At 40.1% G+C, this 57,671-nt stretch carries 45 protein-coding genes and 1 pseudogene (1 of these 46 cut by a window edge); 23 read left to right on the plus strand and 23 right to left on the minus strand.

The annotated features are described in order from the left end of the window. Window positions 1-673 (plus strand): tetratricopeptide repeat protein (locus RMZ43_RS19620; protein ID WP_428850903.1); only part of this gene is annotated, 673 nt, incomplete at its 5' end. Window positions 674-1,075: 402 nt separating this feature from the next. Here the strand turns inward: RMZ43_RS19620 and RMZ43_RS19625 are convergent. The 8 genes from RMZ43_RS19625 to RMZ43_RS19660 all read right to left on the minus strand — a co-directional run bounded on the left by RMZ43_RS19625 (window position 1,076) and on the right by RMZ43_RS19660 (window position 9,810). Further along, entirely contained in the window at window positions 1,076-1,354 is a 279-nt protein-coding gene (locus tag RMZ43_RS19625; protein ID WP_322652521.1) for a type II toxin-antitoxin system VapC family toxin, read from the minus strand. 131 nt (window positions 1,355-1,485) lie between these two features. Beyond that, the gene (locus RMZ43_RS19630; RefSeq protein ID WP_322652446.1) at window positions 1,486-1,695 is read right to left on the minus strand and encodes a hypothetical protein; all 210 of its coding nucleotides are present in this window, start codon (window positions 1,693-1,695) and stop codon (window positions 1,486-1,488) included. Between the two features lie 88 nt (window positions 1,696-1,783). After that, the gene (locus RMZ43_RS19635; protein ID WP_322652447.1) at window positions 1,784-3,277 is read right to left on the minus strand and encodes a catalase; all 1,494 of its coding nucleotides are present in this window, start codon (window positions 3,275-3,277) and stop codon (window positions 1,784-1,786) included. A gap of 792 nt (window positions 3,278-4,069) precedes the next feature. Then, window positions 4,070-5,443 (minus strand): alkaline phosphatase family protein, encoded by a 1,374-nt coding sequence (locus RMZ43_RS19640; RefSeq protein ID WP_322648379.1) that lies wholly within the window; start codon window positions 5,441-5,443, stop codon window positions 4,070-4,072. Window positions 5,444-5,457: 14 nt separating this feature from the next. Continuing rightward, window positions 5,458-6,678 (minus strand): metabolite traffic protein EboE, encoded by a 1,221-nt coding sequence (gene eboE / locus RMZ43_RS19645; RefSeq protein WP_322655320.1) that lies wholly within the window; start codon window positions 6,676-6,678, stop codon window positions 5,458-5,460. Between the two features lie 142 nt (window positions 6,679-6,820). After that, entirely contained in the window at window positions 6,821-7,753 is a 933-nt protein-coding gene (gene eboC, locus RMZ43_RS19650; protein WP_322648377.1) for a UbiA-like protein EboC, read from the minus strand. 121 nt (window positions 7,754-7,874) lie between these two features. After that, window positions 7,875-8,783 carry a TatD family hydrolase gene (locus RMZ43_RS19655; RefSeq protein WP_100903103.1) on the minus strand — a complete coding sequence of 303 codons (909 nt, stop codon included), beginning with the start codon at window positions 8,781-8,783 and terminating at the stop codon, window positions 7,875-7,877. 145 nt (window positions 8,784-8,928) lie between these two features. Further along, complete coding sequence (locus RMZ43_RS19660; protein WP_322648376.1) at window positions 8,929-9,810, minus strand: EboA family metabolite traffic protein; 882 nt, start codon at window positions 9,808-9,810, stop codon at window positions 8,929-8,931. A gap of 452 nt (window positions 9,811-10,262) precedes the next feature. On the opposite strand from RMZ43_RS19660, the gene RMZ43_RS19665 reads away from it, so the two are divergent. Beyond that, the gene (locus RMZ43_RS19665; protein ID WP_322648459.1) at window positions 10,263-11,468 is read left to right on the plus strand and encodes a 3-dehydroquinate synthase; all 1,206 of its coding nucleotides are present in this window, start codon (window positions 10,263-10,265) and stop codon (window positions 11,466-11,468) included. A gap of 39 nt (window positions 11,469-11,507) precedes the next feature. Here RMZ43_RS19665 and RMZ43_RS19670 read toward each other — a convergent pair whose 3' ends face one another. Next, complete coding sequence (locus RMZ43_RS19670; protein WP_322648375.1) at window positions 11,508-11,813, minus strand: HigA family addiction module antitoxin; 306 nt, start codon at window positions 11,811-11,813, stop codon at window positions 11,508-11,510. A 13-nt stretch (window positions 11,814-11,826) separates the two neighbouring features. Beyond that, window positions 11,827-12,150: a type II toxin-antitoxin system RelE/ParE family toxin gene (locus tag RMZ43_RS19675; RefSeq protein WP_322648374.1), complete on the minus strand. Its 324-nt coding sequence runs from the start codon at window positions 12,148-12,150 to the stop codon at window positions 11,827-11,829. Between the two features lie 88 nt (window positions 12,151-12,238). On the opposite strand from RMZ43_RS19675, the gene RMZ43_RS19680 reads away from it, so the two are divergent. Together RMZ43_RS19680 and RMZ43_RS19685 are read left to right on the plus strand one after the other, a co-directional pair. Beyond that, window positions 12,239-12,484, plus strand: coding sequence for a type II toxin-antitoxin system Phd/YefM family antitoxin (locus RMZ43_RS19680; RefSeq protein ID WP_322648373.1), 246 nt, complete (start codon window positions 12,239-12,241; stop codon window positions 12,482-12,484). Then, on the plus strand, window positions 12,481-12,789 hold the full coding sequence (locus RMZ43_RS19685; protein WP_322648372.1) for a Txe/YoeB family addiction module toxin: 309 nt from the start codon (window positions 12,481-12,483) through the stop codon (window positions 12,787-12,789). The genes RMZ43_RS19680 and RMZ43_RS19685 overlap by 4 nt, the downstream gene beginning before the upstream one ends. 1 nt (window position 12,790) lies before the next feature. Here RMZ43_RS19685 and RMZ43_RS19690 read toward each other — a convergent pair whose 3' ends face one another. Further along, complete coding sequence (locus RMZ43_RS19690; RefSeq protein ID WP_322648371.1) at window positions 12,791-13,489, minus strand: YdcF family protein; 699 nt, start codon at window positions 13,487-13,489, stop codon at window positions 12,791-12,793. Between the two features lie 310 nt (window positions 13,490-13,799). Here RMZ43_RS19690 and ctpB point away from each other — a divergent pair, with 310 nt between their 5' ends. Together ctpB and RMZ43_RS19700 are read left to right on the plus strand one after the other, a co-directional pair. Then, window positions 13,800-15,140 (plus strand): carboxyl-terminal processing protease CtpB, encoded by a 1,341-nt coding sequence (gene ctpB, locus RMZ43_RS19695; protein WP_322648370.1) that lies wholly within the window; start codon window positions 13,800-13,802, stop codon window positions 15,138-15,140. A gap of 137 nt (window positions 15,141-15,277) precedes the next feature. Next, window positions 15,278-16,267, plus strand: coding sequence for a glycosyltransferase (locus RMZ43_RS19700; RefSeq protein ID WP_322655321.1), 990 nt, complete (start codon window positions 15,278-15,280; stop codon window positions 16,265-16,267). A gap of 137 nt (window positions 16,268-16,404) precedes the next feature. On the opposite strand, the gene RMZ43_RS19705 is transcribed toward RMZ43_RS19700, so the two are convergent. The 3 genes from RMZ43_RS19705 to RMZ43_RS19715 all read right to left on the minus strand — a co-directional run bounded on the left by RMZ43_RS19705 (window position 16,405) and on the right by RMZ43_RS19715 (window position 23,458). Further along, on the minus strand, window positions 16,405-19,035 hold the full coding sequence (locus tag RMZ43_RS19705) for an EAL domain-containing protein (protein WP_322655322.1): 2,631 nt from the start codon (window positions 19,033-19,035) through the stop codon (window positions 16,405-16,407). A 526-nt stretch (window positions 19,036-19,561) separates the two neighbouring features. Further along, window positions 19,562-21,355: a ShlB/FhaC/HecB family hemolysin secretion/activation protein gene (locus RMZ43_RS19710; protein WP_322648367.1), complete on the minus strand. Its 1,794-nt coding sequence runs from the start codon at window positions 21,353-21,355 to the stop codon at window positions 19,562-19,564. Window positions 21,356-21,682: 327 nt separating this feature from the next. Then, the gene (locus tag RMZ43_RS19715) at window positions 21,683-23,458 is read right to left on the minus strand and encodes an SWIM zinc finger family protein (protein ID WP_322655323.1); all 1,776 of its coding nucleotides are present in this window, start codon (window positions 23,456-23,458) and stop codon (window positions 21,683-21,685) included. 551 nt (window positions 23,459-24,009) lie between these two features. Between RMZ43_RS19715 and lpdA the strand changes: the two genes are divergently transcribed. From lpdA to RMZ43_RS19735, 4 genes are all read left to right on the plus strand, one after another. Next, window positions 24,010-25,434, plus strand: a complete 1,425-nt coding sequence (lpdA, locus tag RMZ43_RS19720) for a dihydrolipoyl dehydrogenase (protein ID WP_322648364.1) — start codon at window positions 24,010-24,012, stop codon at window positions 25,432-25,434. A gap of 97 nt (window positions 25,435-25,531) precedes the next feature. Then, window positions 25,532-26,422, plus strand: coding sequence for an indole-3-glycerol phosphate synthase TrpC (gene trpC, locus RMZ43_RS19725; protein WP_322655324.1), 891 nt, complete (start codon window positions 25,532-25,534; stop codon window positions 26,420-26,422). A gap of 243 nt (window positions 26,423-26,665) precedes the next feature. Continuing rightward, entirely contained in the window at window positions 26,666-26,917 is a 252-nt protein-coding gene (locus RMZ43_RS19730) for a DUF5340 domain-containing protein (RefSeq protein WP_190914598.1), read from the plus strand. Window positions 26,918-27,517: 600 nt separating this feature from the next. Continuing rightward, window positions 27,518-28,186 (plus strand): carbonic anhydrase, encoded by a 669-nt coding sequence (locus tag RMZ43_RS19735; RefSeq protein WP_322648362.1) that lies wholly within the window; start codon window positions 27,518-27,520, stop codon window positions 28,184-28,186. 179 nt (window positions 28,187-28,365) lie between these two features. On the opposite strand, the gene RMZ43_RS19740 is transcribed toward RMZ43_RS19735, so the two are convergent. Both RMZ43_RS19740 and RMZ43_RS19745 read right to left on the minus strand, forming a co-directional pair. Beyond that, on the minus strand, window positions 28,366-28,524 hold the full coding sequence (locus RMZ43_RS19740; RefSeq protein WP_012410519.1) for a YqaE/Pmp3 family membrane protein: 159 nt from the start codon (window positions 28,522-28,524) through the stop codon (window positions 28,366-28,368). A gap of 141 nt (window positions 28,525-28,665) precedes the next feature. Continuing rightward, window positions 28,666-29,013: a translation initiation factor gene (locus tag RMZ43_RS19745; protein WP_322655325.1), complete on the minus strand. Its 348-nt coding sequence runs from the start codon at window positions 29,011-29,013 to the stop codon at window positions 28,666-28,668. Between the two features lie 232 nt (window positions 29,014-29,245). On the opposite strand from RMZ43_RS19745, the gene trpB reads away from it, so the two are divergent. The 4 genes from trpB (at window position 29,246) to RMZ43_RS19765 (ending at window position 33,788) form a co-directional block, all read left to right on the plus strand. Beyond that, window positions 29,246-30,481, plus strand: a complete 1,236-nt coding sequence (gene trpB / locus RMZ43_RS19750; protein WP_322648360.1) for a tryptophan synthase subunit beta — start codon at window positions 29,246-29,248, stop codon at window positions 30,479-30,481. Window positions 30,482-31,146: 665 nt separating this feature from the next. Then, on the plus strand, window positions 31,147-32,172 hold the full coding sequence (locus RMZ43_RS19755) for a CAP domain-containing protein (RefSeq protein ID WP_322655326.1): 1,026 nt from the start codon (window positions 31,147-31,149) through the stop codon (window positions 32,170-32,172). A gap of 348 nt (window positions 32,173-32,520) precedes the next feature. Further along, window positions 32,521-33,069, plus strand: a complete 549-nt coding sequence (locus tag RMZ43_RS19760) for a CAP domain-containing protein (protein WP_322648358.1) — start codon at window positions 32,521-32,523, stop codon at window positions 33,067-33,069. A gap of 89 nt (window positions 33,070-33,158) precedes the next feature. Beyond that, a complete protein-coding gene (locus tag RMZ43_RS19765; protein WP_322655327.1) occupies window positions 33,159-33,788 on the plus strand; it encodes a ribonuclease H-like domain-containing protein in 630 nt (209 codons plus the stop codon). A gap of 478 nt (window positions 33,789-34,266) precedes the next feature. Here the strand turns inward: RMZ43_RS19765 and RMZ43_RS19770 are convergent. Further along, a pseudogene (locus RMZ43_RS19770) lies at window positions 34,267-34,713 on the minus strand (rhodanese-like domain-containing protein); the annotation flags it as partial. A 763-nt stretch (window positions 34,714-35,476) separates the two neighbouring features. Then, window positions 35,477-35,662, minus strand: coding sequence for a hypothetical protein (locus tag RMZ43_RS19775; RefSeq protein WP_322655328.1), 186 nt, complete (start codon window positions 35,660-35,662; stop codon window positions 35,477-35,479). Window position 35,663: 1 nt separating this feature from the next. Here RMZ43_RS19775 and RMZ43_RS19780 point away from each other — a divergent pair, with 1 nt between their 5' ends. Then, entirely contained in the window at window positions 35,664-36,383 is a 720-nt protein-coding gene (locus tag RMZ43_RS19780; protein ID WP_322655329.1) for a response regulator transcription factor, read from the plus strand. A gap of 429 nt (window positions 36,384-36,812) precedes the next feature. Here the strand turns inward: RMZ43_RS19780 and RMZ43_RS19785 are convergent, their stop codons facing one another. Both RMZ43_RS19785 and RMZ43_RS19790 read right to left on the minus strand, forming a co-directional pair. Continuing rightward, window positions 36,813-37,409, minus strand: a complete 597-nt coding sequence (locus RMZ43_RS19785; protein WP_109009055.1) for a hypothetical protein — start codon at window positions 37,407-37,409, stop codon at window positions 36,813-36,815. 201 nt (window positions 37,410-37,610) lie between these two features. Further along, window positions 37,611-38,960, minus strand: coding sequence for an OB-fold nucleic acid binding domain-containing protein (locus tag RMZ43_RS19790; RefSeq protein WP_322648354.1), 1,350 nt, complete (start codon window positions 38,958-38,960; stop codon window positions 37,611-37,613). 438 nt (window positions 38,961-39,398) lie between these two features. On the opposite strand from RMZ43_RS19790, the gene RMZ43_RS19795 reads away from it, so the two are divergent. Beyond that, a complete protein-coding gene (locus RMZ43_RS19795; RefSeq protein WP_322655330.1) occupies window positions 39,399-40,370 on the plus strand; it encodes an SGNH/GDSL hydrolase family protein in 972 nt (323 codons plus the stop codon). Between the two features lie 161 nt (window positions 40,371-40,531). On the opposite strand, the gene RMZ43_RS19800 is transcribed toward RMZ43_RS19795, so the two are convergent. Together RMZ43_RS19800 and RMZ43_RS19805 are read right to left on the minus strand one after the other, a co-directional pair. Next, entirely contained in the window at window positions 40,532-41,614 is a 1,083-nt protein-coding gene (locus RMZ43_RS19800) for a response regulator (protein ID WP_322648352.1), read from the minus strand. Window positions 41,615-43,037: 1,423 nt separating this feature from the next. Next, on the minus strand, window positions 43,038-43,529 hold the full coding sequence (locus tag RMZ43_RS19805; RefSeq protein WP_322648351.1) for a hypothetical protein: 492 nt from the start codon (window positions 43,527-43,529) through the stop codon (window positions 43,038-43,040). A 1,727-nt stretch (window positions 43,530-45,256) separates the two neighbouring features. Here RMZ43_RS19805 and RMZ43_RS19810 point away from each other — a divergent pair. From RMZ43_RS19810 to RMZ43_RS19830, 5 genes are all read left to right on the plus strand, one after another. Continuing rightward, complete coding sequence (locus RMZ43_RS19810; protein WP_322655331.1) at window positions 45,257-46,486, plus strand: sedoheptulose 7-phosphate cyclase; 1,230 nt, start codon at window positions 45,257-45,259, stop codon at window positions 46,484-46,486. 4 nt (window positions 46,487-46,490) lie between these two features. After that, window positions 46,491-47,324, plus strand: coding sequence for an O-methyltransferase (locus RMZ43_RS19815; protein ID WP_322655332.1), 834 nt, complete (start codon window positions 46,491-46,493; stop codon window positions 47,322-47,324). Between the two features lie 145 nt (window positions 47,325-47,469). Next, on the plus strand, window positions 47,470-48,498 hold the full coding sequence (locus RMZ43_RS19820) for a D-alanine--D-alanine ligase family protein (RefSeq protein ID WP_322655333.1): 1,029 nt from the start codon (window positions 47,470-47,472) through the stop codon (window positions 48,496-48,498). A gap of 131 nt (window positions 48,499-48,629) precedes the next feature. Beyond that, window positions 48,630-50,009 (plus strand): ATP-grasp enzyme, encoded by a 1,380-nt coding sequence (locus RMZ43_RS19825; RefSeq protein WP_322655334.1) that lies wholly within the window; start codon window positions 48,630-48,632, stop codon window positions 50,007-50,009. Between the two features lie 154 nt (window positions 50,010-50,163). Further along, on the plus strand, window positions 50,164-51,492 hold the full coding sequence (locus RMZ43_RS19830; RefSeq protein WP_322655335.1) for an ATP-grasp domain-containing protein: 1,329 nt from the start codon (window positions 50,164-50,166) through the stop codon (window positions 51,490-51,492). A gap of 376 nt (window positions 51,493-51,868) precedes the next feature. On the opposite strand, the gene RMZ43_RS19835 is transcribed toward RMZ43_RS19830, so the two are convergent. Further along, window positions 51,869-54,454 carry a GAF domain-containing protein gene (locus RMZ43_RS19835; protein WP_322655336.1) on the minus strand — a complete coding sequence of 862 codons (2,586 nt, stop codon included), beginning with the start codon at window positions 54,452-54,454 and terminating at the stop codon, window positions 51,869-51,871. Between the two features lie 1,068 nt (window positions 54,455-55,522). Here RMZ43_RS19835 and RMZ43_RS19840 point away from each other — a divergent pair. Together RMZ43_RS19840 and RMZ43_RS19845 are read left to right on the plus strand one after the other, a co-directional pair. After that, window positions 55,523-56,866, plus strand: coding sequence for a calcium-binding protein (locus RMZ43_RS19840; RefSeq protein ID WP_322655337.1), 1,344 nt, complete (start codon window positions 55,523-55,525; stop codon window positions 56,864-56,866). Window positions 56,867-57,160: 294 nt separating this feature from the next. Further along, a protein-coding gene (locus tag RMZ43_RS19845; protein WP_322648343.1) for a PQQ-dependent sugar dehydrogenase crosses the window boundary here: on the plus strand, window positions 57,161-57,671 show its start. The gene runs 929 nt beyond the window's last position; only the first 511 of its 1,440 coding nucleotides appear in the window; the start codon lies at window positions 57,161-57,163; its stop codon lies off the right edge, out of view.

Here is a 57,671-nt window from a genome sequence, read left to right on the forward strand (position 1 = left end):
CGAACCTTTGTATATCCAAGCTTTGTCCATGAGAAAACGCCTGCTGGGGGATGAACATCCCGATGTGGCACAAAGCCTGAACGATTTGGCAGCACTCTACAATTCACAGGGAAGGTACAGCGATGCCGAACCTTTGTATATCCAAGCTTTGTCCGTAATAAAACGCCTGCTGGGGGATGAACACCCCTTTGTGGCAACTAGCCTAAATAATTTGGCAGTACTCTACAATTCACAGGGAAGGTACAGCGATGCCGAACCTTTGTATATCCAAGCTTTGTCCATGAGAAAACGCCTGCTGGGGGATGAACATCCCGATGTGGCACAAAGCCTAAACAATTTGGCAGTACTCTACAATTCACAGGGAAGGTATAGCGATGCCGAACCTTTGTATATCCAAGCTTTGTCCATGAGAAAACGCCTGCTGGGGGATGAACACCCCAATGTGGTACAAAGCCGGAACAATTTGGCAGCACTCTATAATTCACAAGGAAGGTACAGCGATGCCGAACCTTTGTACATCGAAGCTTTGGCGATTGCTGAAAAACAGTTGGGAGCAAATCATCCTGATACAATAACTTACCGTAAAAATCTAGAATACTTGCGGCGGAATCGTCAGCCTTTATTCCGAAGAAAGGTGGCTTTTGTGTACCGTAGATTTCAGTCATTTAGGTAATCTGCACCAGCTGTATTACCCGCCTGGGATTCAAATCTTAGTCTAATAAGTAGGCAACATAATTAATTACACAATACGATCGCAAATACAGTCAAGCAAAATAAAGTGATCGCACAACCTAAAACTACTTCTCATACGATATGCTTTGCGAAGGGCGCGATCGCTATAACTGTAAATATTTTTATTTATCTATTTAATGAGCCTCTGAACCCCATTAAAGAGTCTTTTAGCTCCATTAATGAGCATCGGAACTCCTTTCCATTATTCACCTACAGCAATTTCAGATCATTGATTTCTTTGAAAAATCAGGGATCTAACTACAAGTAGTTTTGACTCTACTTTGTCAGAGATTATTAAATTCAGAATAAAATAGTAAATATATTTTTGTTTTTTATACTTAATTTATGATGGTAAAATTTGAAATCCAGCTTGATAAAAATGATTATCTAATGTTAAAGCTGTAACAATCTCTCGTTGTTGCATAACAATAAATGATAAACAATCAGTGAGAGAATAAGATTTGTCTTTATGCTTTTGAAAATATTCCCATCCCTGATTAAATAGAGTTCGATCAATTTCGATTAATTCTATATCAGGACTTTCCAATAACCGATTACCAACTTCAACTGCTTTATAATGAAGGTCTCGACTATTAAAAAAAGTAACAACTTCATCAAAAATCTATGTTTTTATTATTAAAAAAGGTTTGGATTTTATTAAAGTAGCCCAATTTTGTAATACTTTTTGATGAGCATCTTCATTTTTTATTTCCAGAGCTAAAATATAGCTGGTATCTAAAAAGTAGATACTTCTCATGGGTTATAGAGATAGCGATCATGGTTAATTGCACTATCTGTTACATCACATTCCACAGGATTTGAACCTAAATTCCAAATAGAAGGTATTTGTTTGATGCTAGTAATAATAATTTTCCCATTTTCTTGAATAATCTCAAACTCTTGGTTTTCTCCTAATAGTTTTTTAGGGATTAATAAGCCTTTCTCTGTTGCTGTTAATTTCATATTTAATTACCTCGATTGATTTTGTAAGCTAATTAAATGAATTTGCTTTAGGGCGGGCAAGATGCCCACCCCACAAAATTGGATAAAGCTACCAGTTACCTACAGGTTGAGCTTCATGAGAAAACATTGAGGGATCGATTGAAATGCCCAATCCTTCAGCTACACGACGACCATAAGAAATATCTGCCCGGAAGAAGTGGCAAAGTTGGCGCATTTGGATATCCTGTCTCGCTTGAGAGAGACTGCCGACGATATTATGAGCAAGACGCTCTTGCTGTTCAGGAGTCATTAACCGATACAGATCGCCTGCTTGGGTATAATCGTCGTTTCCTTCACGATGACTGTAACGATCAACTGTGACATTGCCTAAATGACTAGGTGGTTCTGCATAAGCTGGATTTTCTTTAGGCGTACCCTCAGCACTATTCGGTTCATAGTTAGGAATGCTACCGTGGTTGTTCCCCAACGCCATGAAGCCATCTCGCTGATAATGCATCACTGGACATTTGGGCTGGTTGACAGGTAGTTGCTGATAGTTACCACCCAAGCGATACCGTTGAGCATCTGGGTAAGAAAAAATTCGAGCTTGCAGCATTTTATCTGGAGAGAAACTAACGCCAGGAACCACTGCACTAGGGCTGAAAGCGGCTTGCTCTACTTCGGCGAAATAATTCTCAGGGTTACGGTTTAGCTCTAATATCCCGACTTCAATTAAAGGATATTCTGAATGTTTCCAAACTTTGGTCAAGTCAAAAGGATTATCAGGATGTTTTTCCGCTTGCTCTTCAGTCATCACCTGAATACACATCCGCCACTTGGGATAGTCACCTTGAGCGATCGCTTCAAACAAATCGTGAGTCGCATGATCTGGATCTTCGCCCTTAATCTTAGCTGATTCTTCCTCTGTCAAGGTTTGATGCTCTTGCAGATTCTTAAAGTGAAATTTGCACCAGACGCGATCGCCCTTGGCATTAATTAAACTGAAGGTGTGGCTACCAAAACCGTCCATGTGGCGATGGGTTTTCGGAATTCCCCGATCTGAAAACAGGATCGTCACTTGGTGAAGCGATTCTGGGCTGAGTGACCAAAAATCCCACTTTGCATTCTGGTCTTTGCAATTAGTTTGAGGATTGCGCTTTTGGGTATGGATAAAATCAGGAAACTTGAGGGGGTCACGGATGAAGAAAATAGGCGTATTGTTGCCTACAAGATCCCAGTTACCCTCCTCAGTATAAAACTTGATGGCAAAACCTCTAGGGTCACGCTCGGCATCTGCTGAACCTTTTTCTCCTCCGACTGTAGAGAAACGCAAGAGAAGTTCCGTTTTCTTGCCAATTTCAGAAAAAAGTTTGGCTTTACTGTAGCGGGTAATGTCATTGGTAATAGTCAAAGTACCATGAGCAGCCGCACCTTTAGCGTGAACAACTCTTTCAGGAATACGTTCTCTGTTGAAATGAGCTAGCTTTTCTATGAGGTGGAAATCCTGAATTAATACAGGGCCACGCGCTCCAGCTGTAAGTGAGTTCTGGTTATCGCTAACTGGAATACCGTCAGCAGTTGTCAAGTTTTGGGGTTCAGTCATGGTTAAAGAAGCTCTCCATGTAAGTTAGTCAGTAGATTGACGAATGCCTGCTGATAGAACAATTTAATGCATAGTCATTATGAGTTTATATATAAATCATACTCGATATGATTATGAATTAAAAGAAGTTTTTTTGCATTTTGGTAAGATGCAGAGGCGATATATCGCCTCTATACCATCCGTGAGAGGTTAAGATAAAGTGCATTTTGTCAACCAGTTAAAATACTCAAAATAGTCTTATTGAAAATGATAATCGTGTAGGGGAGAGGGGGAAGGAGGCGAGCGACGCTCGCCTCCTTCCCCCTCTATTTGATTATCATTATCCTTAACATCTTTGACAACTTAAATAAGATATCAAAAGGTAATGTAACGAGAGAATAACTTTGTCAAAATTGGGCTTAATTCTTAGGTAAATTCAGTAGATCGAAAAGTTTTCCAGAAGCCTGAAGAGCCGTTCATTTGAGTTTAGGAACATAGTCTGCCGGAATCCTGTTGGAGTCTGCTTTTCAAGGAACGGGCATTGTTGGTGGGTTAAGAGTGCAGTGCAAGCGATCGCGATCGTCAACTCTAAAACGTCGGCTGAAACCCTGATTATTTCGTCAACTTATAAAAGTTTTCGATCTACTGAAAGTTGCTCAACAGTCTTTGTCAGAAAGATTTTTAGTATTCCCTTCGGAATTATTTGAGCGGACGTTTAAAGATTTATTGCCGAAATTGCAAATTAATTGGCAGCAAAGATTCAGGCGGCCATTGCCAGATAGTGTGAAGTTTTCACTGCCTCTATACTGCTTTTCAGGTATTCAAATGCTTGAGAATCAACGAACAAACATCTGTCGCCTGAATGCGATTTTCATTAACTAGGTGAGTTTGATGGGTGATAAATAGAGGCCCTTCATCAACAGAAGTGCTAATGTTACCGTGAGAACCGCGTACTAGAGAAGCATCCAGAGGAATCACATCCATTAAGTAGCGAAAACCGAGTTGTTTCTTAAGTAGTTTGAGAGCAATTTTTCCTTGAGGAAATTTAATTTGCGGATCAAGGAAAAGTTCTACAGGATCGTAACCAGGTTTGCGGTGGATATCTACAGTTCTAGCAAAATCAGGAGCTTTTGCATCATCGAGCCAATAATAATAGGTAAACCAAGCGTCAGATTGAGCGATCGCTACCAACTCACCCGATCTAGGATGATCGAGATGGTAGGCTTGTTTACCCTCTTCATCCAATACCTGCGCTACGCCTTCAGTCGCTTCTAAAAATGATTGCACTTTCGGGATATATGCCGGATCGTTCACATATACATGAGCAATTTGATGATCGGCAACGGCAAAGGCAATGCTAGCACCAAAATCGAGCAGTTCTCGTCCTAATTCTTCCCGCACAGCAATTAAACCATTTTTTCGTAGCACGCGGTTCAAATCCACCGCTTTGGAGACTGGGGTAATGCCATACTCAGAAAGAATAATTACTTGAGTATTACGTGCTTCAAAATATTTAATCAAATCGCCACAAACAGCATCAATTTCTCGCAAATCAGCTTGGATGTGTTTTTTATCATGACCAAATTTTTGCAGACAGTAATCTAAATGTGGTAGATAAACTAGTGATAATGTCGGGCTATAACGTTCCTCAATCCATTTTGCTGAATTGGCAATCCATTGACTAGAACTAATGGTAGTTTTTGGGCCCCAAAAATCGAATAAAGGGAAGTTTCCTAAATCGGATTGAATTTGCGATCGCACATCACTAGGATGGGTATAAATATCAGGTAATTTTCTTCCATCTGCGGGATACATCGGGCGCGGCGTAATGGCATAATCTACTGATGAATACATGTTGTACCACCAAAAAAGATTGGCACAAGTGAAATTTGGATCAATTGATTTAGCTATTTCCCAAACTTTGGGAGCCTGCACTAGTTTATTAGACTGCCGCCAAAACTTCACTTCACATTCATCGCGGAAGTACCAACCATTAGCGACAATTCCATGTTCATCAGGCAATTTTCCTGTTAAATAAGTAGCCTGAACTGAACAAGTTACAGCAGGTAAAACTGTTGCGATCGGGACTACTTGTCCAATCGCCGCCCAAGAAGATAAGAACGGTGTGTTTTCTCCTAGTAAACTGGGTGTTAATCCCACGACATTTAGAACAACAGTTTTCTGCATAAATTAATCTCCTTTTAATTTGCGGTAAATTCTTTTAATACCCACTCATATTCTCGCTGAATAGAAGTCAACAAATCTATCTTCATTTCTGCTGGTAATACATCCCAAGTGTAAGTTTCAATTTCTAAATGTGAGCAAGCATTGTTTGTTTTAAGTAGATGTAAAACAGTCGCAATATCATCTTGGGTAGACTGCAAAATTTGATAATCATGAATAAAAATTGGCACATGAAAGTGAGTACGCCATTCTTGGGCTAGAGATTGTTCTAGATGCGGTAATGCAGTTATTAAATCAGGATAGTGATGGAGTGTACTATCACTGCGACGTTCTATTACTTGGTGAAGATAAGTAGATTCAGCAAAAGGACGTAAGCGTTCAACTATCAAACTACGTTTTTCAATATCAGCAGGAATTTTTACTTTAATTGCAGCGCTGATTTGAATTTTGCCAATCTTAATTCCTGCCGATTGGAAACGCGCAAATACAGATTGCGGTTCCTCATATTCAACTGAAAAATGGCAGGTGTCGTAACATACTCGAATATGTTCTAGCAATTTAGTTTCTGCTAGATTCTGTTCAATATTTAATTTTTCTGATAAGTAACTACCAGCAATTGGCAACAAATAATTTTTATAGAAATCAATTACTTCTGAGGTATTTTCAATTAAACCATCAGGCTCAGGTTCTAAATCAATATGGAGTATCTTTCCTGTTTCTTCGCAGATGCGAATCATTTCTATAACAACTGATGCTATATTTAAACAACTCTTTTTCAGAACTGTCTCGATTGCTTGGTCTTTTTGCCACCAAGGTTTATAAGATAATGGCAGCGTAGAAATTCCGCCATCAAGTTCTTCTGGTAATAGAGTAGCTAAAATTTGTACCAAGTTTAATGTATAATCTACCCGTTCTTGTGTAGACCAATCTGGTGCATAAACTTGGTCTTTTACCACCTGTCGATGGAATCCACCATAAGGAAATCCATTTAAAGTGAAAACGTATAAATCTTCTTGAATAAGCCACGCTTGGAATTGAGCCAAGTTATTATTTTGTAACAGTTCTTTAGCAGCTGCATCTGCTAATCTTAAACCAATACCAAAAGGTGCTGTTGGCGATAAACGTGATTTGAGATTGAGAACATATTTTTCTAAATTGCTAAAAACCTCTAGCCAACTTTCACCAGGGTGAATATTGCTGCAATAAGTTAAGTGATTATTGTTTTTTGTAATTTTCATTTTTTAGCTTTATCCCTTGTATATGTAATTTCTTTGGCTTATACTATTTCACAAAATACTTGCCACATATTCAGTTGTATGGGCGCACATCTATGCGCCCATACAGCCAATTCATGGTATTACTGGGTGTGTACATTCAAATTTAGGTAACAGCAAATACTTTTGCTAACTTCATCGAAAATGGTAGCAAAATTAGAACGAATAAACCGTAATACAAACCAGCAAAACCAGATGCAATAGTTGCATCTAAAACTATTAGAGATAACACGCCTATTTTTACAGCATTTCGGATATTTTCAGCGACTGGTTCCCGCGCAGCTTTGATAAAATTAGGCAAGACTCTGATAGCTAATACAACAGCAAATGGTAGTGCTGCAATCGCTGCATAATCCCCTAATAATCCTAAAGCTAAAACTGCCGTCAAAACTATTGCAATCAGCAGTAATGCGAGTACTCCCGTAATCTTCTTACCTCCGTGAACTTCACCCTGACTAATTGCGGTGATAGCAGCAATGTAAATAACAGGAATCAGCGCTAAATACCAACGTTCTCCTATCATTTCTGGTACAGCACTTACACCTAATAATAAGTTACTGCCACGACACAAACCCATATTTAAAGGGCCAAAAAAAGAATGATGTTTGGCAAGTGAATTATAGAGTAGGCATGAAAGAGTGATAAATATAGCGATCGCACCACTCAACAACGATACTTGAAAAGCAGCCAGAATCCCGATTGCAAACAGTAAACTCCCCAATAAAGTAGCATTTTGACGAGATACGCGACCACTGGGAATTGCTCTATTTGGTCGCTCTTTTGCATCTAATTCAGCATCAAAAACATCATTAAAAACTACACCACCGCCGTATAAACCAGTTGTAGCTAATAATAACCAAGCTAATGGAATTAGTATAGTAAAACTTGCTTCTCCATTGATTAATTGAGCAAAAATAATTCCAGAGCCAGAAGCAGCAAAACCAACAAGAATATCCGCCCAAGCAGTAACAATATTAGCCGGACGCATCAATTCTAGATAACCCCGCCAGCTTTGAAAATTTAAGCTTGCAACATTCACTTATCTGCCTCCGTACCTAATAATTTCTCAAAATAAACCGTATATTACAGATGAATCAAATATTTCTGCAATTCCTCATCCCCATTCCCTAATACAGACGCGATGAATCGCTACCAATTTTTTACTCAATCAATACATAATCTGAAACTGATTTGATTCCTGGCTCTTGTCCCCGTAACACAGAATTGCCATTGAACAACTGACGCTGATCGATAGATTGGGGATTGAGCCAGTCTGATGCTTGCATCTGACCGGTTTGACTGTAAGCAGCTAGGGCGTTTTCATAACAAACTGCTCGTACATGTTCTTCAGGAATACCCCTGTCTAACATTAACTGAGCCGTTTTTGGGACTGCCAAAGGATCGCTAATACCCCAATCAGCACTACTATCTACAATGATGCGATCGCGTCCATACTTACGGACAACTTCAACCATCCTGGCGTTACCCATCTTCGTCTGTGGATAAATTGTAAAAGCTGCCCAAAAACCCCGTCCTAATACTTCCTCAACGGTTTCCTCGTTGTTGTGGTCAATAATTACTTGTGAAGGATCTAAGCCATATTCAATGCAGCGATCCATACTCCGACTAGCACCCGCCTTCTTATTACGATGAGGCGTATGAATTAGCACCAACATATCGAGTTCTTTGGCTAATGCTAACTGTTGACAAAAGTACTTATCTTCTGCTTCTGTCATGTCGTCGTAGCCAATTTCGCCAATAGCAACAACTCCCTCTTTACAAGCATAAAGTGGTAGCAGTTCTATAACTTCTGCTGCTAGTGCCTCATTGTTAGCTTCTTTCGGATTGAGGCCGATTGTGCAGTAATGTTGGATGCCAAATTGACTAGCACGAAACCGTTCCCAGCCCACAAGACTGCTGAAATAGTCTTTAAATGTGCCAGCGTTTGTTCGTGGCTGTCCTAACCAAAAGGCTGGTTCAATAACAGCGACAATGCCATATTCCCGCATTACTAAGTAATCGTAAGTAGTGCGCGAACACATGTGAATGTGAGGATCGATAAACATCATGGTTTTAATGATTGGGCATTGGGAAAAAGGAGGCAGCAGGCAGGAAGCAGGAGGTAGGAAGCAGGAGGTAGGAAGCAGAAGTACTTTAATTTTGAATTGATTTCTCCCTCATCCCCACTCCCTACTCCCCACTCCACACTCCCTTTTATTTGTAAACAAAAAGGCCATCACGGCTAAAACTATTCCAAGTCAGATTACCTTTTTGAATGGATGACTGTAAATCTGGGTAGCGAGAAAGTAATTCTTGTGCTTGGGGTAAAGAAGACTCAGCACAAGCTAATGCTGCTGCTTCTTGCTCGTGTATATCACCATTAGCCAGTACTTTTTCTAAATCTGTGATGATTGCACTATCAGCATACCGTCCTACAGGTCGCCAAAGTTCTGGCGTAACTGAGCGTTTAGCTGCCCAACGTTCATGGGCATAGTCTGCTAACATCCTCGCTAATTCTGGATTGGCACGCCGATCTAGTCCCCAAATTAGATGCAAGGGACTACCGACAAACACAGCCTTTAGCACCATCTGATTCCAAGCAGCATTATCTAAATAATCTGCTGGATAAGGGTTACGTAATGCGATCGCTTGGAATACATTACTCATATTGCTGCGAATTCCCTCAGCAGCGCGATGGCGATGTAACTCTGGATGTGGTAATAGCGGCAAACTTTGATAAAGGACAACTAATTCCCCCATATCGGCAGTGGAGAAGAATTTATCAAGCGATCGCACATAGCCTTCAGCATCATCATGGGGCAAAGCTAGAAGCAAGAGTGTACGACCTGCTTGATCTACACTCCAATGAGCAGGATACCAACCAGGAATCACATCCTGTGCTGCTTCCAAGTCCTGGAATGTTAGCTGCAAATCCTCTTTACCTAGATAACGCGGCACAGCACTAAAAGCCGTAAAAAACACTCTCTCAGCAGCGCCGCTAGCAATTTGTGCTTGCTTCTGTTCCAGCCAAGCAAAAGCTTTCTCTGAAACAGACTTTAACAGCCAGTGATGCAGTAACTCGTTTACTTTACTCATGATGAATTTTAGGAAAAGTTGCCCAATTTTTTTATGGCAACTAAGTATAAAATCTAGCACTAAACTTGATACTTTGTGATTCAAGCAGCTAGATAATATACTACTGAAATTATAACTTCACTGAATCTATAAAAATCTCCTGACTTTCGATAAGATAATGTAAAGATCCCATTTCGATTAGATAAAGAATCAAATTTGGTTACGGAATAAAATTAAAATTTAATGTAATAATGATATCTGTATGCAATCTTAAATATAAAGTTTAGGCATCAATAAATGTGATTTTGATCATTTATAGATTCAAACAATACACTAAAAAATTACGATAAATTTCTTGGTTTAACTTTGATATAAAATAATTTTAAATTTCATTTTTAAAAAAGATTTTTTCAACTTACTATCACTTCAATCGCAGTATTAAATATATTTACAATTACTTAAAAAGTAATAATATTCTAATGGCTATTCAACAAAAAACCGTTCTTAATCTTCAACCAATTAACCAATGTGTTCGCGTGACCTTTAATTATGATGTTCACTTTACTAGAGGTCTATTTCAGGTAGATAATCCTTTGCTTGCACAAGCGATCGCCGCAGATGGGGAAACAACCCCAAAACAAGTTCTAGCAGTGGTAGATGCAGGATTTTTACAGTATCAAGATGGGTTGCTAAAAAAATTATCAGTTTACGCTCAGTATTATCAAAATATACTAAAGCTTGGTGAGCCGATAGTAGTTCCGGGTGGAGAAGCAGTCAAGAACGATGCTAGATTTATAGAGCAAATTCATCAGCAGATAAATGCAGCTGGATTGTGCCGTCACTCCTACATCTTAGCAATTGGGGGTGGAGCCGTCCTAGACATGGCAGGATACGCAGCAACAACAGCTCACCGAGGAATTCGGCTGCTACGAGTACCGACAACAGTATTAGGGCAAAACGATTCGGGTATAGGGGTAAAGAACGGAATTAATGCCTTTGGCAAGAAAAACTTTTTGGGTACATTCATGCCACCTTATGCTGTCTTGAATGACTTTAATTTTCTTACTAGCCTTGACGATCGAGATTGGCGATCGGGTATTGCAGAAGCTGTGAAAGTAGCACTGATTAAAGATGCAGATTTCTTCGATTTCATTATGTTTAATGCCGAGAAATTGGCTAATCGAGATATGGACATAATGGAAAAGCTGATTTATCGATGTTCTCAGTTGCACTTAGAGCATATTGCTGGTAATGGCGACCCCTTTGAAATGGGTTCATCGCGTCCTTTAGATTTTGGACACTGGGCTGCTCATAAACTAGAGCATTTAACTAATTACAGCCTACGTCACGGTGAAGCTGTAGCGATCGGGATTGCTTTAGATACGACCTATTCATATTTAACAGGGCAACTTTTACAATCTGAGTGGCAAAGGGTTCTAAGTACACTCCATAAATTAGGCTTTACTTTGTATGTATCAGCACTAACAGAACAATTAGATCAACTAGACCATCCGCATTGTCTATTTCGAGGGCTTACCGAGTTCCGCGAACACTTAGGAGGAAATTTAACAATTACTCTTCTACAAAAAATTGGTCAAGGGATAGAAGTTCATCAGGTAGATTTGTCTTTATATAGAAATGCTATTTTGACGCTGAAAGATTGGGAACTTTTGCATTAATTTTTCTTTGGATACATCAACCAAATTTCTAGGCGATCGCTACTTCGTGGTTCTGAATTGCAAAATACTTTTTAGTTCCTCTTCTTCTTCCTTGAGAACATGATAAAGTTCCCAATTTTGTTGGAGATTTAACCAAAAGTTTGAACTATTTCCAAAAAATTTTGATAACCTTATTGCCGTACTAGGTGTAATACCTCGCTTTTGATTTACAAGCTCATTTATTCGCTGATAAGGAACGTGAAGTGCATCTGCAAGTTCTCTTTGGGTTATTCCCATTGGGTCTAGAAAATCTTTAAGTAATATTTCACCTGGATGTGATGGGGGCCTATACTTTGGAACTCTCATCTATTGTTATCTCCTAATGGTAATCGACTATTTCAACTCCTGATGCACCCTGGAGTGTCCATATAAAGCAAATTCGATATTGGTCATTAATCCGAACGCTATGCTGACCTTTACGTAGGCGTAGCCCGTCGTAGACATCGCCTTTTAGTACTTCTAACCTGTTGCCTGGTGGAACTTTAATATCATCTAGAGATAACGCTGCATTAAGTTGATCTAATTTTCTACGGGCAACTTCCCAACAGTATATAGGACACTGCTTTCGAGCTTCCTTTGAGTCATTGCCATCAAAAATATCTTCAGTTTCTTTGTCCTTAAATGATACTATCGTAATTAGCATGATGACACGGTTATCATGCTACTAAAAAACGAAGTGATTTTTTGTAGGATGAGTAAACCAAATTAAAATTATCGTGAGCTAAAAAAGTATGATGTCTTCGCTTCCCGTCAAGGACGCTCAAAATAATTTACAAGAGATCATCGACCAAGTTGCAGAGCAGGGTAAACCTGTGATCATTCGAGGCGATCGCGGTAATGCGATTCTGCTTGCGGAAAAAGATTGGTCTGCAATTCAGGAGACTCTTTACTTATTATCTATCCCTGGAATGCGAGAATCCATCAAAGAAGGACTAGCAACCCCGATCCAAGAATGTGATGGAGAGTTGTATTGGTGAGTCAGCCAACGTCTGAGGAGCCACTTCCAAACCCCCAAGGTGCGAGCTGGAGGTTGATTTACACAAAACAAGCGCAAAAAGACGCGAAGAAATTAGCTTTTAGTAACTTAAAGGAAAAGGCCGAGGAATTACTCGCAGTCCTTCAAGACAATCCTTTTCAAAATCCTCCATCTTATGAAAAGCTGGTTGGTGACTTATCAGGTGCTTATTCTCGTAGGATAAATATACAGCATCGGTTGGTATATGAGATCATCGAATCCGAGCAAGTAGTTAAGATAATTCGCATGTCGACACATTACGAGTAAGTTATCTCCCTACCCCAACTTGGTGTTCACAATGAAAACCTCGATTCTTCCAAGCTTGCATATCTACTTCGGTAAGTCTTGTTACATTTGAGCATTGCGGTTGAATAATTTGGCTAAAAATCGCCCAAAATAAGCTGCGTGTTACATCTAATCCAGTTTTGGCCCAAGATTCATTGTTACCAGGAACACCCAACTCCTCAACAATCTCTGTCTCAACCCAAATACCATGAGCGCCCAAGAGAATCTGTGCCATCCATTTGGCTCTGGGTAAATGACTTGGCGAGGTAATCAACATGACTTTATGCACTCCCCAACGTCGCAAAATTGGAATACCATAATAGAAATTTTCAAAGGTAGAATTCGCACAGTTTTCTAACCAAACGTTTTGTAACCCTGCTAATTTCGCCTGAAAAATCAACCATATACAGGGGTCTGGGGAACCATGAGAAATTAAAATTGGGGTTTGCGGGTATTGTTTTGCTTGTTGGGCAACATAGATTTCTCGATGAATACTCCCACCAAGCACAAAAAAGGCATCTACTGGCTGCGAAGAAGCAAAAACTAAGGTTATAGTGGTAAAAATCAGCCAAACGCCTAAAACAAAATACAATCCAATAGTTAGTTTTTGTAACGATTGCCACAGATTAGTAAAAATTTTTTTAATAGAAATTAATGATTTGATGGTAGATTTACGTTTCATGACTTAAGTAAGAAAAGCTGATTTAATGGTTGTCTAACAGTACTGTAATTCAGTGATCAAAGTGCTATCTTATAAAAGTAATGAAAAAGTACAAAAATGACGCTGATTAAAGTGTCACATGTTCAGTATAGCCTTCCGGAGAAGGCTAACAAACTGAGAAATGGTTGTTAAGAATGCAGTATTTTCGGCATCATTCAACGATAAAAATGATGAAGGGAGCAGAGCTTAGTTTGGGGTATAAAAACTTAAAAGTTTCTTGAAAGCCTGATTGCTAAACTTGTCAATAACACAATTATTTCAGCTAATATACATGAACCAATCTGCGAAAAGTTACTCACCGCTCCAAGTAGCCTTGATTGGTGGAGCGATCGCCACTACTGCTACTATGTCTTTATTCGGCACCGCTTGGACTCGTGGTGTCCGGGCTGCTCTAGCCCTACAAGACAGCCCGAAAGTGATAGTTGACCAAGTGTGGCAACTCGTAAACCATGAATATGTTGATGGCAAATTTAATCAACAAGATTGGCAAGCAACCAGACAAAGCCTGTTGAGCAAAGACTATTCTTCTCGAGAAGAAGCTTATGCAGCCATCCGCGAAGCTTTACAAAAGTTGGGAGATCCTTACACTCGATTCATGGACCCCAAACAGTTTGAAGCCCTAACTAGCCAAACATCTGGGGAAGTCTCTGGTATTGGCATTCGCATGGAAGTAAACGAAAAAACTCAGCGCCTGACTGTTGTCGAAGCCATAGAAAATTCTCCGGCGCTGAAAGCTGGGATCAAAGCAGGCGATGAAATTTTAGCAATTGACGGCAAACCCACTCTCAAAATGAAGGTGGATGATGCTTCTAAGCTAATTCGTGGCAAAGCGGGTACTCCCATCAAGCTAAAGCTGGGACGGCCGGGGCAAACTGCCTTTGATGTGAAGCTGACCAGAGCCAGTATTGAAGTGCCAACGGTACGTTATACCCTCAAGCAAGAAGGGAATCGCCGCGTTGGCTATATCCGTTTGCGGGAATTTAGTGCCCACGCCGCAGACCAAATGCAACGAGCCATCCGCGATTTGAACACTAAGAAAGTTGATTCTTATGTTTTGGATTTGCGGGGAAATCCTGGCGGTTTGTTACAGGCGAGTATTGAAATTGCCCGGATGTGGTATGACAACGGCGGCATTGTTAAGACAGTAGACCGTGTGGGCGGTACTGAAGAAACTAAAGCCAATCGTACTGCTTTGACAAATCGTCCTTTGGCGGTCTTAGTGGATGGTAATTCAGCTAGTGCTAGCGAAATCCTCACAGGCGCACTCAAGGATAATAAGCGGGCAGTAGTCGTAGGTGGTCAAACCTTTGGTAAAGCCTTAGTGCAGTCAGTTCATGAACTCGCAGATGGTTCCGGCTTGGCAGTTACAATTGCCCATTACTACACTCCGGCGGGAACGGATATTAACCATAAAGGGATTGCCCCAGATATCAAGCTAGACTTGACAGAGGCACAAGAGCGGCAATTGGCTTCTAATCCAGATTTAATCGGGACTAAGAGCGATCCACAATATGCCCGGGCGATCGCAATTTTATCAAATCGTAACTTTGCCCAACCGCCAGCAAATCAGCCCACTCGACCCATGAGCCGCGCCGATAGCCTAAAATTTTAGGTGAGTGTTTTTAAGTGTTTATATAGTAGTATCCCCAAATCCAGATTTTTGGAGTTATGAAAACTGCTTGATATACCCTTCTAGGATTTTGGATTGGGAATACTAGTTAGTAATCTCATCTCTAAAATCTCAGATTTATGAATCATCAGCCAGTTGATGCAACCACCGCTACCAGTTTTTTACCAATGGTGTCGGTGGTTGTTCCTATTTATAACGGTGAGGCGGATCTACCAGAGTTAATCAATTGTCTGTTGTCTCAAACCTACCCGAAAGACCGGGTAGAGTACTTGTTGGTTGACAATAATAGTAGCGATCGCACTCTCAACATCCTCAAAACATCTGCTGAAAATTGCCCCATCACAATCCGCCCATTGAGCGAAAATCAAATTCAAAGCTCATACTCTGCTCGTAATATTGGGATTCGCGCCGCTACGGGGGAAATTATTGTTTTTACCGATGCAGATTGTCGCCCACAACCGCAATGGTTACATTCATTAATTAAACCTTTTGTCAACAAAGAAGTGGTAATTGTCGCTGGTGAAATTTTGGCACTACCAGGCACAACTCTGTTAGAACAGTACGCAGATCGTCAAGAAACTTTGTCGCAAAAGCATACCCTTAACCATTCCTTTCGTCCCTATGGTCAAACGGCTAATTTAGCGATTCGACGCATTGCCTTAGAAAAAGCGGGTTTATTTCGTCCCTATCTGACCACTGGTGGCGATGCCGATATTTGCTGGCGGATTTTGGGGGAAAACATCGGGCGTTTGGAATTTGCCCCGAATGCGATCGTTCAGCACCGCCACCGCGCCACACTTAAAGAACTGCAAAGTCAATGGCGGCGCTATGGACGCTCAAATCGCTATCTGCATGAACTACACGGTGTAGATTTGATGCGAGATATTACACTCAAAGAATGCTGCTATCGTTTGGCACGTTGGTTAGTCAAGGAAATACCAAGGGATATGAAAAAGGCGTTGGCGCAGCCCGCCGCAGGCATCGCGGGTAAAGCCACCCTTGCAGATTTATTAAATACTCCCATTGGTTTGTTTACTGTTAGGGCGCGTGCTGTTGGGCAACGAGACGCCAAGTTGCCAGAAAATGCCAAGATAATTGAGCGACTCTAACAATAAGCTAACGCGCTTATATATTGCATGCACTATTTTCTGTGTAGACCGTCATTAGTCATTAGTCAAAAGTGTTTATTAAGGACAAAAAACAACCTCATTAGTAAATGTGCAATGTTTATTTGTGTAACAGCTTATTAGGTTGGTTGTTTACTTTCAAGGATTTCTGTTGCTTTCTGGACAGAAAGTGGTCGGTAGAATAAATAGCCTTGTACATCCTCACAATTAATAGATTTCAAGAACTCCAGTTCCTCTTCTTTTTCTACCCCTTCGGCTATCAGCTTCAATCCTAAGCTGTGTCCCAAAGTAACTATCGCCTTGATAATATGAGCTACTTTGACATCCTGCGTTAAATATTGAATAAAAGATTTATCTATTTTCAGATTGTGGAGTGGCAAAAGCTGTAGACGCGAGAGCGAGGAATGACCTGTACCAAAGTCATCAATGGAAAGGCAAACACCCATCTGCTGTAGATTCTTTAACACCGTTTTGGTAAAATCTAAATCCTCAATGGCTGTAGTTTCCATAATTTCTAATTCTAAAAAGCGCGGCTCCAGACCCGTTTCTTCTAAAACTGTAGCTATAGTCTCTACCAATTTGGGTTGACGGAACTGCTTAAGAGAAAGATTAACAGCCATCGTTATAGGTGGCAATCCTGCATCTTGCCAGATTTTATTTTGAATACAGGCTGTCCGTAGCACCCATTCGCCAATGGGGACAATTAATCCACTTTCTTCGACTAGGGGAATGAAAACACTGGGTGCGACCAATCCCATCTCTGGGTGCTGCCAGCGCAATAGAGCCTCCATACCAGTAATTTCTTTTGTAATAATGTTTACGCGAGGCTGATAGTGTAGCGTAAATTCATTACGTTCTAGGGCATAGCGCAAGCTCTTTTCTAAAGTCAGGAGTTCAGGATTTTTAGCACTGAGAGAAACACTATAGAATTGGTAGTTATTCCGCCCTTTGTCCTTGGCGTAGTACAAAGCGGCATCTGCGTGCTGAATTAGGGTTTCGGCGTCAGGACTGTTGCTATCAAGCAACGCAATACCGAGGCTGGCAGTCACATAAAGTTCATGGTCTTGAAGATAGAAAGCATCCTCCAATGCCTGTAATATTCTATACGCCACTAATGTTACCTCTTCAATATCATTGACTCGCGGGAGTAAGATAGTGAACTCATCACCTCCCCAACGGGCTATAGTGTCCCCGCTTCTGAGTGAGCCTTGTAATCTTTGAGCGACGCTTTGTAACAATTGGTCTCCCAGAGTGTGCCCCAAAGTGTCATTAATCACTTTGAAGCGATCCAGGTCGAGGAAGATCACAGCTAAACTATCACCATTGCGAGTGACGTTGGGGAGAGTTTTATTAAGCAGCTCATTGAATAGTAGGCGATTGGGCAACCCTGTCAACATGTCATGTAGGGCTTGATAGCGAATCTTTTCTTCTACTTGCTGACGTTGCCGTGCACCAATGATACTGGCGGCCATCGTCAAAAGGGTAGATTCTTCGTGCTTTGACCAATGGCGCTCAAAGGTGCAGTCTGCCAAGCCAAGATAACCCCACAACTCATTCTCCAAGCAAAGAGGTACCAGGAGAAGGGATTGAATGCCATCTCGAATCAGGAATTCTTGTTCGGCAGCAGGAAATTGTTGGGTTAGTCCACTAATCGACTTGCCGCTAGAGAGAACAGTGTACCAACGAGCTAATCCAGAACCTTGATAAGGCTGATTCTGCCAATATTTGTAAGTAGATTCAATAGAAGGATGTGTCCATTCAAACCCCAAGCTGACTACTATTTCTCCTGTAGCAGGATGGGAATGGTTCTGGAAGAGATAGGCACGATCTGCTTTGGCAGCTTCACCCAATACAGCTAAAGCTAGATCAATACCAGTTTCATAATTCATTTCCCCAAGCAAATAATTGGCAGCTTCTGCGACTGCCTGTAGCAAGCGATCGCGCTGATGTAGTTCGGCTGTCGCTTGTTTTTGCTCTGTAATATCCCTAATAATAAAAGTTCTAATTAAATCACTTTCAGGTAAGTAGAGAACGGATTGTTCAAAAACTTCTGTACCTACTTCCACCTCTCGCACAAAAGAATTTTTTTCTACATTATTTGTACTTAAAAGCCCTGTTAAAATCGGGTGTTTTGTTCCAATTTCCCTAAGTTTGGGAAACTTAAGAGCTGCGGCTGGATTAAGATAAGTAACTCTTCCCTCTAAATCCATCTCAATGATTGGATTGGGGATGAGTTCAGGGAAAGATGCTAGGCGAGCTAGAGCAGACTCACTAGCTAGTTCAAAGCTGGGATCGAGAGCTAAGGTTTGAAAAGGATTGGCAGGACTGCCTTGCTCTGATAAGAAACCAGATAAGTCTTCAACATCAAAAGATTCAGAAAATGCTTGTTCTGAAATATTAGAAATAGCATAATATTTAGCTTGAGCTTGATTACTGCCAAAGGCAATGACATCTCCACTTCTGAGATTATGGGAAGAGCATTTAGTACCATTGACAAATAAGCCATTAGTACTCCCTTTTCCCTTATAGTTACCATCAATAATCTGAAAGCCATATTGATCAGTCTCTGGAACAGTTACTCGCAATAAAATTGCATGTTGCATTGATACTGACCGGGAAGACAAGATAATAGTGTTTGCGGGATGCCGCCCCAGAGAATAAGTAGTCTCTTGCAAGGGGACAGTTCGCCGACCTTGCAGGTCTTGAATGACCAACAGATGGCGTATTTTTTCCCGCTCGTTTCCTAGCATGGTTGTTCCTCAATCTTTCATATTTTTAGGTCTTTAGTCTGAATAATCCTACTCCCACAAGTTCCAATACTGTTAGGTTAAGGTTAACCTTTCTTAAAAAGCAGGGCATTCAGTTTTGCGGTAGAAGCTCTAGCTGTTTTCTCTATTCATACATAATTTATAAATTTTCCCCCTTTGTCCATATCGCTTAAGCTTGTCTTTCTTAGGATACCCAGAATAAAATCAAACGCTGAATAGAACACTTGGTATATTTGCGGATTTTTATTCTGAGTGGTGGGAAAACTCTGAATGAAATAAATAAGCATCTGATTTTTATTTTTTAATCAGTCAAATAGTTCTATTTTACGGAATTAATTTTGCTCTCTAGATTAGAGCAAGGCAGGGATTAAATAAATTGGGGGCATCTCAGTAGGGAAAAATATCTAAGGATTTGAAATCGCACGCCAGTTGCTTTAATAGAGCGGGAACTCCAATTGGCGCAGCCTATGTTAGAGAAGGCAAAGGAAGGAGAATGAACCCCTAAATTTTAAAAAGGATTATAGAATAAACTAAAATATAGTCCGTTTTCTTGTAATGTTCTATCATTCGAGTTAACGGATACTAAAGGAATGCCCCAGTCAAGACGAACGGTGAAGCGATCGCCCTGTGACCAACGCAACCCCAGACCAACAGAAGCTAGAGTATTAGGGCCGGGGTTCGGGTTTGTTGCACCAGAATTATTCCAGCCAACACCAAAATCCGCAAAGGGGACAACCTGTAACGTGCTATTTATCTGGGGTAAGCGCAGAATCGGTACTTGAACTTCCGCAGAAACAAAAGTGGCGTTATCTGTCAGCAGATAATCTTGGCGATAACCCCGAACGCTATCCTGCCCACCTAAGCCAATTTGTTCTATGGGTAAGAGTGTTGTAGATGCAAGTTGCGTATTTAAACGAAGTAAAAGTAAGGTTTGAGGAGCTAAAAGGCGTGCCCACTGCGCTTGCCCTTGCCAAGCAAAAAAACGGCTATCAGGACGATTTTGATTAACTGTGGCATTCAACACATCTAAACCCAAACTGAATTGAGAGCGTAGGGCGATGACTTCGCGGCTGTTACGACTCGTCCATTCTTGGAAAAATCGCAAGGCAGATACCCTGGTGCGTCCCTGTTCATCAGCACCTAAACCGGGGAAAGGTAGTCGTACTACTCTGAAGGGGAAATAAGAGGCTTCAGTTTCCCGTCGGGAGGCTGTTAACCCAAGGGCGAATTCTTGTGTGGGAGTTTGGACTATGGGCTGACGGAATGTCAATTCGTAGTAGCGAGATGCCGATTCGATATTTAAATCTTTGAAAGCAGGTTCAATGACATCACTTGATGTAGTGCCATAGTTGAAGCTAAGTGTCCCGTTGCGGGGATTAAGAGGCAATGTGTAACTACCGTCAAAGGAGTTGCTACCATCAGTATTGGTGTATCCTAAACTCAGACTATCTCCAAATCCGAGTAAGTTGGCTTCATTCAATCGTAATCCACGGCGGAAACTGCCAACACTAGGCGATCGCCCATTATCAAGAATTATTGGGCTACTAAAGGTTTGTGCCTCGCTGATTTTGACCTCTAAAAGACTTGTACCAGTCCGCGATCCTGCGGTAAGTTCAGCAGAAACGTTTTTAATCAAAGGATTAAGTTGCAAAAGTTGCAGTGCCTCTAGTAGACGTTGCCGATTCAGAGGCGCTGATGTAGCTATTGCTAATCGGCTACGGACATAATTCGGATTCAACCGCCGAGTTCCAGTTACCTGGATATCTTCTAATTTGCCTTCGACTACCTGAATTTTTACAACACCAGATTGGATTGTTTGGGGCGGGATATAAGCACCAGAAGTAATATAACCATTTTTAACGTATAAATCAGTAATTTTAGAACGTGCTTGATATACTTCAGTTAGCGAGATCGGTCGTTTAGTAAATTCAGCAGTAGCGAGGGCTAACTCTTCGGGACTGAATACTGTGCTACCAACAACTTCAAAACGTTCAACAACAATAGTTTGAGGAAGGTTGTCAGGGAGTGGATTATCAGGTGTGGGAGTTGGAGTAGAAGGTGGAAATAGTTCTGCTGGCGGGGGGAGTGGCTGTGGTGGTTCAGGTGATGGAACTGGCGAAGGTAACGGTGGTTGAACATCCTGTGGCGGTGGAAGTTGTTGTGGGATAGAATTGCTAGGTGGTAATTGTGTAGTATTAACAGCTTGAGCTTTCACTGGACTAGAAATTATACTGCCAAGTAATAGAAGCATACTCAGTGGTAAGCAGGACACTATAAGATTTTGAGGATATTTATCAATCATCGCACCAGGCTATTTTTTGTTAGAAACTATGGGATTATTCAAAGACTGTTTCAGATGTGAATCTTACTTCATCTCTTGTCACTAAAGTTGATATCTTGGGTAAATTTCAATTTAAAAGCTAAATAAACTACTTATTGCAGACTTAAAAGCATTGATGATGTTCGAGCTGCATAAGCAAGCAGATATATTAGAATTATCTGTTGCTGCGGGAGTACGGCGTAAATCTACGAGTACGGCGTAAATCTACCTACTATTTCAATTAACAAGACTTGAGGCAAAATCCCCTTGTTAAAAGTAGGCAAACTAGCGTTTTGTTATGTTTTAGGGTTACTGCATATCCTTTTGCTGAAACATTCCCATCAATTTACGTTTACGAGCGTGGGTTTGCATCAAGTTTTGACGATAGCTTAACCAGTCAGCTTTATTTCCAGATTCCAAGTAGGCGTTACGTGCCTTTTTCAACCATTCAATTGCGTAATAATAGTATTCGGCTTTACCTGCATCCATAATTTTTTCGGCACGGCGACGAGCATTAGCAATCACCCAACTAGGATTATGAGGGATAGCAGCATCCATGACTCGGTGAATCAAGTCTGAATTATAAGAACTGAGTTCACTAGCGATCGCAATTGCATCATCAATTAGCCCCTCATGCAAGAATATATCCACCTTGGCTGATTCTGTTCCCCCACCATTAACAGTACGAATAATTCTCAGCAGGTCTATTTTGACACTTTCCCAATTTTTCCCGGCCAATTCTGCCATCTTCTGGTAGTCAAAAAAGGAGGGCTTCACTTGAAAAGCCGCCTTAATTGCTAATAAAGCAGCTTCACTATCACCCAACTCAATAGCCAAATCACTTGTCCAAATCCCCAATTCATACTGACACTTACCCGGTAAATTTAATCCACTCTGGGCTATATTTAGTGCTTGCTGTAATGCCCCCTGTCCACTGAGTGTTTTCGCTAGGGCAAAAGCCTCTTCCATTGAGTTCATTTGGGTTTGAGCAGCATCAATTGCTTCTTCTACCCTGCCTAAACGCCCTAGCATTGTCAGATACTGTTGGGTTTGCCCTTCCGCTTCTGCTAAATATAAGTATTCTTGGTAACGTTCCTGACGTTCGAGGATTTTTAGGCGAATTAGTGCCAAATCATCCGCGTAATCTGGCACGTCTTCTTCCCACGCTCCCCTTTCGGTAATATTACCTTGAAGAACTTGCACCAGTGGTGGATAATCCCAACCTTGGCGTAAAGCTTCCATAATCATGCCAAAATCAGCATTCCACTCATCTTGCCAAGCTTCTAAATTTATTTGAATATCAACTTTTTCTTCTGGGGTGAGTTCAGCACTGAGAATTGCTTCACACCAGGCATTATTTAATTCCTCAATAAGTTCATCATTTTCGGCACCGTATTCTGCAACATCATCCCAATTTTCCACACAGGTAGAGGTAATCGCTTCTAAAATAGCGATCGCATTCTCACCCTCTCCCCGTTCGCTAAAATCTACCGCAGTTTGCACCACACTCAGCAATTCTTCACCAATTGGATCTTCTTCGCACCCTTCCTCAAAGTAGCGCACGGTATCCTTGAGAATCTGCCGCACTTGCCGCCTAAAAGGAGCCGGATCAATAGTAATGTAGAGCAAGGGTTTTGTGGTTGTTTGCTTGTCAGTAAGATTCGTCATCCAACTTACATGGCGGTCAATCACTTCAATTAGTGGTGGGTGTTCTGTTACTAACTCTTGCAGCAGCCTTTGAGTTTGGATATAATCTAGGCGATTAAGTAGTTGTTCTAGGGTGGGGCGCTGCTCAATGTTTTCTGGGTTACGCGCACAAACAAGCATCGTCGCTACAATGTGTTTGCACCACCCGTCAAAGTTGTAGGCACAGGTGCAGTTTGCTGAGGTTAACCCACTGCTATCGAAACTCAGGTTGACATGATAAGGTTTGGCTTCATTGCCTACAACATCTGCCTGAAGCAGATCGCCACGTTGGGTAACTGTATTGACAGCACCAGCCTCATAATATGCCTCGCCCCGTTGGAAAGATTTGGCGTTGGCATGACGGCGGATAGTAAATTCACTAATTTGGGGAATAGACATCGAGCGATCGCCTGCGTAAATCTTCTGGATGAATACCTAAATCCAGCTTAGTGTTAGGCTAACGCGCTGTAAAGAAATTCAAAGTTATGGATATAGGGCAAAACAGTGCTGAGTGCTGAGTTAGGAGTATCGATAACGCTTGTAGAGACGTTGCAATGTAATGTCTCTACACACCATAACCGTCTCGGTTTTCCCCCTTGCTCCCAGCAAGAACTGCCCCTTTTCCTCTTGTTGACTTCCCCGAACGCGAACAGCGTCTCCAAGAGTTGGGGCTAACAAAGCTATCCTCAATCCTTTTGTAGTATCAAAAAAATAAGTATATAGATTTGATTATAATTACTGAAAACATCCATATTTTCGTCAGAAGCGAGTGAATCATAATTTGAAGCAACACCCGAACCTGAAATTAGTAAACAGTCAGCAGTGAACAGTTCTGATGGTCTATGGTGAGGGATTTAGAGTCAAGCAATAAAACTGATAACTGTTAAAGGGGTTGCGCTGATTGTCGGTCAAGTTGAGAATAAATAGGCGAAGCACACGGGGAAACTAACGTGAGTCAAGGATTTGATTACGATTTAGTAATTATCGGCGCTGGTGTAGGCGGGCATGGCGCAGCCTTACACGCCGTAAGTTGCGGTCTGAAAACAGCGATTATTGAAGCTGCTGATATGGGAGGAACCTGTGTTAATCGGGGCTGTATTCCTTCTAAGGCGTTGCTGGCAGCATCTGGACGTGTGCGGGAGTTACGTAATGCCCACCACCTGAAGTCATTGGGAATTCAAATTGGTAGCGTGGAATTTGATCGCCAAGCGATCGCTAACCATGCTAATAGTCTCGTCTCGAAAATTCAAGGCGACTTAACCAACAGCCTCAAACGTCTAAAAGTCGATATCATTAACGGTTGGGGAAAAATCGCTGGGGCGCAAAAAGTCTCTATTATCGGAGACGGCGGTGAAAAAACCATCACAGCCAAAGACATCATCCTTTCCCCTGGTTCAATTCCTTTTGTGCCTCCAGGGATTGAAGTAGATGGCAAAACTGTCTTTACCAGCGATCAAGGCGTCAAGTTAGAGTCTCTACCAGACTGGGTGGCAATTATTGGCAGTGGTTACATCGGCTTAGAATTTTCTGATATTTACTCAGCTTTGGGTTGCGAAATCACCTTGATTGAAGCCCTAGATCAGTTAATGCCAGGATTTGACCGAGACATTGCCAAACTTGCCGAACGGATACTGATTACTCCCCGCGATATTGAAACCAAAGTAGGGATATACGCTAAAAAAGTCATCCCTGGTTCACCAGTGGTGATTGAGTTAGCAGATTTCAAAACCAAAGAAGATGTAGATGTCATCGAAGTAGATGCTTGCTTGGTAGCTACAGGACGCATCCCAGCGACCAAAAATCTTGGTTTAGAGTCTGTGGGTGTAGAACTAGATCGGCGGAATTTTATCCCAGTTGACGATCGCATGGCAGTACTATCAGCAGGTGAAGTAGTACCGCATCTGTGGGCAATTGGCGATGCTAATGGGAAGATGATGTTGGCACATGCGGCTTCTGCTCAAGGCATCATCGCCGTAGAAAATATAGTTGGGAGGGAAAGAATAGTAGACTATCGCAGCATCCCGGCGGCGGCGTTTACCCACCCAGAAGTTAGCTATGTAGGCTTAACAGAAACCGCAGCAAAGGAGTTAGGACAAACCGAAGGTTTTGAAATCGCCACAAGTCGGAGTTACTACAAAGGAAATTCCAAAGCGTTGGCAGAAAATGAAGCCGATGGGATTGCCAAGGTGATATATCGCAAAGACACCGGAGAAGTCTTAGGTGTCCACATTTTTGGACTACACGCCTCAGACTTAATTCATGAAGCCTCAGCTGCGATCGCAAACCGTCAATCTGTCCAAAGTCTTGCACATCTAGTTCACGCGCACCCGACACTTTCGGAAGTGCTGGACGAAGCTTATAAACGAGCCATTTAGTCATTTGTTCTCTGTCATTTGTCCTTTGTCAATAAACAAGGACAAATGACCAATGACCAATGACCAATGACAAATGACCACTGACAAATGACAAATTATGCAAATCCGTCGCCGTTCACCTAACCCAGCTATTGATGTATCGATATTGCGTTATCAGGCTGTCGTACCTGATGCTGCGCCAAACAACATCTTGGAGGAAATTGTCTGGCAGAAAGAAATAGAATATGACCAAATGCGGGAAAAAGTTCCTTTGCAAGAATTACGGAAGCAGGTACTGACTGCGCCGCCAACCCGTGATTTTGTTGCCGCCTTGCGTCAAGGTAAGACTAAGCCAGCATTGATTGCCGAAGTTAAAAAAGCTTCACCTAGCAAAGGTATTTTACGAGAAGATTTTGACCCAGTAGCGATCGCCCTGTCTTATAAGCAAGGTGGCGCTAGTTGTCTTTCTGTGTTAACGGATGTCAAGTTCTTTCAAGGCAGTTTTGAAAACTTAGCCAAGGTTCGGGCTGCCGTAGATTTGCCCGTACTGTGCAAAGAGTTTGTCGTTTATGCTTACCAGATATACTTGGCGCGGGTTCAGGGTGCAGATGCTATTTTGTTGATTGCGGCTATTTTAAGCGATCAAGATTTGAAATACTTCCTTAAAATTGCTAACAACCTAAAAATGGCAACTTTGGTTGAAGTCCATAGTTTGGCAGAACTTGACCGTGTATTAGCTTTAGATGGAGTCTCCTTAATAGGAATCAATAATCGTAATTTGGAAGATTTCTCTGTTGACTTGCAAACTACTTGCCAACTTTTGGCTACAAGGGGTAGCCAGTTGCAGGAGAAAAACATCCTTGTTGTCAGCGAGTCAGGACTACACAACCCAGATGATCTGAGTCTGGTACTGACAGCAGGTGCATCGGCTGTACTCATTGGAGAATCTTTGGTAAAACAACCAGATCCCGGCGCTGCGATCGCTCATATATTGCCGAAAAATTTTTGAAATAAACACCTTCCCCACGCTCCTTAGCATAAAGCAACTAACTGCATACAATAGTTGGTCAATTGGGTACACTATACGTGGACACGCAGCACATTGCCATCAAATATCATCATATCTTTGCTAAATCTTCATTGCTAATCAAATCAAAGCCATAAGCAACTAGTTATTTCTTATGTAACAATTTATTGATAAAAGCTAAATGACTAATACAAAATCTCAAATATGAAATCAAAAATTAACTTCATGGAGCAAATTCCTTTACCTTCTCCTATTCACTACGAACTTATACTTCAACTTTTAGAAAGACAAACCATGTTAGCTGTAAATGATAATCCAGATTTACGGCATCAGGTAAATCAACTAATTATTACTTTGCGTAAAGCTGCCGTACAGCAAAAACGCCTAGAAGAAATTTGTGAGTTTTCCTCTATGACTGTTGATCACCGTTGGTCAATCAACCATCATCAGGATAACAAAGTTGTTGCCCCCGATTGAAGCTGATAATTTAATATCTCAACCTCAGATTTGGCATCTTTGTTAAGTTAGCTTACCACCTTCAGAAAGTGTCTCTGTGTATTGAAGGAGCCAGTATTCAAAACTTCCGCCGCACTTGCTTAACTCAAATGCACAGTTTGGGGTATGATTTAAAATGATTCTGTAAGCAGAATCTCTGCTTTGTAAAAATATCTAGAAATACTATAGGAATCTTATTTAATTTTTGAAATTATTTACGTGAGCGGGGAGTATGGAGTAGGGAATAAGGAATAATAAATTAGGCTTTTCGCTCTGTACCGAGCTTTTTCAGAAATCAAACATTAGTCTTATAGATGAGAATTTTAAATAGGTAGTCAGTCTGAACGCTTAGATTATATTTGATAAAAAGATTACTTGACTTTAGCTAATTTTTTAAATTTATACATATTTTTTTCTAATTTTTAAATTGATTGCTTACAATTTATACAATAATTTTATTAATGCTATAGAAAAAATCTCATCTTTATAAAAATTTTAGATGGATAAAAGCTCATATTGATTTATAGAAAACTGTAGATCAGCTAAAATATTTATGAGATTATCTCTCGAATTTGGCGAAAGATGAAATATAACAGTATTGATGAACTCTTCAGAAATAATCAGGCTTGGGTTGCTGAAAAACTAGCAATAGATCCAACTTACTTTCAAGACTTATCTCAGGGACAAACACCACCTTTTCTATACATTGGATGTTCTGATAGTCGTCTGGCATTAACAAGTTTTACTCGTACAGAACCAGGAGAGTTATTTGTACACCGTAATATTGCCAATCAGATTTCTTTGACAGATATAAACTTTTTAGCGGTCTTAGAATACGCAATTTTACATCTTAAAGTAGAACACATTATCGTTTGTGGTCACTACGATTGCGGAGGAATTAAAGCAGCTTTAGAGGGGAGAACTATCGGAATTCTTGATAACTGGGTAAATCCGATTCGGGAACTGTATCTACAGAAACAAGAAGAAATTGATGCCTTGCCAACAAGAGAAGAACGTTTGAATCGTTTGGCAGAAATAAACGTTGTAGCGCAAGTAAAAAATCTTTACCAAACTTCTATCATGCGTCAGGTACTATATGAGCGAAAAGCGCCTATGGTTCATGGCTGGGTGCTAGATATAAGCACTGGGTTAATCAAAGATTTGAACGTCTCAACTGTGCAATGGCAACTGCACATTTGCCCCTTGCTTCTAGAGTTTAGGCTGTATGCTATGTTAAAAAATGAGAGCTAATTCGGTATTAATCGACACACAAAAACCCATATCTTTAGATTCCAAAGCTTTAGCCAAGGTAGTCATCTTGCAGGTAATTTATTTTTCTCGTTTTCATACTCTGCATAAAAATGTATTCATTGAGGCTCTAACTCAACTTATCACTGTATTCAGAGCCTCAAACCTACCCCTACAAAGAATTATTTCTTAGCAATTATCCATACTGCGTGAATAATCCCAGGAATGTAACCAAAAAGTGTCAAAACTATATTAATCCAAAAATCTATACCAAAACCTACTTGCAAAAAAACTCCCAGAGGCGGCACGAAAATGGCACACAAAATCCTAACTAAATCCATTTAAACCTCCTATTCATCTCTCAAAAAACAGCTTGTTGGCAAAGTTATTCACCAATGCTCAAGCATATTTGTACCTTTCAAAGATAACATTTCCTCTCTTAATCTAGGTCACGGTTAAGATGCGGTAAACCGCACTCAAGATTAGCCACCGCTAATTTTAGCTTTGTAACCTAGTTTGCTCAAAATCTCGACAATTTTTTGCTTGTGTTCGCCCTGGATTTCAATTTCGTTGTCTTTAACTGTCCCACCTGTGCCGCATTGGGTTTTCAACTGCTTCACCAAATCAGCCAAGGTTTCTGGTTTGGCTTGAAAACCGCTAATCACCGTAACGGTTTTGCCTTTGCGTCCTTTGCGAGAAGCTTGTACTTTGAGATTTTGTTGTTGTGGAGGGAGTTCTGGAATTGGTCTTTCTGTGGCGGCGGAGTTATCGTTGCCAAATTCACGGTAGACAAAGCTTTTGTCAGAAGATTTGGGATTTGAAGAAGACATAAAATGAATGTTTAAGAAAAATTTCAAAGGTAGTGGAAACTTCTACGCAACCATTCTGCTGGAATATCAATTTCTAGGCTAACATCACAAATCCATTGCGAGAGATTCAAAGTAATTGGGCATGGGGAATTGGGTATCGAGGAAGAATTTAGCTTCCAGTCTTCAGATATAACCTGGATATGCCCCAGACTTTCTATAATAATTAAGTCATTCCCCTCATTGAAAACAGCCTGTGACTACTACTCCCCTATCTCCAAATTCAACTGCTCAGGTTCCAGATACACTAGGTCGCTTTGGACGCTTCGGCGGTAAGTATGTACCTGAAACGCTGATGCCTGCTCTTACTGAACTAGAAACAGCTTATCAGCAATACCGCAATGACCCTGGTTTTCAAGCAGAATTACAGCAGTTGTTACGGGATTACGTAGGACGTGCCACACCATTATATTTCGCTGAACGCCTGACTGCTCATTACGCCCGACCCGATCGCACGGGGCCACAAATTTATTTAAAACGTGAGGATTTAAATCATACTGGCGCTCATAAAATTAACAATGCCCTTGGTCAGGTATTGCTGGCAAAGCGTATGGGTAAGCAACGGATTATTGCCGAAACAGGTGCTGGACAACACGGAGTTGCCACAGCTACAGTTTGCGCTCGTTTTGGGCTGGAATGCATAATTTACATGGGCGTTCATGATATGGAACGTCAAGCTTTAAATGTGTTCAGAATGCGCTTGATGGGAGCAGAAGTGCGTCCGGTGGAAGCGGGAACGGGAACCCTCAAAGATGCCACTTCTGAAGCAATTCGCGATTGGGTGACAAATGTAGAAACAACTCACTATATTCTCGGTTCAGTAGCAGGCCCCCATCCTTACCCGATGATGGTACGTGATTTCCATGCAGTAATCGGCCAAGAAACTCGCGCCCAAGCAATCCAAAAGTGGGGTGTATTGCCTGATATTCTCTTGGCTTGCGTAGGTGGTGGTTCCAATGCTATGGGACTATTTTATGAGTTTATCAATGAGCCTTCTATACGGTTCATTGGGATTGAGGCAGCAGGAGAAGGTGTCAATACTGAAAAACACGCAGCAACCTTGACAAAAGGACGAGTTGGTGTATTGCACGGAGCAATGAGCTATCTTCTGCAAGATGAGGATGGACAAATCATTGAGGCACACTCAATTAGTGCAGGTTTAGATTATCCCGGTGTGGGGCCAGAACATAGCTATTTGAAAGATACTGGTCGCGCTGAATATTACAGCGTAACAGATGCAGAGGCTTTAGAGGCATTCCAACGATTGTCAAAATTGGAAGGAATTATCCCAGCATTAGAAACAGCTCATGCGATCGCCTACCTCGAAACCCTGTGTCCCCAACTAACCGACAGTCCCCGGATTGTAATTAACTGCTCTGGACGTGGTGATAAGGATGTACATACAGTAGCCAAGTTCTTAAATGATGCGTAAGTATACGTAAAATCATTGAGAAAAAGCAATAAATAGGATCAACAATTCCAACACCTTATGCTACCGCAACCAACTCACGACGAGTTGGCAGCCCAAAGTTTTGTGCAAAGTTTGAGAATGCACATTTTTAGGAATAGATCTCCCAATACGCTTAGTTTAGCGCCAAAAACCTTAACTGCGTAGGTTGGGCTGAGGAACGAAACCCACCAGTTTCGGTGGTTTGTTGGGTAACACTAAAGTTCAACCAACCTACGAGCATTCTTAATTAAACCGTATGTATTAATACTTGTAGTATTCATACTTAGCAGTGTTAATACTTGATTATGTAATATGTTGATATTCAATCATAATTCATGATCGTGATATATTTTTAAGTGTTAATATTGAGTAGCATTATAAATATATAACTTTTTTTAACTACTATTAACTAAGTAACAAAATCTTAGTGTATTACAAAATGAAGTTTGAAAATCATACTAATGGTAGAGGAAAATTTCTTTAAAAACAGTAATTTTTTTTCGTAATTTTATGCATTTTAAAGTTTACTGGTAGTTTTTGGACAAAAAACGCCATAAATAGAGGTATATAGACCTATAATCAAGTTGTCAGATTGATACTAGCTTGGTTAAGCTTTCTGGAGCTAGAGTTTCAGTTAGTTTCAATAAATGATTAAAACAACAATCTACAGCGTTGCTTTGGGCACTATTATTCTCAGTAGTGGGGCGATCGCTACTCCTGTAACAAATTCAACTTTTACGCCAACATCTGCAAATGTATCAAATAGCACTTTTATAATTGCAGCGTCTAGCGTTAACACTGCTGCTTTAGAAGAGGCGGTTTTCAAACAAATTAATGACTATAGAGTTTCCCAAGGATTAAAAAAGCTGACTCGTAATTCTGCTATTGATAATCAAGCCAGGATTCACAGTCAAGATATGGCTCAAGGTAAAGTTCCCTTTGGACATACGGGATTTTCAGAACGTGTTAAAGCAGTCGGTATTCCCTACAGTTCAGCTGGTGAAAATGTCGCTTCCAACTATGGATATAGCGATCCTGTGACGACAGCTGTTCAAGGCTGGCTCAAAAGTCCAGGACATCTTGCTAATATCAGAGGTAATTTTGAAAATACTGGGATTGGTGTTGTCGTTAGCAACAATGGTACAAACGAAATCTTCTTCACACAAATTTTCTTTACTCCTAAAACAACTTCTGCAACAACTCCTGTAACAACTCCTGTTACAAATTCAAATTTTACATCGACATCTTTAAACGTATCAAATAATACTGTTAAAGATGCAGGATCTAAGGTTGACATTGCTGCTCTAGAACAGGCGATTTTCAAACAAATTAATGACTACAGAGTTTCCCAAGGATTCAAAAAGCTGACTCGTAATTCTGCCATTGATAATCGAGCCAGAATTCACAGTCAGGATATGGCTCAAGGTAAAGTTCCCTTTGGACATACGGGATTTTCAGAACGTATTAAAGCAGTTGGTATTCCCTACAGTTCAGCTGGTGAAAATGTCGCTTACAACTATGGGTATAATGACCCTGTGACGACAGCTGTTCAAGGCTGGCTTAAAAGTCCAGGGCATCTTGCTAATATTAGAGGTAATTTTGAAAAGACTGGGATTGGTGTTGCTAGCAACAGTAGAGGCGAAATCTACTTCACACAAATCTTCTTTCGCTGATAGATTTGGTAAAATTTAGGTTTTTTCTCAAATTCCCCAGACTTCAGCCTGCTAGCAAAGCTTTTGTTAGATATAGAATAATGTAGTTTCAATGACATTTGTTTATTGAATACTACATTATTTTTTTAGTAATTTATGAAAATCTTAAATTATCAGCAAAAATAACCGTAATTTTACGATGCTGATTTATTCAAGTATTGACAATTCAAAACAATTTTTTGTACTTCCTATACAAGGATGTAGCCAGATTGCCAAAATTCATCAATCCTTAATAGTATCGTGGTATATATCGTCGGAACAATAGGGTAGAGTATAAGTCTTATATCTCTACATATTACGCAATTTTCCATGTTCCGACAAACTGCTTTTGGCATCGCTTTAAGTGCGCTTGTCCTTGCTAGTGGGTTAACGACTGTTCCAATACCAAATAATCCTTCTACGAATACATCCACCCGTAATAAGCTGTTGTCGCTTTTTTCGAGTCAGGTTGCAATATCGACTCCTACTTTTAAAACTACGGAGCTAGAAAAATCCGTTTTTAACGAAATTAATCGGTATCGGGCTTCTAAAGGACTGCCAAAGTTGACCCTAAATGCAAATATCACTCGACAGGCAAGAATTCATAGTCAGAATATGGCTAAAGGTAAAATACCATTTAGCCATCAGGGATTTGAACGGCGAGTTAATGCTATCCCTATTCGCTACAGTAGTGCGGCGGAAAATGTTGCTTTCAATCAGGGATATAGTAACCCTGTGGATGAAGCTGTTACTGGTTGGATAAAGAGTCCCGGACATCTAAAGAACCTTAAAGGAAATTACAACCTGACTGGAATTGGCGTTGCTACTAATAATAAAGGCGAAGTCTATCTTACACAGCTTTTTTTTCGCACTAGATAGATTTAATTTCTGATTGTTTTGCACAATAATAATCTAGTGTCTGACAAAACTTATATTTGCTGGACACTGCTATTCTTTTTGAATAATTCATGACATTACAAGATTTTCAGGTGAGCGATCGCGATCTAGGCGACGCAGCTCTAGTAGAGTATTTAGAATCTACAGCGATCGCAGTTGATACAGAAACGATGGGATTACTGCCACAGCGCGATCGGTTGTGTCTTGTCCAGTTGTGCAACGAATCCGGGAAAGTGACTGCAATCCGCATAGCCAAGGGACAAGCTGATGCGCCAAACTTAAAAAAACTTTTGGAAACGGCGAATGTCGTAAAAGTGTTCCACTTTGCTCGCTTTGACCTTGCCACTTTGCGAGCTAATCTGGGGATTCAGGTTAGACCTGTTTTTTGTACCAAAATTGCTAGTAAATTAGCCCGTACTTACACAAATCGCCACGGACTTAAAGATGTGGTGCAAGAGTTAGAACAAGTAGAACTAGACAAAAGCTCTCAAAGTTCTGATTGGGGTAACGCCGCTAGTTTGTCTGAAGCTCAACTGAGTTATGCTGCCAATGATGTGCGCTACTTACTTAGTGTGCAGCACAAGCTAACAGAAATGCTCAAACGAGAAGAGCGTTGGGAAATTGCTCAAGAATGTTTTGAATTTCTGCCAACAATAGTTTCTTTAGATTTGTTGCAGTTTAAAGATTTGTTTGAACATTGAGCCAACAATAAACCTCTTGCAAAAGTTTTTGCTGTGGACTACAAGCATTACAAGAGGAAATGTTCTATCTTTTTATTTCTGAATTGTGATTTCTCTAACCATGAGAAATCAAGATTAGACCTCTTGTAAAAATTCTTTAACACCCTACCCCTAACCTTTCACCACAAGCAAGGAGGGGATATTTTAATATAAGCCCAAGGTTGAGTGGGGTTTTCATTATTGATTTATGCAAGAGGTCTATTGCTAATTTTCTAAGTTATTTTTTGTCTAAGATCCAATATTGGAATCATTAGTGTTCTTTAGGAGTATCAGATTCACTAATGGCTTCTTTGACGTTACTGGCTCCCTCTTGAATGCCTTCCTTAAGATTACTGGCTCCCTCTTGAATGCCTTCCTTAAGATTACTGGCTCCCTCTTGAATATTATCCTTGAGGTCACTAGCTCCTTTTTTAATGGCTTCTGTCGCGGTAGGGCCTCCCTTTGGCAGATTTTCTTGGTGATTTTTTAGGCGATCTACAACATTGTAGTCATCTGCACCTGGGGGAGTTTTTGATTCAACAATGCCTTCTGTTGGGCCACCGATAGCCTTCCATGCAGCAAGACCACCTTTGAGTTGGGAGACATGCTCAAATCCATTAGAACGCAGTTGTTGAGCGGCTTGGGCAGATTCTTCTTCGCTAGCACCGTAAACGTAAATATCACGGCTTTTATCTAAAGAAGGTACTGCACGCTGTACCAATTCATCTATTGGCATTGGCATCGCTCCCATAATGTGACCTTCGTTGAAGGTGTTGCGATCGCGCACATCCAGTATCGTAAAAGCTGGTTCGCCCCATTCTAGGCGAGACTTCAATGTGTGAACATCAGACTGTGATTCTATTGGTGGCTGTGGGGGAATAATGCCGCCGACTAAATTGTTAACCATAATTATCCCTGACTTGACGATATTGATAGCAATTTAACGGACTAAACATATTGAATTACTCTTTCTATGGGCTGAATTTCCTTAAAATCACTCTTGAGGTAGAGTACCTAATTCAAATATTTTATACCATTTAATGCATTGCAAAATTAGTCATATTATACTATTAAAAATTGTTTTTATATTAATAGGACTTACGCAATAACTATCTGAAACTCTCATTTCTTTGTGTCCTTTGCGCCTTTGCGGTTCGTTTTTCCATTATTTTGCGTAAGTTCTGATTAAATATACTTAATATATTTAATATTATCTTTATGGTATTGGATTATTAAAATAGATTGTGAATAAGATTAAACTATTCAGCTATTAGTATAAGAATTACGTGCATTTTCAATATCTGCGATCGCTAACAATAAAGCTTTATAGCTTTTCCTAATTAAATAAGTTACATCAAAGCAAGCTCCTCGTTTGCTCTTAGGGATATTTTAAAAGTCCTCAAGCCATTCTTCTCTCTGTGTTGCACCAGTTGCTACCCTGCGGGAACGCTAAGAGCGTAGCTTGCTTCCCCGTAGGGGTACAAGTCGGGGAACCGCAAGGGCGCACTGGCTTCTCTGTGCCTCTGCGGTTAAATACAAGACTTTTTAACCGCAGAGGCACAGAGGACATAGGAGTAAAAAGAGATTTTACAAGCCACCTTGAAAGGGCTTTAAGTATTAAAGCTCATAACTATACAACAAAATTCAAAAATTATATAAACTTTATACAATCAATACTGATAAAATTTATTAGCATTACAATGGCTAAAGTTTTGATAAACTTCATGGAAGATTAATTGTAAATAGGTACTACAGTAGCGATCGTACTCAGCAAAGACGCGTGTGAATACACTATTAACAAAAACACGTAAAGCAAAACTGGTGTAACGAATCGCCCAATCTACAATAGGCAGCATTATGGTTATGGTTCCCGCTACTACTCCCAAAATTCTGATCGTCGATGACGACTTTGGTGTGCGAAATCTGGTCTATCGTTTTTTAAGTCGGAAATATCAGATAGAGTCCGCAGCAGATGGTAAGACTGCCTTATCGTTGTTTGAGCAATTCAACCCGGCCTTAGTGATTCTGGATTGGAATTTGCCGGATCTTAATGGTTATAACCTCTGCCAAGAAATGCAGAGCCGTACTAATGTTTTAGTGCTAATACTGACTAGTAGGACTGACGAAGCTGATAAAATTAAAATCTTAAGCGCAGGTGCTGATGATTTTATGACTAAACCATTTAGCCTTGCAGAAGTTGAAGTTAGAGTGGAAGCTCTTTTAAGACGGATACGCTACATCAATCCCTCCCCAACACAACGGATCATTTTTAAGCAGTTAGCAATTAACCCAGAGGGACGGGAGGTAACACTTAACGAGAAACCTCTTGCTTTAACAGCATTGGAATTTAATATTTTACATTTTTTGGCAAGTCATCCTAATCAGGCTTGGAGTCGCCCACAACTTATCCAAAAAATTTGGGGTTGCGACTACGTGGGAGATGGCCGAGTGGTTGATGTACATATTGGTCAGCTTCGCAAGAAGATGGAAGTCGATGCCAGCATACCGGAGTTTATTAAAACTGTGCGGGGCTATGGTTACAAGTTTGAAGTGCCCGACGAAAATACTCATTCCTGAGCTTGCTGATTTAGGCAGTTTTACTGAGATTTAACCGTATAACTTGCACTAATTTAAAACTCGCTCCCAACTGATTTGGAGAAAGACTTTATCTAGTGCTAAAACCAAAAGTGCAACTACCGCCGATTCAAAGTAGATGATTTTGTCTTGTCACCTGATACCAATTCACAATGGGCTAACCCCCCGCTCCGCTAACGCAATTAAAAAACTTAAATACAACAATGCTTTCAAGGTTTACATCTGTACCAAATTTTTCGTGAAATGGTATGAGTAGGTGAAGATTTTCCTTACTTTGAAATTTATAAATCCACCAAAAATTACTAAAGTGAATCTAACGGATTTAATCGATAGCCCACCCAATGTAAGGCAAACCATTGCGCCGTTTCTTCATCAACGATGGGTGTGCAGACAAGCTAATTGGGCCTTAGCTCAACCTTTTAGATTAACTTTACCCTCAAGCTTTGATCCATCTTGATGAGATAAAAATTTTTCACTACTATGATAGCTTCTTCGCCATTTTTCCAGATGCTCTATAGATATTGATTTAGATATGACGTTCACGCCATTTCCTCGCCAAGCAACTTCTGCATCTGTTGTGAAAACCCCGCATTCTAATTGATCTAGCCTTATATTCCAATATTCACTAAAGCGACCTTTCAAAGTAATGACTTGCTCAAATACTTTGTTTCTGTGTTTATTTCTTCTTTTTCTTTCAGTAGCTCCTGTTGCTTCTGTATCAATAAACTTTGTTTCAATTAAAAACAGGCTTCCTTTAAAGGTCTGATAGACAAAATCACACTTTCCTAAATCTGTGTAATCTGAAATTGGAGATTTTTCAAATAACAGTAATTCAGCGCACGAGGGAAATAAGTCTTTAATATTCAGAAATAAATAAGCTTGCAATAGAAGTTCCTTATCATAAGGAAATAAGATAACTCCTTCAAAAAATTTTTTAATGTCCTCCTGAGTTTGGGGTTGAATGATTTTACAGTATGAAACAAATTTATGTAGCTCGTTCACGATCATCAAGTTATAACTCCTTCCCCCGGTCGCAGCCTTAAGGGTCTTAGCATCAAAATATACCATCGCCTCAAGGAATTCATCATCCGCATAAGTAACTAAAAAAACTACTGCAAGCCTGGATGCTTAGGGCAATTTACAGTTGACAGTTTAGTAAAACTATTATTAAGCTGCTTTTTAGTTTTGGTGGACTCTTCGCTTCTGGCTTCAGATACCAGTCAGCGATTTGATATGAGCAGGAAAACTGGCATTTTGCAAAGCTTGAACGGTTATTCTAGAATCTTGTACGCAAAATTGCCAACCTAAGCGAACAAGTTTCCGAGAATTTTCAGTTTGTATAATTCCGATCACTGGCATTTTTGCCTTTTCTTTGTCTACTGCCTGTTCTTGCAGAATTATTTTCAAACGATGTAGTTCATCGATATTACCTGCTTGCTGGGGATTTAATTCCACCATTACCATTTGTACTGTTTCCACTGGCTCTGCATCTTCAAGAATAAATTGAGTTTGCTCGTCACGTCGATCTACTTTTCCCCAAATAATCAATCTAGTATCAACTTGGAGTAAGGAACTAATCCGTTCATAGGTTTTGGGAAAGACTACAGCTTCTGATTGTGTAGTGAGGTCTTCTATTTGCAAAATTGCCATTTGATCGCCTTTTTTAGTAACCACTTTTTTGACGTTATTCAACATGACAACTGCACAAAGTCTTGTTTCTTCTCTTTGCTCTCCTAGTTGCGAAAGGTTAATTGGAGTCAAAAGTGGTGTTATTTGCCGTAAGGATTTCAATGGATGATCTGATACATAAAAGCCTAATAATTCTTTCTCCATTTGCAACTTTTTCTGTGGTGGCAAGTCCATCACAGGTTTCGATTTTGGAGCAGTTTCAAAGGCATTATTTGCTCTATTGGTGGGAGTAGAAGAAAATCCGTCACCTAATAAATCTAAAAGATTTCCTTGACCACTAGCTCTGTCTTTAGCGCGAGATTGTGCCCAATCATACACTAATTCTAAGTCGTTAATTAGCTGTTGACGGTTGGGTTCAATTTTGTCAAAGGCTCCACAGTAAATCAACGATTCCATAGTGCGGCGGTTAACAGCGCGTAAATCCACGCGATCGCAAAAATCAGCCAGGGATTTAAATCCTGTCTCATTTCTTGCTTCCAAAATACAAGCGATCGCACTCTGTCCCACGTTACGCACCGCCGAAAATCCAAACAAAATCTTTCCTGCTGTTGGCGTAAAATCAACACCAGAACGATTAATATCTGGCGGATCTATGGAAATGCCCATATTTGTACAGTTAGTAATATATCTCTGTACCTTATCGGTATCACCACTGTTAGCTGTTAACAGCGCCGCCATATATTCTAATGGGTAATTAGCTTTTAAATATGCTGTTTGATAAGTTACATAACCATAAGCAGTCGAATGGGATTTATTGAAACAATTGGAAGCTATTAACCCATTTTTGATTGCAAAATTATGGTCATGCTCAACTCCTATATCATAGACACTTTGTTTTCCTAAATATTTGCGCGTGATTATTTTAATCATCCTACCCTACCCCCCCCAAAAAAATTTTGCCAAATTGATAAAATGATGACAATTGTAATTTATGTAATACTATAATCAAAAATTATATCACTATAAAACACTGCTATGCTATTACACAAAAATAGCCTAAATATATTAAACTTTTGGCAAACCATTAGATAGACAGTTAACAGCTATACAATTGCTGTTTTAAAGCTTATTAAACCGTTCCAATACATATTAATCCGCTTAATCAGATGCCTGGAGAGTGCTAAAAAGCAGGGGATCTGTTCGCTGGAAAGAAAAGAATTACTGAATAATAACTTTCTTTCTTCAAGTGCTTCCCCTGCTTATCCGAACGCTATTGCTTAGTACATCCCGTTTCTATACCTCTATCCAATGCCCAATGCGTCAGTTACTATCGTTGAAAAGCAACTGAGTATAAGAGGGTGTAAGTAGGTGAAAGTCGCGTTAATTGTATTTTTGGTGGTGGTTGTGGGATTGTTTGTAGTAGTCGAGATCGGACTGCGATCGCTTTTTGGCTTTGGTAATCCTCTGATTTACATTGGCGATGAGCAGATTGGTTATTTATTGGCTCCTAACCAGCGTACCCGTCGTTTTGGTAATCGCATTGAAATTAATGAGTATTCTATGCGGGGTAATCCGCTCAAGAAGACATCTACACCTTCTAGTTTGCGAATTTTATTGTTAGGGGATTCTATTGCTAATGGTGGCTGGTGGACAGATCAGACTAATACAATATCCACGATGATGATGCGTTCTCTGGCATCATCCACTAATAGTAGTTATCAGGAAGTAGAAGTGCTGAATGCTTCAGCTAACTCTTGGGGGCCAAGGAACGAGTTAGCTTATTTGCAGAAGTTTAGCAACTTTAACGCTCAAGCGGTAGTGTTGTTAATTAATACCGATGATCTGTTTGCTACTGCTCCTACATCTTTACCGGTAGGACGCGATCGCAACTATCCCGATAGTAAACCGCCTCTAGCATTGATGGAAGTGTGGCAACGTTATATCGTTAAGCAACAGCCAATTCCTGAAATGGAAGCAGTGCAAAATGAAACAGGCGATCGCGTGGGGATTAATTTGGAGGCGATCGGCAAAATTCAAGCCCTGACTCGCCAAAGTAACAGCCAATTTCTTCTAGCTATGACTCCCTTAGTGCGAGAAATTGGTGAACCAGGCCCCCGCGATTATGAAATTATTGCACGCCAGCGCTTGAACGATTTTGCTAAAGTACAACAAATTAACTATATAGACTTTTTACCGATATTCAATTCAATTACCAACCCGCAAGCTTTGTATCACGACCACATTCACCTCAACTTAGAAGGTAATAAAGTTGTCAGTGAAGCTATGGAGCGATCGCTTTTGGCAATTCTAAGGGAGATACCACTTCCTCAAAGTTACTAAAGTCATTAATGCTATCCAAAAAAAGATTTGTAGTGAGAGATTTATCGCTTCACTTAGACAATATTCTTTAACTAAAATAGTATAGCAATTCAGGTAATACTCAACCTTAAATATCCACAAAATATCTTGAATTTTGTAGAGTTATTTTTTAGACTATAAAATTAAACAATATGTTGAAATATTATTTTTAGTAAATCCCCTTGTGTAAAAGGCTTAGTTAAATAACCTGATGCTCTTACTATCTTAGCTTTAGCTCTATCTAGAAATCCTAATTTTTCTGACACCATAATCACAGGTGTATTTTTAAAATTTGAGTGTTTACGCAGCAAAGAGCAAAGTTCATACCCATCCAAATTAGGCATTGAAATATCCAACAAAATGATATCGGGTTTGGTGTGAACAATCTGCATTAAAGCCTTTAAAGAATCGGTAACTCCCACAACAGAAAATATTTGCTCATCTAAATAACTTTTAATAGTATTCAATATTGTAGGGCTGTCATCAATACAAAAGATTGTGTAGATTTTTTTATCCGCAGGTGGTTTGGTGATTTGCTGATTCCTATGTTCATTGGTATTAATAGAATAGATTGGCGGCTTATAGCCGTTTGTTGTAGACCAGTTTGGTGTCCTTTTGCTTTTAGGTTTTAGCTCATTTATTTTGAACAATTCTGAAGGGTTTGATTGAGAAGTCGGCGATGTCTGACGATAAGCCGCTTCTCTTTGGGGTGTTTGACATCGTTCAACTAGTAAACGGAGATTCAGATGACAAAATTTTGGCATGTCATCCAGAAAGCTTTCAGGAATGAATTCATAACTCCCCTGGTCTAAGTTCAGAAATGACTCCAGAACTTCTAACGCCAATTGCTCTATTAGTATCGCCGCTTGAGAGGGACTGATATATTTCTGATTGACTAACCAACAAATAGCCAAATAATCTGGATTCGGTATTGCCTGATTTTCAATACCAGTTTCAAATATCGCCCGCAACTGTTCGTGAATTTCACGAGGGAGAGTAGAAATTTGTTGACTCAAACGTTGCAAATTTCTGTAGAGTGGCTCAAACATTTTCTCTGAATAGCAGGCATAAATTAGTTTACCCTCGTCTACATATATTGACCAAGAGCCTGATGTGCTAAATACCTGCAAACAACCAGTAACCGACTTACCAGTGATTTTTTTCAACAAAGATAAAGGCTGGAGCTTTTGGAAAAATCTGTATCTACTAATCGGAAGTGTCTTCATTAGGATGGTTTGGGAATAAAATTAAGATTTGTTTGCACGTAAAATTAGTGAATTACCTTTTCAGAATTCACTGCGACTTTGTTGGAAGCACTATCAGATAAATATAGCGGTCACATTTGAGTTAGTACAGAGATTCCACACCCCCCAACTCTTAATTCACCAATCTCTGTTAAGCTATAAAGCACGAGTCACAAATAAACCAATCCATGTTATTGCCCAATGGCAAAATGGCCTGACTGGTTGCCAGGATATAGTATTTCAAAAATTAGATTGGTTTTCTGTATCTTTCGCTAATCTAGCCAATCTAACAGTAACTTAAGTGCAACGCATACACCATTGGCTCTCGCCCATCAGTCACAAAAGCATCATTGGTATCCGTATTTAGCAGCCTAAAATTGTAGATACACTTTAGTTTTCGTGCCAAAGTTGTTTTGCTTCTAATGCTAAATAGAAAACAATCAAAATCTACTGTAATCTAGATGAAAATGGCTTTAAATCAAGGCTTTTGAGCATTAAATCCGCGCTTACGAACTATGTTTTTGCAGTCGTGACGAAAGTCATCAGATACTTTTGCTAGAAGTTTATTCTTGAGTGTAACTTTTTCAAGAAAAAATGTATTATTAGAAACTAAGCATTAAAAAAGTTAAATGTCTTACTTAGGTTTGTGATTGTAGAGCAACCCTTAGTCTTAGGATTGGGTCAGGGCAAACGCATCTAAAGTATAATAATCCTTTAATAGCAAAGGTTTCGGCGTTTTTTAATTTAGCCTATTTTGTCGTCAAGATCCTTATCTAGCAAGGGTTTCATAAATACCGTGCGTTAGCTCTGGGGATTGGGTAAGATTCTCACTTGCACAACAAGAATGGTAAACCTCCTACTAAGGATAAGTTAGCTGGTAATTGCCGCTCTGATGGTGTGTGGTGAGATGCAACGGGCAACCAAATCAGCAGAAGGGAATTTCTTCATAATTACTGGAGACGGTTTCTAATGTTGTGTGGCGCTAAATAGTCACCCTGCACAATTTGAAGTAATAAATTCAAGAACTTGCAGCGAAATTCTTGATTGCTAGTACATACCTGCAAAATAGCTCTTTTTTGCTAGATGGTAGATAACAAGTAAGTAACCACTAAAATTCAGGTTACTATAATTTTCAAAAAAAGTTTGCATAAATATCTAAACTTCATAATAAATCAGTAAAGGAAACATGAAAACTAATTAATATTATTTTTCAGTATTTATTTTCTCGGATGTCCGGGAAGGCTGAGAATGTACAGTTAAAGATAATTTTGTATATTTATAGAAAATTGTCCCCAATCGCATTTATTCATAAGGTATTTTTAGCAAAAAGACGCAAAGAATTACTTTGCGTCTTTGGTGTGAGATTTAGAAGTGGGAAGTCTCACTGTTAAAATTCTCCATCTACTTAAAATTGCTCCCGCCAGCACCAGCTTAAAAGTGTACCACCTGCTACCAGCTTAACTATTTCTAGTACCCAATAACTGCCGTGCAGTATATTCATTGTCGATGGAATAGCAGCAGCAGCTTCAAATAGGTTAAGTTGAACTCCTATGGCGCACATCTGCGGAGTTAAGAAATAGGTGTCAAGCACAGCTATAGTTAACAGCAGTACAGATAAAACAATACTGCCAATACTCCAGTGATATCGGGTTTTACTCAAAGCTAGCGCCCCAGTCAGGACTATCGCAGCAGATAATAATTCCATTCGATTGAAGTTCCAAAAAATCGTATAGCCTGCTGTTGTAAAACCAGCTTGGCTCATCATGCCAGAAAGATAAAGGCTAGGCATAATTACCCAGTCTAAAAGTAGACTAGCACTGAGCCAAAAGCCCAAAGTCAATATGATGGCAGTTTGCCAAATTGGTCTCTTGAATTGAAAGTTTGAAATAGCAGTCATAAAATAATTGCGTGTGTTGTATTTCTTTAGTTTGTAACTTTACTAGCAGTTTGACAAGAAATATCAACTAACCTTTACAAAGCGATCGCTCTGAAATTATGAACTCAATCCCAAGATTTTTTAAACTAAATTAAAAAATATTAAGTTTTTTTAAAAAGTAATCTAAATAAACTTTGCCTGTTAGAAATACTCAATTTTTTATGTCGAAAGTAACTAAGCGATCGCGGCAACTGGAATGATAAATAATAGGTTCAAGTTTAAATTGATACACAGACAGATTGCCAAAATCCTTAATTTGTTACAGCCTACTGCTTTCTGGAGCATCCACTCTGGCTTCCATAAGTCAGCAAAAAAATTTCATTTCAATATATATATTCAAGCGTTGCAGAACGGTGAGATGAATTGGGGCAAGCTGGCGTTACACGAGAAGCAGGAGGAGAATTTTGGAAGTTGCTAAATTATTCTGCAACTATGCAACTCCAGCCAGTTTAGTAAAAATTTTAATTCTATACAAAACTAATTTTGGCGGTTTTTTATAATATCACGTTCAAATGAATTAATTTCATCTTCTTTAGTAAATATCTATCTTTAGACATACTTTGTTAAAAAAAGATTGTTATGAAGTACACTTCGCATGGCGGATTGACTTAAAGATATTTACATATGTTATGATTTCTATGGTCTAATGTTATGATTTATGTTGTGATTTTAATTTACCCATTGGTAAGTTATTTGCTAAATTAAGCTAAATAGTCTAATTTAGAACTTTAAAGAGCAATTCAAGCAAACTTAGAATTTTTAAGAGACAACCGTTCCTTAAATAAAGTTAAAGTTTTGTTACTAATGACTCAGATATTTTTAACTTCTGAATTTTTAGGAGTTACCGAAGTAGGTATGTTGAATACTAAGCATTAACTTGATTGAATGAAAAAAGAATTCTACTGCGATTCTGAAGAGAGTGTAATGAGTCATATTCGTTTTTAACCATTTTATGGTTTAAGACTAAAACTAAACAAACAGCTATCTGAGAATTAATCATGCCTGTAATTTTAAATGTCAGCCTGGAGATAGATAATATGATTAGTTTACTAAAATAGGACTTTTGCAAAGTTTAATGGTTGGAAAGTTGCTAAAGACAAACATAGTGGAGTTTAAAAAAATTCAGATAAACTTCCTAAAAGTCCACTGTTATTCTGAAGCAAATAGAATATAGCGAGTTTAGTGATATAGGGTTTGATACCAATGGTGAAAAACAGCGAACTTACGATTAATCAAGGTTCTAATCTTAAATTTAAGCTTGGAGATAAACGATACAATAAGTTTTCTAGGCTAGAATTTTTGCGGAATCGTACAGTTGGAAAGCCACTAAAGTTAAACTATAGTGGAATAAATCTCAATTAAGATAAATTTTCCTCTTACTATAGTCAATAATCTTAAAAGAAAGAATGCAAGTATTATGGCGAAATCTTGCTAGAGGGGCATTTGACTAGTTTAGAGGCTATCTTAAATTACAGACTAGCCCACTTACAGAATTTACTCTAATGAATGGTGTTATTTAATAACATTGCCAGTCATAAATATAAATGAGCTTTTTTATTGAAAGCTTATTTAATCATGTCTCTAATCTCAAACAATAAAGAGCATCATCTCCTGCTGGCATAGATTAGGGTAAATCGGAATTATTACCGAAATCTCACAACTTTTTAATTGGAACAAGGTCAACACACATGAATAAAGTTCAAGCATCATTTGAAGCTACAGAATCTGCGTTTCACGTCCAAGGTTACGAAAAAATCGATTTTAGTCTCGTGTATGTGAACGGTGCATTTGATATTAATAACAGAGAAATAGCAGATAGCTATGCAAAATTTGGTCGCTGTCTAACTGTAATTGATGCCAATGTCCATGAACTGTATGGCGATCAGATCAAGTCATATTTTAGACACTATGACATTGAACTGACAGTATTTCCGATCATTATTACAGAGCCAGCTAAAACCCTGGCAACTTTTGAAAAAATTATTGACGCTTTTTCCGACTTTGGCTTAGTTCGTAAAGAACCAGTCTTAGTTGTCGGTGGTGGTCTAATTACTGATGTGGCTGGGTTTGCTTGTGCTTCTTACCGTCGTAAGAGCAACTATATCCGCATTCCTACCACGTTGATTGGTTTGATTGATGCGGGTGTAGCGATTAAGGTAGCAGTTAATCATCGCAAGTTGAAAAACCGCTTGGGAGCATATCATGCACCTTTAAAAGTGATTCTAGATTTCTCATTCTTGAAAACCCTGCCAACGGCTCAAGTTCGCAATGGGATGGCAGAGTTGGTGAAAATTGCTGTAGTGTCTAACTCTGAAGTCTTTGAACTGCTATACGAATATGGTGAAGAACTTCTTTCCACTCACTTTGGACATGTGAATGCGACACCGGAAATTAAAGAGATTGCCCACAAAGTCAACTACGAGGCAATCAAAACTATGTTGGAGTTAGAGACTCCTAACTTGCATGAACTAGACCTCGATCGCGTCATTGCCTACGGTCATACTTGGAGTCCAACCCTAGAATTAGCACCTCAGATACCTCTATATCATGGTCATGCTGTCAATATAGATATGGCTTTGTCTGCAACCATTGCAGCACAACGGGGCTATATTCCAACAGGAGAGCGCGATCGCATCCTAGACTTGATGAGTCGTATCGGTTTATCACTCGACCATCCTCTACTAGATGGAGATTTGCTCTGGGATGCTACCCAGTCTATAAGCTTGACACGAGATGGCAAACAACGCGCAGCTATGCCTCGTCCGATTGGTGAGTGCTTCTTTGCCAACGATCTAACTCGTGAAGAACTTGATGCTGCTTTAGCTGAACACAAACGTCTTTGTGCTAAATACCCTCGTGGCGGTAAAGGTGTTGACGCATATATTGAAAATCAAGAAGCCAAGCTAGTAGGGGTTTGAAAATATGACGAGTGTTTTAGGACGAGAAACAGCTAGACCGATAACGCCACATAGCATCTTAGTAGCGCAGCTACAGCAAACCCTCAAATTAGCAGAAGAAAACAATATTCCCGTAGAGATATTAAATTCTTTGCGGCAGGGAGTTCAATTAGCGGCGGGTTTAGATCCCTACTTGGATGATTACACCACCCCCGAATCGAGCGCATTGACAGCATTAGCGCAAAAAACAAGCATTGAAGACTGGAGCAAACGCTTCAGCGATGGTGAAACAGTGCGTCAACTAGAGCAAGAGATGCTCTCAGGACATCTAGAAGGACAGACATTGAAAATGTTTGTTCATATCACCAAAGCAAAGCGCGTTCTAGAAGTAGGAATGTTCACAGGGTATTCAGCTTTAGCAATGGCAGAAGCATTACCAAGTGATGGCCAAATTATCGGTTGCGAAGTAGATCCCTACGTTGCTGAATTTGCTCAAGCTTGCTTTAGTGAGTCTCCCCACGGCGACAAAATTGTTGTGGAAGTAGCACCTGCGCTAGAGACACTCCACAAGCTGGCTGCCAGAAATGAAGTATTCGATCTAATCTTCATTGATGCGGATAAAAAAGAGTATGTAGATTACTTCCAGATCATTTTAGATAGTAACTTACTGACTCCCGACGGTTTAATCTGTGTGGATAACACTTTGTTGCAGGGACAAGTTTACTTACCACCCGAACAACGCACCGCCAACGGTGAAGCGATCGCTCAGTTTAACCGTGTTGTCGCCACCGATCCTCGTGTAGAGCAAGTTCTCTTACCTATCCGAGATGGTATAACCTTGATTAGACGCGTTGTGTAATCAAAAGATTAGCAGAGAAGTCTAAGCCTTGGCTTAGACTTCAAAAGAATAATTTATTTTTCGCTTGCTTCCTCATCTCTCCTGAAGCTATTTTTTGCGATCACAGTTGTTATACAAAGTACAGCAGTACTTAAGAAGATGAATCATGCCAGTACTTCGTATTCTTCATTTAGTTGGATCTGCATATAATGATTTTTACTGTCAGTTGTCACGCAATTACGCCCAAAGCTGTCTGGTAGCTACGGCAAATCCATCGCTCTATGAGTTTCTGATTGCATACATCACACTTGATGGGCAGTGGCGATTTCCTTCCTCTCTCAGCCCAGAAGATATTGCTGTCGCTAAACCGATGTCTCTATCAGATGCTATACAGTTTATAACAGCGCAAAACATTGACCTAATGTTGCCACAAATGTTTTGTGTTCCTGGAATGACTGACTATCGGGCATTATTCGACTTGCTAAAGATCCCTTATATCGGCAATACTCCCGCTGTTATGGCAATCACGGCCCACAAAGCCAGAACCAAAGCAATTGTCGCAGCAGCAGGGGTGAAAGTGCCTTCTGGAGAATTGCTCCGCCAAGGAGACGTTCCGACAATTATACCTCCAGTAGTCATCAAACCCGCAAATGCCGACAACTCTCTAGGAGTGTCCTTAGTCAAAGAAAAGAGTGAGTATGACGCTGCCTTGAAGAAAGCATTTGAATTTGCGGATGAAGTGATTGTAGAAACATTCATTGAAGCCGGTCGAGAAGTCAGATGCGGCGCCATTGTCAAAGATGGGGAGTTAATCGGTTTACCCCTTGAAGAGTATCAGATAGACTCCCAAACCAGACCCATCCGCAGCTATACTGACAAATTCAAAATACCAATCGAGGGCGACTTGGCTTCAACTGCTAAAAATTATGTCCCAGGTTGGATTGTAGATATTAATGACCCAATCACCCAAAAAGTTCAGCAAGAAGTTAAGAAGTGTCATTTGGCTTTAGGCTGTCGCCATTATAGTTTATTTGACTTCCGGATCGACCCACAAGGACAACCTTGGTTCTTAGAAGCCGGGTTATTTTGTATTTTTGACCATAACGCGGTGATTGCCAGTACGGCGAACGCAGCCGGAATTCCTTTAAATAAGTTATTTATGACGGCAATCAATGAAGCGTTGAGCGCGAACTGATATCCGGCAAATCACCTTTTTAGCTTTTTTCTAATTTGGAATAGCACAAGGTCTTCACTAGCGACAAGTAATAGAACTCGAATCTAGATTATTTGAGTCAACTAAGCATATATCATGTCACAATTACAACTATGAGGGAGAAGATTTTTGCCATATTCCAAAACTTGGGTACTCTTGCATTATTGGCGATCGCGTTTCCCTTTAACTGCACCGTAGTCCTTGCATTGCTGCTGTGGAATTTTTTCAGCCGATCAAATGCTAATCTTGTGGTTTTGAACAAAAATCCTAAAAATATCTTGATCGGTGGTGGTAAGATGACCAAAACCCTTCTACTGGCGCGATCATTTCACGCTGCTGGGCATCGAGTCATTTTATTCGATCTTGAGAAATACTGGTTCAGTGGTTATCGATTTTCTAACTCTGTGGCTGCCTTTTACACAGTTCCTGACTCGCAAGAAGACTTAGAAGGCTATACTCAAGCCGTGCGGGCGATCGCTAAAAAAGAAAATATAGATTTTTTTGTCCCGGTAGGCATTTTTGCTGCCAGCTACTTTGACTCTGAGCGCAAGCCAGTGTTATCAGGCTATTGTGAGAATTTCCACTTCGATGCTGATACAATGAGTATGCTGGATAACAAGTTTACCTTTGCAGAAATTGCCCGCTCACTGTCGCTATCTGTCCCAAAAACCTTTTTAATTACAGATTCCGAACAAGTTCTTAAATTCGACTTTGCCAACGAAAAGCGCAAGTACATTCTTAAAAGTATTGTCTATGACTCTGTTTTACGCCTGGATTTGACCAAGCTACCAATGGAGTCTCTCGAAAAAATGGCGCTTCATGTTAAAAGTAAGCCAATTAGTAAAGATAAGCCTTGGATATTGCAAGAGTTTATTCCCGGAACAGAATATTGTACTCACAGTACGGTGAGAAATGGCGAATTGACGGTACACTGCTGCTGCAAATCATCTGCTTTTCAAGTCAATTATGAAAATGTTGATTGCCCAGAAATTAAAGAGTGGGTGAGTCATTTTGTCAAAGAACTACAACTGACTGGACAAATTTCTTTTGACTTCATTCAGGCGGAAGATGGAACGATTTATGCGATCGAGTGCAACGCTCGCGCTCACTCGGCAATTACAATGTATTACAATCATCCAGGTTTAGCAGATGCCTATCTTAGCAAAGAGCCTCCAACTAAACCTCTGCAACCCCTGAGTAATAGTAAGCCTACTTATTGGATTTATCACGAACTTTGGCGACTTAATGAAATTAGATCGTTAAAGCAGTTACAAAAGTGGTTTAAAAATATTTGGCGAGGAAAGGATGCAATCTTTGAAATAAACGACCCACTACCGTTCTTAATGGTACATCACTGGTACATTCCTTTACTACTACTCGATAGTTTGCGCTCCTTAAGAACTTGGGTGAGGATCGATTTTTGCATTGGGAAACTCATACAGTTTGGAGAAGACATAAAATATAAAACCTCTATCTCTGCAACCCCTGAGTGATAATAAGCCTATTTATTAGCTAACTCGTGAACTTTGAAGACTTAATGAATTAAATCCTTAAAAAGGAAGCAAGAGCAGGATCGCATCTCCTTGTTTCTATAACCTCTTCCTATGCACCAGCCACTGATTCCACTATCATGTCAAAATTCTAACTATGAGAAAGCATATTTTTGTAGTGTTCCAAAATTTGGGCACTCTTGTATTACTAGCACTGGCATTTCCTTTAAACTGTATTGTCGTTTTAACTTCGCTACTGTGGAACTTTTTTAAGCAACCATTCGGTAAGTCAATTGTTGTCAACCCCAATTCTAAAAATATCTTGATTGCTGGCGCGAGAATGACTAAAACCCTTGAGCTAGCGCGTTCATTTCATGCTGCTGGGCATCGGGTTATTATAATAGACATTGAGAAATTCTGGTCAAGTGGTAATAAATATTCCAACTCTGTTGCAGGCTTTTATACCGTTCCCGATCCAAGCAAAGACTTAGAAGGCTATGTTGAAAGCCTACACGCGATCGCCAAAACAGAAAAGATCGACTTTTTTATCCCGGTAGCGATTTTTTCCGTCATCCACTTTGATCGAGGCAAGTCACCCTTACCAGACAGTGTAGAGTTTTTCCACTTCGATGGTGATGTCACGAAGATTTTAGATGATAAGTTTGCCTTTGCTGAAACAGCGCGATCGTTCGGTTTATCTGTCCCCAAATCCTTCAAAATTACCGATCCCGAACAAGTCATCAATTTTGACTTTTCTCAGGAGAAGCGCAAATACATTCTTAAAAGCATCCCCTACGATCAAATACGTCGCTTGAATCTCACCAAGCTACCTTGCGATACCTCGGCAGAAACAGCAGCATTTGTCAAGAGTCTGCCCATCAGTGAGAAAAATCCCTGGATTATGCAGGAATTTATTCCTGGAAAGGAATACTGCACTCACACTACCGCGCGAGATGGAGAGTCAAGAATGTACTGTTGCTGTGAGTCATCCGCCTTTCAAGTCAACTACGAAAACGTTGATTGCCCAGAAATTATGCAATGGGCGAGTCATTTTACCAAAGAACTGGGAAAAACCGGGCAACTTTCCTTTGACTTCATCCAGGCAGAAGACGGAACTGTTTACGCGATTGAGTGTAACCCCCGTACTCACTCCGCCATTACTATGTTTTACAATCATCCAGGAGTAGCGGATGCCTATCTTGGTAAAGAGCCTCTAGCTGAATCTTTGCAGCCTCTTGCTGATAGTAAGCCAACCTATTGGCTGTACCACGAAGTTTGGCGGCTGAATGAAATTAGATCGTTTAAGCAACTGCAAACCTGGTTAAGAAACATCAGGCGGGGGAAAGAAGCAATTTTTGAGGTGAGCGATCCCTTACCCTTCCTGATGGTACATCACTGGCAGATTCCCTTACTCATTCTCGACAACTTACGAAGACTCAAAGGTTGGGTAAGAATAGATTTTAATATGGGCGAGCTTATAGAATGATACCAATCCGCATTCTAAAGCCTAATCTAGTATGCTCCACATGACCGAAAAATTCGCAATGGGCAACTCTTGGAGACGCTAAAAGCGAACGCCCCGCTATGCTAACGCAGTGACGCTCCTTCTCTGCGAGACGCTGCGCTAACGCAATTCGCAATTGCGGACGTAATTGATAATTGATTCATTTAGGGTATAGAGCAAATAATTTTAATTGATTTCTACTTAGTATAGAAGGATGCCTTTAAAAATAATAATTAAAGGTTTGTGGTGAGGGCTGAAACCCTCTGGTGCATCCGCTACATTTAAGTTATTTTTGGCAATAGCACTCACTATTGTTAAATGTAATTCTTTCACAGGGATGGAGCGGCAGAAATGGCACTTATTTTTCCTGAAACGTCCAAACTCCTTCATCCCAATCTGATTCTGTTGGAGGTGACTGTAACCAGTGCTGACAACGTAACAGATGCAACATAGCAGCTTTATCATGGTTATCTGCTGCCAAAACTAGGGCAAATTCAGCTCTAGCACGGTTAAAATCGCGTTTGAGGTAATACTCGCGCCCTTTGTGATAATGTTCAATCACTTGCAATTTTTCGCTTTCAATAGGGTTGGAACGCAAACCCAGTAATTCATATATGGCTAATGGCTCATTTCTACCCTTGACACGAATGTAATCTAGTTCCCTAGCCCAAATCTGATCTTTGCATGGCTTAAAAGTGTTATCACTAATAATAATATCGCAACCATACTGTTTACTAACACTTTCTAATCGAGAGCCAAGATTAACACCATCGCCAATGGCGGTAAATTCCATCCGCTTACTAGAGCCGATATTCCCACTAATCACGGTATCAGAATTGATGCCAATGCCGATCTTGATTCTAGGCTTATCATCTCTATAGCGACGTTGATTAAATTCGTGCAGACGATGGCGCATTTCTAAAGATGTTTGCACTGCCATCCAAGCGTGTTCTTCTAATGGTAAGGGAGAACCAAACACAGCCATGATCGCATCGCCGATATATTTATCAAGAGTGCCTTTATGTTTAAAGACTGCCTCCACCATTGATTCAAAATATTCATTGAGCATACTCACCACTTCTTCTGCTTCTAAGTTTTCCGTTAAAGTGGTGTAGCCGCGAATATCGGAAAATAAAATCGAAACTTCTTTACGATCGCCTCCTAATTTAGCATCATCTAATTTCAGCAATTCTTCGGCTAATTCCTGGGTCATGTAGCGGTACATCGTACTCTTGAGCCGCTTTTCATCACTAATATCTTCCATTACCACCAGCGCCCCCCGGACTTGCTCTTGGTCGCTAGCGTCAGCTATTGTGTTAATGGATAAATTAATACTATGCTGTTCCGTACCAGTAGTTAAGAGTGTGCGATCGGGGTAATATTGCTGGCGGCCTTTTAAGTCGGCTGCATGTAAAGCATCCTGATACCACTTGCTAAAGTCACCTTCTTTGATGCCGATCGCATCAGTAACTAATTTACCTTCTAAACGTTCTTCTGCCTCCAGTCCTAGCATACGCTTGGCACTTTCATTGGCGGCAATAATTAACCCAGCTTTATCAGTGGAAACTACTCCATTGGAAAGACTACGCAAAATATCCCGTTGCATTTGTTCTTGTTGCTTGACTGTGGCAAACAACTGGGCATTTTGCAGCGCTACTCCCGCTTGAATATTAAAAGCTTCCATAAATTCTTCATCGTTGCGATCAAAGCTAGCTTGGAAGCAGTCGGGAGCTTTGGGCCACTCAGCTGGATTATAAGGTGAAAAATCTCCGGTTTTCTTTTTATTTACAAGTTGGGTAACACCAATCAGTTCTTGATCAGCATTAAATACTGGCATACAAAGCAAGCTACAGGTGCGATAGCCATTTTGCTGGTCGAGTTGTTTGGCAGTATCAGAATCAGGATGGTGGTACAAATCAAAGGCAATATTCAGTTTCTTACCAGAAGCTGCTACTATACCAGCAAAGCCTTTACCTACGGGGACTCGTAACTCCTTAGTTGAACCATCATCTTGGGTGATTTTCGTCCATAATTCATGGCGATCGCGGTCTATTAACCATAGTGTACTGCGATCGGCATTCATCAGTTCTTTGGCTTCATCCATCACCCGCTTTAGGGTGTCTTCTAAGTCGAGGCTGCTTTGAGATAGAGACTTGATCGCCTTCATTAGCGCCGCCACTGCTCTTTGTTTTTGAGTGGCGACATAAAAAGAGCGCGAGGATTCTAAAATCAAGCGAATCGATGGAGCAAATTCTTGAAATAATTGTTCGTCAGCACGGATAAAACCTTTGGTATCAATGCGCTCTGCAAGTGGAACATCGGGATTATTCCCATATTTTAATTTATTCAGTAATTGTACTACCGCAACTAACTGTCCATGTTCATTTAACAATGGCAAAGCCAGCATAGTGTAGGTGCGGTAGCCAGTTCTTTTTTCTTGTTCTTGGGCAAAATGCGATCGCGGATCGTTATAAAAATCAAAGGGAATATTAATAACTCGCTTGAAGGTGGCGACTTCCCCAGCAATGCCTTTATCGGCGGGGATGCGAATTTCTAAAGAGCGATCGCCCTCCCCTTCAGCCAGAATTGACCAAAGTTCTTGTTTTTCTTCATCCAATAAAAATATCGTCGTCCGGTCTGCCCCCAGCAATTCTCCAGTTTTCAAGGTAATCGAATGCAACATTTCTTGCAGAAGAGTTTCAAATCCCTGAGAATCCAGCATTGACAGGGTTTGATGGACAATCTGTAATTTTTGCTCGACATCCTGAACGACCTGTTTAAAAGTATCTTGAGTCAGAGGAGCAAGAAACGTAGAAAAAGTTCCTTGTCTTGTGGCAAGAGCACCCACAGGAGCAGAATTTGCTTGTAATTCGAGGTTTTCTTGGTTGTGAACACCAATAATTAAATCGGTGGTCTCCCCACAACTTCCTTGATACACTGACATAATAGGTTTTTTATATAGCAGGATGAGACTTTAGATGTAACAATGCAATTAAATTTATGTAAGTAGTGCTAAAAGCAACAGTTCCTTGATGTTATCCATAGTTTAATCGCTTGTTTAGCTAGCGTCATCCTGGAAAGCAAGGTGGAAGTCAATTACTTATGACTACAGTACAGATACAGTAATACTCCGAACCCTTGCTACCATTACACATAAGTCTTTAGGCGATCATTAACTTTGTATTGAAAAGAAGTCATAGATCAATGAAGAGGACAAGGGGCAGGGGCAGAGAGAAGAACCCCATATATAAATGTAGGGCTGCTGGAACAAGGACGTATTATTTCTCGCGCTTGCGCTTCTCTGCGAGACGCTTCTCTTTGCAGAAAGGCTTGTCTGCGACACGCTCCGCGTAGCTTGCTTCCACGAAGTGGTACGCCAACGCGAACGCGCATCAAGAAAATAGTTTCAAAAATCCAAACGGACTTATATAAAATTTATGTAAAGCTTAAGTGTTGTGAAGCTCAAAAACGCTTTTGATAATATATAAATTTAACTTATGTATTTTAAAATTCATTTCTTTAATAGAAAAATGTTAATTTTACAAGATAAAAACGATATTGAAACCTAACTTAACGAGAACATTGCATTTATCTAAAAAATCTCGTCATTTTTTCTTAAAAAACAGTAGGTTTCAAAAAAGACTTAATTAAAATTTATAAATATTGTTAACAGTATTAGAAATTCAAAAGATTAAATTTTTAAGATTTTATAAATAAGTTGACGTAAATTTTGGTTCATGCTAATTAAATAATTACAATGATTACAGCAATTACATCTAAGTTAAATATGGGAAAATAATTAAAATAAATTTTGACACAATTACTTACCATTTACATAATCAATAATTAACCTAATTAATATTCATATTGGTTAGAAAATATTGGTATTAATTAGGTTAATAAAAGCACTAGCATTTAGACTTAGAGTTTTAAGTAATCTAAATTGAACTTATAAAGAGTTCTGTCACTGAGGCCAAAGTTAGGCATTATTTAGAAATTCAGGAAAAATAATATGGCAGTTATTTTCGGCACTACAGATCCTGACACCAGAAATGGGACATCGGGAGATGACACGATATATGGCTGGGCTAATGGTGGTAATGCCAATAGTTTGTCTGGTAACGATACTCTAAATGGTGCAGATGGTAATGATAATCTATTTGGCGGGACGGGAAACGACAGTTTAATCGGTGAAATTGGCAATGACACACTCGATGGTGGCTTGGGTAATGACAGCTTGAATGGGGGAGTAGGCGACGATACTTACATCATTGACAGTGCTACTGACACCATTACCGAGGCTAGGAATTCAGGTATAGATACCGTCCGGTCTTCTGTCCCCTATAAACTGGGTGCCAATCTGGAAAACCTGAGACTGAGGGAAGGTAGCGCTATCAACGGGACAGGTAACAGTCTTAATAACATAGTATTTGGTAATACTTCTAACAACATTCTGAATGGAAGAGCAGGCGATGACACGCTAGATGGTAACAATGGCAATGATACCCTCAATGGTAACGAGGGCAATGATAGTCTCCAGGGCGGGCCCGGTAATGATGTAGTCAATGGGGGGCCTGGAAACGACATCCTCATCGGTGTTTTTCCTGGCAGTCCTCTTCCACCTGGATTAGGGGAGGCTGATACTTTAATCGGCGACGTTGGGCTAGATACATTTGTCCTTGGGGATGCAGCAAATGTTTTCTACGATGATAAAAACACTACGAATGCTGGTTTCGGGGACTTGGCTACTATTACTGACTTCAATACTAGTGAAGATAGAATAGAACTAAAAGGCTTGCCAAAAAACTACCGTTTGCAATCTGTTGGAGCCAATACACAAATATTTTTAGACAAACCTGGAGCAGAGCCAGATGAGATCATAGGTATTGTGCAAGGAGTAGTAAACCTTAGACTTGAGAGTGACAATTTCCTTTTCTATGAACCGGAAAATCCTGGACAAGCTACAAACAATACACTAGCCAGTGCTGAAAAATTAGGTTCTCTATCATCAGGCTCAGACCTTAATCTCTCAGGTGAGTTAGTAACAGTTCAACCAGGAGACAATCCCGATTTCGATTTTTTTACATTTTCTCTAGCAAATCCAGGGACTGTGACTATCACTGCGGCGACAACAGATGATACAGTGATCGGACTGTTTAACAATGCTGGTATTTTACTACAAAGTGATGACGATAGTGGCCCCGACTTTGGATCATTAATCACTGCTTCATTAGGTGCTGGAACCTACTCTGTTTCAGTGAGTAAATATGCTTTCTTTCCCCAAGATGGCGGAACTTTCTCTGGTTCTAGTGATAGCAACCCTGCTCCTTATACGCTAGAAGTCAGTTTAGCATAAGAATGTTGTTAAGTTAAGGAAGTACTGCATTATAAGGCTGATTGAGGGACACGACCATGTGTCCTCCCTTCAGGAATAAAAGACTATTTCTAAGCTAAGTAGACAACCATAATAAACAGAAAATAAAATCCTAGTTCATAGTGAGCTATTCATAGCTCAAAACTACAAGCTTTAATTTATTGAAACCGAGCTACTTAGTCTCCATTGCTCATTTCAATCGAGAAGCTCTAAAATTGTTTCCTTTCTCAAGAAGATATAGCAACAAAATCATCTGACTATTTTATGAACAAAATAATGAATAGCATTAAGTCATCTAACCAGCAACACAGATTTATTGGCAAGTTTGCTCTCAAAAGCTACTTTGTTGCCGCGAAAACGCTGTTATTTACAACAGTTCTATTAAATTATGGCGCTACTGGAGTAAATGCTGCACCTAAAGCCCTGCGTCCTGATATTCAAATTCGCAATATTACAAATACCTTATCAGTCTCTCCTTCTGTTCGGATTGTAAAAGATCCACGAAACAATACCCTTTATTACCTCAAACAAAATGGTGATATTTATCAAGTCAATTTAGGCTTGTCTAATAGTAAACTTGTGTATACCTCTAGCGATCATAATGCAGGTGAAACTCAAGGTATGGCCATTGGCCCGAATGGCACAATTTATTTGGTGGGCAATGCAGACCTTGCGAATAACCAGACTAAAGCAATTATTGTTAAAGGCGAAATTAAGCCGGGTACACAACAGCGCGTCTGGTCTATCTTAGCTAAGAGTGCAGGCTATCCCAAAAGCAAAACAGCCT

The organism is Nostoc sp. CmiVER01, assembly GCF_034531135.2.
GTDB lineage: Bacteria > Cyanobacteriota > Cyanobacteriia > Cyanobacteriales > Nostocaceae > Nostoc.

What these genes read in the sequence shown, in the direction of transcription:
- eboE (WP_322655320.1), bottom strand. Translation starts at nt 6,678, where the DNA reads ATGAAAATTACAAAAAACAATAATCACTTAACTTATTGCAGCAATATT.
- RMZ43_RS19840 (WP_322655337.1), top strand. Translation starts at nt 55,523, where the DNA reads ATGGCAGTTATTTTCGGCACTACAGATCCTGACACCAGAAATGGGACA.
- RMZ43_RS19745 (WP_322655325.1), bottom strand. Translation starts at nt 29,013, where the DNA reads ATGTCTTCTTCAAATCCCAAATCTTCTGACAAAAGCTTTGTCTACCGT.
- RMZ43_RS19820 (WP_322655333.1), top strand. Translation starts at nt 47,470, where the DNA reads ATGCCAGTACTTCGTATTCTTCATTTAGTTGGATCTGCATATAATGAT.
- RMZ43_RS19810 (WP_322655331.1), top strand. Translation starts at nt 45,257, where the DNA reads ATGAATAAAGTTCAAGCATCATTTGAAGCTACAGAATCTGCGTTTCAC.
- RMZ43_RS19655 (WP_100903103.1), bottom strand. Translation starts at nt 8,783, where the DNA reads ATGATGTTTATCGATCCTCACATTCACATGTGTTCGCGCACTACTTAC.
- RMZ43_RS19735 (WP_322648362.1), top strand. Translation starts at nt 27,518, where the DNA reads ATGAAATATAACAGTATTGATGAACTCTTCAGAAATAATCAGGCTTGG.
- RMZ43_RS19755 (WP_322655326.1), top strand. Translation starts at nt 31,147, where the DNA reads ATGATTAAAACAACAATCTACAGCGTTGCTTTGGGCACTATTATTCTC.
- RMZ43_RS19700 (WP_322655321.1), top strand. Translation starts at nt 15,278, where the DNA reads ATGAATCATCAGCCAGTTGATGCAACCACCGCTACCAGTTTTTTACCA.
- RMZ43_RS19775 (WP_322655328.1), bottom strand. Translation starts at nt 35,662, where the DNA reads ATGCTGCCTATTGTAGATTGGGCGATTCGTTACACCAGTTTTGCTTTA.
- RMZ43_RS19705 (WP_322655322.1), bottom strand. Translation starts at nt 19,035, where the DNA reads ATGCTAGGAAACGAGCGGGAAAAAATACGCCATCTGTTGGTCATTCAA.
- RMZ43_RS19800 (WP_322648352.1), bottom strand. Translation starts at nt 41,614, where the DNA reads ATGAAGACACTTCCGATTAGTAGATACAGATTTTTCCAAAAGCTCCAG.
- RMZ43_RS19740 (WP_012410519.1), bottom strand. Translation starts at nt 28,524, where the DNA reads ATGGATTTAGTTAGGATTTTGTGTGCCATTTTCGTGCCGCCTCTGGGA.
- RMZ43_RS19805 (WP_322648351.1), bottom strand. Translation starts at nt 43,529, where the DNA reads ATGACTGCTATTTCAAACTTTCAATTCAAGAGACCAATTTGGCAAACT.
- RMZ43_RS19640 (WP_322648379.1), bottom strand. Translation starts at nt 5,443, where the DNA reads ATGCAGAAAACTGTTGTTCTAAATGTCGTGGGATTAACACCCAGTTTA.
- RMZ43_RS19790 (WP_322648354.1), bottom strand. Translation starts at nt 38,960, where the DNA reads ATGATTAAAATAATCACGCGCAAATATTTAGGAAAACAAAGTGTCTAT.
- RMZ43_RS19825 (WP_322655334.1), top strand. Translation starts at nt 48,630, where the DNA reads ATGAGGGAGAAGATTTTTGCCATATTCCAAAACTTGGGTACTCTTGCA.
- RMZ43_RS19780 (WP_322655329.1), top strand. Translation starts at nt 35,664, where the DNA reads ATGGTTATGGTTCCCGCTACTACTCCCAAAATTCTGATCGTCGATGAC.
- RMZ43_RS19675 (WP_322648374.1), bottom strand. Translation starts at nt 12,150, where the DNA reads ATGCTAATTACGATAGTATCATTTAAGGACAAAGAAACTGAAGATATT.
- RMZ43_RS19670 (WP_322648375.1), bottom strand. Translation starts at nt 11,813, where the DNA reads ATGAGAGTTCCAAAGTATAGGCCCCCATCACATCCAGGTGAAATATTA.
- RMZ43_RS19680 (WP_322648373.1), top strand. Translation starts at nt 12,239, where the DNA reads ATGATGTCTTCGCTTCCCGTCAAGGACGCTCAAAATAATTTACAAGAG.
- RMZ43_RS19710 (WP_322648367.1), bottom strand. Translation starts at nt 21,355, where the DNA reads ATGATTGATAAATATCCTCAAAATCTTATAGTGTCCTGCTTACCACTG.
- trpC (WP_322655324.1), top strand. Translation starts at nt 25,532, where the DNA reads ATGCAAATCCGTCGCCGTTCACCTAACCCAGCTATTGATGTATCGATA.
- RMZ43_RS19635 (WP_322652447.1), bottom strand. Translation starts at nt 3,277, where the DNA reads ATGACTGAACCCCAAAACTTGACAACTGCTGACGGTATTCCAGTTAGC.
- RMZ43_RS19785 (WP_109009055.1), bottom strand. Translation starts at nt 37,409, where the DNA reads ATGATCGTGAACGAGCTACATAAATTTGTTTCATACTGTAAAATCATT.
- RMZ43_RS19660 (WP_322648376.1), bottom strand. Translation starts at nt 9,810, where the DNA reads ATGAGTAAAGTAAACGAGTTACTGCATCACTGGCTGTTAAAGTCTGTT.
- RMZ43_RS19760 (WP_322648358.1), top strand. Translation starts at nt 32,521, where the DNA reads ATGTTCCGACAAACTGCTTTTGGCATCGCTTTAAGTGCGCTTGTCCTT.
- RMZ43_RS19765 (WP_322655327.1), top strand. Translation starts at nt 33,159, where the DNA reads ATGACATTACAAGATTTTCAGGTGAGCGATCGCGATCTAGGCGACGCA.
- ctpB (WP_322648370.1), top strand. Translation starts at nt 13,800, where the DNA reads ATGAACCAATCTGCGAAAAGTTACTCACCGCTCCAAGTAGCCTTGATT.
- RMZ43_RS19830 (WP_322655335.1), top strand. Translation starts at nt 50,164, where the DNA reads ATGAGAAAGCATATTTTTGTAGTGTTCCAAAATTTGGGCACTCTTGTA.
- RMZ43_RS19715 (WP_322655323.1), bottom strand. Translation starts at nt 23,458, where the DNA reads ATGTCTATTCCCCAAATTAGTGAATTTACTATCCGCCGTCATGCCAAC.
- RMZ43_RS19730 (WP_190914598.1), top strand. Translation starts at nt 26,666, where the DNA reads ATGGAGCAAATTCCTTTACCTTCTCCTATTCACTACGAACTTATACTT.
- RMZ43_RS19815 (WP_322655332.1), top strand. Translation starts at nt 46,491, where the DNA reads ATGACGAGTGTTTTAGGACGAGAAACAGCTAGACCGATAACGCCACAT.
- RMZ43_RS19835 (WP_322655336.1), bottom strand. Translation starts at nt 54,454, where the DNA reads ATGTCAGTGTATCAAGGAAGTTGTGGGGAGACCACCGATTTAATTATT.
- RMZ43_RS19630 (WP_322652446.1), bottom strand. Translation starts at nt 1,695, where the DNA reads ATGAAATTAACAGCAACAGAGAAAGGCTTATTAATCCCTAAAAAACTA.
- RMZ43_RS19690 (WP_322648371.1), bottom strand. Translation starts at nt 13,489, where the DNA reads ATGAAACGTAAATCTACCATCAAATCATTAATTTCTATTAAAAAAATT.